Annotated in this window: 51 protein-coding genes and 1 pseudogene (2 of these 52 running past the window's edge); 40 read left to right on the top strand and 12 right to left on the bottom strand. The window is 71.4% G+C overall.

The annotated features are described in order from the left end of the window. The 13 genes and pseudogenes from ACFWVP_RS10885 to ACFWVP_RS10825 form a co-directional block, all read left to right on the top strand. Window positions 1–259 carry the 3' end of an NUDIX domain-containing protein gene (locus ACFWVP_RS10885; protein ID WP_384495471.1) on the top strand. It extends 368 nt beyond the left edge of the window, so 259 of the gene's 627 nt are visible here — the last part of the coding sequence; its start codon lies beyond the left edge, outside the window; the stop codon is at window positions 257–259. 230 nt (window positions 260–489) lie between these two features. After that, a complete protein-coding gene (locus ACFWVP_RS10880; protein ID WP_384495469.1) occupies window positions 490–2,562 on the top strand; it encodes a tetratricopeptide repeat protein in 2,073 nt (690 codons plus the stop codon). Window positions 2,563–2,705: 143 nt separating this feature from the next. Then, complete coding sequence (gene ald, locus ACFWVP_RS10875) at window positions 2,706–3,821, top strand: alanine dehydrogenase (protein ID WP_384495518.1); 1,116 nt, start codon at window positions 2,706–2,708, stop codon at window positions 3,819–3,821. A 382-nt stretch (window positions 3,822–4,203) separates the two neighbouring features. Further along, window positions 4,204–5,322, top strand: coding sequence for a ParA family protein (locus tag ACFWVP_RS10870; RefSeq protein ID WP_384495467.1), 1,119 nt, complete (start codon window positions 4,204–4,206; stop codon window positions 5,320–5,322). Further along, entirely contained in the window at window positions 5,319–5,891 is a 573-nt protein-coding gene (locus ACFWVP_RS10865) for a hypothetical protein (protein WP_384495516.1), read from the top strand. The genes ACFWVP_RS10870 and ACFWVP_RS10865 overlap by 4 nt, the downstream gene beginning before the upstream one ends. Window positions 5,892–5,985: 94 nt before the next feature. Continuing rightward, window positions 5,986–7,221: a segregation/condensation protein A gene (locus ACFWVP_RS10860; protein ID WP_384495465.1), complete on the top strand. Its 1,236-nt coding sequence runs from the start codon at window positions 5,986–5,988 to the stop codon at window positions 7,219–7,221. Continuing rightward, window positions 7,218–7,871, top strand: a complete 654-nt coding sequence (scpB, locus tag ACFWVP_RS10855) for an SMC-Scp complex subunit ScpB (protein WP_384495463.1) — start codon at window positions 7,218–7,220, stop codon at window positions 7,869–7,871. The genes ACFWVP_RS10860 and scpB overlap by 4 nt, the downstream gene beginning before the upstream one ends. Next, window positions 7,871–9,052, top strand: a complete 1,182-nt coding sequence (locus tag ACFWVP_RS10850) for a pseudouridine synthase (protein WP_384495462.1) — start codon at window positions 7,871–7,873, stop codon at window positions 9,050–9,052. Before scpB ends, ACFWVP_RS10850 begins: the two co-directional genes overlap by 1 nt. A 131-nt stretch (window positions 9,053–9,183) precedes the next feature. Then, window positions 9,184–9,834 carry a nicotinamide riboside transporter PnuC gene (pnuC, locus tag ACFWVP_RS10845; RefSeq protein ID WP_384495460.1) on the top strand — a complete coding sequence of 217 codons (651 nt, stop codon included), beginning with the start codon at window positions 9,184–9,186 and terminating at the stop codon, window positions 9,832–9,834. Beyond that, complete coding sequence (locus ACFWVP_RS10840) at window positions 9,831–10,910, top strand: AAA family ATPase (protein ID WP_384495458.1); 1,080 nt, start codon at window positions 9,831–9,833, stop codon at window positions 10,908–10,910. Before pnuC ends, ACFWVP_RS10840 begins: the two co-directional genes overlap by 4 nt. Then, window positions 10,907–11,650, top strand: a complete 744-nt coding sequence (locus ACFWVP_RS10835) for an NUDIX domain-containing protein (RefSeq protein ID WP_384495456.1) — start codon at window positions 10,907–10,909, stop codon at window positions 11,648–11,650. The genes ACFWVP_RS10840 and ACFWVP_RS10835 overlap by 4 nt, the downstream gene beginning before the upstream one ends. After that, window positions 11,647–12,669: an ADP-ribosylglycohydrolase family protein gene (locus tag ACFWVP_RS10830; protein ID WP_384495455.1), complete on the top strand. Its 1,023-nt coding sequence runs from the start codon at window positions 11,647–11,649 to the stop codon at window positions 12,667–12,669. The genes ACFWVP_RS10835 and ACFWVP_RS10830 overlap by 4 nt, the downstream gene beginning before the upstream one ends. Before the next feature lie 3 nt (window positions 12,670–12,672). Continuing rightward, window positions 12,673–13,190 (top strand): annotated as a pseudogene (locus tag ACFWVP_RS10825) (DNA polymerase beta superfamily protein). Here ACFWVP_RS10825 and ACFWVP_RS10820 read toward each other — a convergent pair. Both ACFWVP_RS10820 and ACFWVP_RS10815 read right to left on the bottom strand, forming a co-directional pair. Further along, window positions 13,187–13,882 (bottom strand): DNA polymerase beta superfamily protein, encoded by a 696-nt coding sequence (locus ACFWVP_RS10820; RefSeq protein ID WP_384495453.1) that lies wholly within the window; start codon window positions 13,880–13,882, stop codon window positions 13,187–13,189. The pseudogene ACFWVP_RS10825 and the gene ACFWVP_RS10820 overlap by 4 nt on opposite strands. Before the next feature lie 44 nt (window positions 13,883–13,926). After that, a complete protein-coding gene (locus ACFWVP_RS10815) occupies window positions 13,927–14,352 on the bottom strand; it encodes a Rieske (2Fe-2S) protein (protein WP_384495452.1) in 426 nt (141 codons plus the stop codon). 178 nt (window positions 14,353–14,530) lie between these two features. On the opposite strand from ACFWVP_RS10815, the gene ACFWVP_RS10810 reads away from it, so the two are divergent. From ACFWVP_RS10810 to der, 7 genes are all read left to right on the top strand, one after another. Further along, window positions 14,531–14,893, top strand: a complete 363-nt coding sequence (locus ACFWVP_RS10810) for a DUF1304 domain-containing protein (protein WP_384495450.1) — start codon at window positions 14,531–14,533, stop codon at window positions 14,891–14,893. Between the two features lie 5 nt (window positions 14,894–14,898). After that, window positions 14,899–15,531: a TetR/AcrR family transcriptional regulator gene (locus ACFWVP_RS10805; RefSeq protein ID WP_384495448.1), complete on the top strand. Its 633-nt coding sequence runs from the start codon at window positions 14,899–14,901 to the stop codon at window positions 15,529–15,531. A 35-nt stretch (window positions 15,532–15,566) separates the two neighbouring features. After that, entirely contained in the window at window positions 15,567–15,929 is a 363-nt protein-coding gene (gene aroH / locus ACFWVP_RS10800) for a chorismate mutase (protein ID WP_384495446.1), read from the top strand. Then, window positions 15,926–17,011, top strand: a complete 1,086-nt coding sequence (locus tag ACFWVP_RS10795) for a prephenate dehydrogenase (RefSeq protein WP_384495444.1) — start codon at window positions 15,926–15,928, stop codon at window positions 17,009–17,011. Before aroH ends, ACFWVP_RS10795 begins: the two co-directional genes overlap by 4 nt. A 116-nt stretch (window positions 17,012–17,127) precedes the next feature. Continuing rightward, window positions 17,128–17,844, top strand: coding sequence for a (d)CMP kinase (gene cmk, locus ACFWVP_RS10790; RefSeq protein WP_384495443.1), 717 nt, complete (start codon window positions 17,128–17,130; stop codon window positions 17,842–17,844). Further along, window positions 17,841–18,497: a lysophospholipid acyltransferase family protein gene (locus ACFWVP_RS10785; RefSeq protein WP_384495441.1), complete on the top strand. Its 657-nt coding sequence runs from the start codon at window positions 17,841–17,843 to the stop codon at window positions 18,495–18,497. Before cmk ends, ACFWVP_RS10785 begins: the two co-directional genes overlap by 4 nt. 73 nt (window positions 18,498–18,570) lie before the next feature. Then, the gene (gene der, locus ACFWVP_RS10780) at window positions 18,571–20,040 is read left to right on the top strand and encodes a ribosome biogenesis GTPase Der (protein WP_384495440.1); all 1,470 of its coding nucleotides are present in this window, start codon (window positions 18,571–18,573) and stop codon (window positions 20,038–20,040) included. Window positions 20,041–20,133: 93 nt separating this feature from the next. On the opposite strand, the gene ACFWVP_RS10775 is transcribed toward der, so the two are convergent. Both ACFWVP_RS10775 and ACFWVP_RS10770 read right to left on the bottom strand, forming a co-directional pair. After that, the gene (locus tag ACFWVP_RS10775) at window positions 20,134–20,439 is read right to left on the bottom strand and encodes a hypothetical protein (RefSeq protein ID WP_384495439.1); all 306 of its coding nucleotides are present in this window, start codon (window positions 20,437–20,439) and stop codon (window positions 20,134–20,136) included. Between the two features lie 137 nt (window positions 20,440–20,576). After that, on the bottom strand, window positions 20,577–21,359 hold the full coding sequence (locus tag ACFWVP_RS10770; protein WP_384495437.1) for a hypothetical protein: 783 nt from the start codon (window positions 21,357–21,359) through the stop codon (window positions 20,577–20,579). A gap of 301 nt (window positions 21,360–21,660) precedes the next feature. On the opposite strand from ACFWVP_RS10770, the gene ACFWVP_RS10765 reads away from it, so the two are divergent. Continuing rightward, a complete protein-coding gene (locus ACFWVP_RS10765; protein WP_384495435.1) occupies window positions 21,661–22,947 on the top strand; it encodes a glycosyltransferase family 4 protein in 1,287 nt (428 codons plus the stop codon). A 514-nt stretch (window positions 22,948–23,461) separates the two neighbouring features. Continuing rightward, a complete protein-coding gene (locus ACFWVP_RS10760) occupies window positions 23,462–23,677 on the top strand; it encodes an I78 family peptidase inhibitor (protein WP_384495434.1) in 216 nt (71 codons plus the stop codon). Between the two features lie 84 nt (window positions 23,678–23,761). Here the strand turns inward: ACFWVP_RS10760 and ACFWVP_RS10755 are convergent, their stop codons facing one another. After that, window positions 23,762–24,790 carry a phosphatase PAP2 family protein gene (locus ACFWVP_RS10755; protein WP_384495432.1) on the bottom strand — a complete coding sequence of 343 codons (1,029 nt, stop codon included), beginning with the start codon at window positions 24,788–24,790 and terminating at the stop codon, window positions 23,762–23,764. Between the two features lie 511 nt (window positions 24,791–25,301). On the opposite strand from ACFWVP_RS10755, the gene ACFWVP_RS10750 reads away from it, so the two are divergent. Both ACFWVP_RS10750 and ACFWVP_RS10745 read left to right on the top strand, forming a co-directional pair. Then, window positions 25,302–27,059 carry an MFS transporter gene (locus ACFWVP_RS10750; RefSeq protein ID WP_384495431.1) on the top strand — a complete coding sequence of 586 codons (1,758 nt, stop codon included), beginning with the start codon at window positions 25,302–25,304 and terminating at the stop codon, window positions 27,057–27,059. A 72-nt stretch (window positions 27,060–27,131) separates the two neighbouring features. Continuing rightward, a complete protein-coding gene (locus ACFWVP_RS10745; protein WP_384495430.1) occupies window positions 27,132–28,340 on the top strand; it encodes an acyl-CoA dehydrogenase family protein in 1,209 nt (402 codons plus the stop codon). Between the two features lie 42 nt (window positions 28,341–28,382). Here ACFWVP_RS10745 and ACFWVP_RS10740 read toward each other — a convergent pair whose 3' ends face one another. Next, window positions 28,383–28,823: a cell division protein SepF gene (locus ACFWVP_RS10740; protein WP_384495428.1), complete on the bottom strand. Its 441-nt coding sequence runs from the start codon at window positions 28,821–28,823 to the stop codon at window positions 28,383–28,385. Window positions 28,824–29,122: 299 nt separating this feature from the next. On the opposite strand from ACFWVP_RS10740, the gene ACFWVP_RS10735 reads away from it, so the two are divergent. Then, a complete protein-coding gene (locus tag ACFWVP_RS10735; RefSeq protein ID WP_384495426.1) occupies window positions 29,123–30,319 on the top strand; it encodes a DUF5685 family protein in 1,197 nt (398 codons plus the stop codon). Window positions 30,320–30,377: 58 nt separating this feature from the next. Here ACFWVP_RS10735 and ACFWVP_RS10730 read toward each other — a convergent pair whose 3' ends face one another. After that, window positions 30,378–31,316, bottom strand: coding sequence for an ABC transporter substrate-binding protein (locus tag ACFWVP_RS10730; RefSeq protein WP_384495425.1), 939 nt, complete (start codon window positions 31,314–31,316; stop codon window positions 30,378–30,380). Between the two features lie 448 nt (window positions 31,317–31,764). Between ACFWVP_RS10730 and ACFWVP_RS10725 the strand changes: the two genes are divergently transcribed. The 10 genes from ACFWVP_RS10725 to ACFWVP_RS10680 all read left to right on the top strand — a co-directional run bounded on the left by ACFWVP_RS10725 (window position 31,765) and on the right by ACFWVP_RS10680 (window position 42,413). After that, complete coding sequence (locus ACFWVP_RS10725; protein ID WP_384495423.1) at window positions 31,765–32,634, top strand: amino acid ABC transporter permease; 870 nt, start codon at window positions 31,765–31,767, stop codon at window positions 32,632–32,634. Beyond that, on the top strand, window positions 32,631–34,472 hold the full coding sequence (locus tag ACFWVP_RS10720; RefSeq protein WP_384495421.1) for an FAD/NAD(P)-binding protein: 1,842 nt from the start codon (window positions 32,631–32,633) through the stop codon (window positions 34,470–34,472). The genes ACFWVP_RS10725 and ACFWVP_RS10720 overlap by 4 nt, the downstream gene beginning before the upstream one ends. 48 nt (window positions 34,473–34,520) lie before the next feature. Beyond that, window positions 34,521–35,465, top strand: coding sequence for an amino acid ABC transporter permease (locus ACFWVP_RS10715; RefSeq protein WP_384495420.1), 945 nt, complete (start codon window positions 34,521–34,523; stop codon window positions 35,463–35,465). A 50-nt stretch (window positions 35,466–35,515) separates the two neighbouring features. Further along, a complete protein-coding gene (locus ACFWVP_RS10710) occupies window positions 35,516–36,268 on the top strand; it encodes an amino acid ABC transporter ATP-binding protein (protein WP_384495514.1) in 753 nt (250 codons plus the stop codon). Window positions 36,269–36,337: 69 nt separating this feature from the next. Next, entirely contained in the window at window positions 36,338–37,312 is a 975-nt protein-coding gene (locus tag ACFWVP_RS10705) for an ABC transporter substrate-binding protein (protein WP_384495418.1), read from the top strand. Window positions 37,313–37,328: 16 nt separating this feature from the next. Next, complete coding sequence (locus ACFWVP_RS10700; RefSeq protein ID WP_384495416.1) at window positions 37,329–38,411, top strand: LLM class flavin-dependent oxidoreductase; 1,083 nt, start codon at window positions 37,329–37,331, stop codon at window positions 38,409–38,411. Continuing rightward, window positions 38,408–39,697 (top strand): NtaA/DmoA family FMN-dependent monooxygenase, encoded by a 1,290-nt coding sequence (locus ACFWVP_RS10695; protein ID WP_384495414.1) that lies wholly within the window; start codon window positions 38,408–38,410, stop codon window positions 39,695–39,697. Before ACFWVP_RS10700 ends, ACFWVP_RS10695 begins: the two co-directional genes overlap by 4 nt. 4 nt (window positions 39,698–39,701) lie before the next feature. Then, window positions 39,702–40,562 carry a DUF1684 domain-containing protein gene (locus tag ACFWVP_RS10690; RefSeq protein ID WP_384495413.1) on the top strand — a complete coding sequence of 287 codons (861 nt, stop codon included), beginning with the start codon at window positions 39,702–39,704 and terminating at the stop codon, window positions 40,560–40,562. Between the two features lie 288 nt (window positions 40,563–40,850). Then, window positions 40,851–41,750 (top strand): S1 family peptidase, encoded by a 900-nt coding sequence (locus ACFWVP_RS10685; protein WP_384495411.1) that lies wholly within the window; start codon window positions 40,851–40,853, stop codon window positions 41,748–41,750. Between the two features lie 183 nt (window positions 41,751–41,933). Then, a complete protein-coding gene (locus ACFWVP_RS10680) occupies window positions 41,934–42,413 on the top strand; it encodes a hypothetical protein (RefSeq protein ID WP_384495410.1) in 480 nt (159 codons plus the stop codon). 80 nt (window positions 42,414–42,493) lie between these two features. On the opposite strand, the gene ACFWVP_RS10675 is transcribed toward ACFWVP_RS10680, so the two are convergent. Continuing rightward, window positions 42,494–43,423 carry a DUF4231 domain-containing protein gene (locus tag ACFWVP_RS10675; protein WP_384495408.1) on the bottom strand — a complete coding sequence of 310 codons (930 nt, stop codon included), beginning with the start codon at window positions 43,421–43,423 and terminating at the stop codon, window positions 42,494–42,496. A gap of 761 nt (window positions 43,424–44,184) precedes the next feature. On the opposite strand from ACFWVP_RS10675, the gene fxsA reads away from it, so the two are divergent. From fxsA to fxsT, 4 genes are all read left to right on the top strand, one after another. Then, a complete protein-coding gene (gene fxsA, locus ACFWVP_RS10670) occupies window positions 44,185–44,352 on the top strand; it encodes an FxSxx-COOH cyclophane-containing RiPP peptide (protein WP_384495407.1) in 168 nt (55 codons plus the stop codon). 30 nt (window positions 44,353–44,382) lie between these two features. Next, on the top strand, window positions 44,383–46,611 hold the full coding sequence (fxsBH, locus tag ACFWVP_RS10665) for a radical SAM/SPASM protein FxsBH, inactivated beta-hydroxylase extension form (RefSeq protein WP_384495405.1): 2,229 nt from the start codon (window positions 44,383–44,385) through the stop codon (window positions 46,609–46,611). A gap of 148 nt (window positions 46,612–46,759) precedes the next feature. Next, window positions 46,760–48,103, top strand: a complete 1,344-nt coding sequence (gene fsxC / locus ACFWVP_RS10660; protein WP_384495403.1) for an FxsC protein — start codon at window positions 46,760–46,762, stop codon at window positions 48,101–48,103. Continuing rightward, window positions 48,100–52,035 (top strand): FxSxx-COOH system tetratricopeptide repeat protein, encoded by a 3,936-nt coding sequence (gene fxsT / locus ACFWVP_RS10655; RefSeq protein WP_384495402.1) that lies wholly within the window; start codon window positions 48,100–48,102, stop codon window positions 52,033–52,035. The genes fsxC and fxsT overlap by 4 nt, the downstream gene beginning before the upstream one ends. A 59-nt stretch (window positions 52,036–52,094) precedes the next feature. On the opposite strand, the gene ACFWVP_RS10650 is transcribed toward fxsT, so the two are convergent. Continuing rightward, on the bottom strand, window positions 52,095–52,940 hold the full coding sequence (locus ACFWVP_RS10650; protein ID WP_384495513.1) for an alpha/beta fold hydrolase: 846 nt from the start codon (window positions 52,938–52,940) through the stop codon (window positions 52,095–52,097). 465 nt (window positions 52,941–53,405) lie between these two features. On the opposite strand from ACFWVP_RS10650, the gene ACFWVP_RS10645 reads away from it, so the two are divergent. Beyond that, window positions 53,406–54,491: a S1 family peptidase gene (locus tag ACFWVP_RS10645; RefSeq protein WP_384495400.1), complete on the top strand. Its 1,086-nt coding sequence runs from the start codon at window positions 53,406–53,408 to the stop codon at window positions 54,489–54,491. Window positions 54,492–54,588: 97 nt separating this feature from the next. Here ACFWVP_RS10645 and ACFWVP_RS10640 read toward each other — a convergent pair whose 3' ends face one another. From ACFWVP_RS10640 to ACFWVP_RS10630, 3 genes are all read right to left on the bottom strand, one after another. Further along, the gene (locus tag ACFWVP_RS10640) at window positions 54,589–56,592 is read right to left on the bottom strand and encodes an N-6 DNA methylase (protein WP_384495398.1); all 2,004 of its coding nucleotides are present in this window, start codon (window positions 56,590–56,592) and stop codon (window positions 54,589–54,591) included. Between the two features lie 256 nt (window positions 56,593–56,848). Next, entirely contained in the window at window positions 56,849–57,055 is a 207-nt protein-coding gene (locus tag ACFWVP_RS10635) for a DUF397 domain-containing protein (protein ID WP_384495397.1), read from the bottom strand. Then, window positions 57,052–57,671, bottom strand: the 3' portion of a protein-coding gene (locus ACFWVP_RS10630; protein WP_384495511.1) for a helix-turn-helix domain-containing protein. The gene runs 232 nt beyond the window's last position; 620 of the gene's 852 nt are visible here — the last part of the coding sequence; the start codon falls outside the window, past its right edge; its stop codon occupies window positions 57,052–57,054. Before ACFWVP_RS10630 ends, ACFWVP_RS10635 begins: the two co-directional genes overlap by 4 nt.

The raw sequence follows: 57,671 nt of genomic DNA, 5'->3' as shown, positions 1-57,671 counted from the left end.
CGAAGCCGTACGGATCTTCCTCGCCCGGGACCTCTCCGAGGCGGACGGCGAGCGCTTCGAGGTCTCCGAGGAGGAGGCCGACATGGAGCAGGCCCGGGTGCCGCTGCCGGAGCTCGTCCGGGGCGTGCTCGCCGGGGAGCTCCACAACAACTGCCTGGTGGTGGGCGCCTTGTCGCTCACCGCGGTGCTCGCGGGCGACGGGGTGGACTCGCTGCGCCCGGCCGAGGCGCCGTGGCCCGCCCGGCCGTTCGAGGCCTGAGGGCGGACCGCAGGCGGGGCAGGCCTACGCCGACCCGGCCGGAGGCGGACGGGCGTACGGACAGGGATCGGCGTACCGCCGGCCGGGGATCTTTCATAGGAAAAGCTGATCCGATCGGGGGACGTGTCCGCCGCGCTCGACCGTGATCGTCCGCACCACTGAACTACGCTCGAAAGGTCCCGACCGGAGTTCCGGCGGACAACCGCGTGGAGTGAAGTGGAGCGTGGCCCGTGACCGATCAGGCGGTGGACACCAGCGGCCCGGCCGGAGCGGCGGGAGTGTCGGGAGCCGAGCGGTCATCCGGTGCCACCCCACCCCAATTCTTCGGCCGTGAACGCGAGTTGAAGGACCTTCAGGCGGACATCGAGAGAGCCGGACTGGACACGCTGGCCGGCCGCAAGGCCGCCCGCGCCCGGGTCCTGCTGATCGCCGGACGGCCCGGATCCGGACGCACCGCGCTCGCCGCCGAACTGGCGCGCCGGCTCGCGGAACCGGGCGACTATCCCGACGGGGTGTTCCGGGTCGCGCTCACCGACCACAGCGGCGAACGCGTACCCGCCGAGCACACAGCGCGCGAACTCCTGGACCTGCTCTCGCTCCCCGCCCCGCCCGGCGCGGACGAGGACGAACTCTCCGGGATGGTCCGCGAGGCGTTCGCCGTGCGCCGGGCGCTGATCCTGCTCGACGACGCCGTGGACGCCGGACAGGTCGATCCGCTGCTGCCGGACAACCCGGACTGTCTGGTCGTCGCCACCTCCACCGGCCCGCTCACCGGAATCCCGGGCGTCCGTCCGTGCACCATCGGAGGCATGGACGCCGGATCGGCCGTCCAGCTGCTCGCCCGTACCATCGGACAGGTCAGGATCACCGTCGACCCACGGACCGCCGAGGCGCTGACCGAGGAGTGCGCCGGACAGCCCGCCGCCCTGGTGCTGGTCGCCGGGTGGCTCGCCGCCCGCCCCGGCGCCTCGGTCGCCGACGTCACCAAGCAACTGCGCGAGCTGCCGGACGACACCGAACAGCCCACCGGCGCCCGCCCGCTGGCGCGCGCCTTCCGGCTGGTCCACGAGTCCCTGCCGCAGGCCGCCGCCCGGATACTGCGCCTGCTCGCGCTCGCCCCCGCCGGACTGGCCGACGCCCACACCGCCTCCGCGCTCGCCGGGTGCTCCGTCTCTGCCGCCCAGACGACCCTGGACGACTTCGTCCGGTTCGGACTGCTGCGGTCGAACGGCGCGGACCTGCCCCAGTACGAGGTGCCCGGCTGCCTCGCCCCCCTGCTGCGGGCCCTGCTGGAGGAGCGGGACCGGCCGGCCGAGATCCAGCTGGCCCGGGCCAGGATGCTGGAGCGGACCGTACGCCAGCTCCAGTCCTGCCGGGCGGTCACCGACCCGGAGGGCACCCCCGCCCGCCGCAAGCTCGCCGGACTGCCCCGCTCGCTGCGCTTCCCCAACCCGGAGGCGGCCGCAGAGTGGCTGCGGATCCGGCAGCCCGCCCTGCTGGCCTCGGCCCGGCTCGCGGTCCAGGACGGGGAACTGGACACCCTGGCCCGCCGGCTGGTCGCCGCTCTCGTCCGCGCCCTCGCCGTACACCGGGGCACCGAGGACGCCGCGCCCGAGCTGTACGGGCTGCACGGCCTGGTCCTGGACGTGGCCGAGCGCCGCGACCTGCCCCGTGAGAAGGCCGCGGCCCTGCTCAACCTCGCCGATCTGGACGCCAGGACCGGCCGCACCAAGGAGGCGCTGACCCGCTACCGGGCCGCGCTGGACGCCGGCCGCGCGGCGAACGACCTCTACGCGACCGGCCGCGCGATGGAATCCGTAGGTGGCGCCTACGCGGAGCTGGGTGACTTCAACAGGGCCTCCGACTGGTACGGCCGGGCCCTCGCGCAGCGGCTCACGCAGGGGGAGCGGGCCGACGAGGCGCGGCTCTACGGGCGGCTCGGGGCCGTCCACAGCTACGCCGGACGCTACGGCGAGGCCCTGCGCAACTGGCGGGCGGCGGCGGCCGGGTACCGCAGGCTCGGCGACCTGCCCGCCCAGGCGCGGGCGCTCAGTGAGGCCGCACGGGTCCAGGAGTACGCGGGCCGGCCGCAGGAGTCGCTGCACACCTGCCGCGAGGCGGTCGAGCTGGCCCGCAGGGCGGGGGACGTGCGGCTGCAGGCGGCCCTCCAGCTCCGGCTCGCGGACACGCTGGACCGGCTCGGGGACCCGGCAGCGGCCGGGCTGCACAGGGCCGCTGCCGACAGATTACTGGGAGACCAGGGTGCGGCCTGCGAAATCCGTAGTACTTCGATCAAAACTTAATGCTTTGTAAGGCTGGACAGAGGGAAGCCCTTCATTAATGATGGCTCTGCTGCGTATCCCTGCGGTGTCCCCTTTATGCTGGGTTCATGTGGGTAACTCCCGCTATGCCCGAGCTGCCCTGCGAGCCAAGGACCGTGATCGACGTGAAGGTCGGCATCCCCCGCGAAGTCAAGAACAACGAGTTCCGAGTGGCGATCACCCCCGCCGGAGTGCATGAACTCGTCCGCCACGGTCACCAGGTGCTCGTCGAGCGGCACGCGGGTGAGGGCTCCTCCATCCCGGACGAGGAATACCTCGCCGCCGGTGCGCGGATCCTGCCCACCGCCGACGAGGTCTGGGCCGCCGCCGACCTGCTGCTCAAGGTCAAGGAGCCGGTCGCCGAGGAGTACCACCGCCTGCGCAAGGGCCAGACGCTCTTCACCTACCTCCACCTCGCCGCCTCCCGTGAGTGCACCGACGCGCTGCTGGCGTCCGGCACCACCGCGATCGCGTACGAGACGGTCGAGACCGCGAACCGCGCGCTGCCGCTGCTCGCCCCGATGTCCGAGGTCGCCGGCCGCCTCGCCCCGCAGGTCGGCGCGTACCACCTGATGCGCTCGGTCGGCGGGCGCGGGGTGCTCCCCGGCGGTGTCCCCGGCACGGGCTCGGCGAGGGCCGTCGTCATCGGCGGCGGGGTCTCCGGCTGGAACGCCACGCAGATCGCCGTCGGGCTCGGCTTCCACGTGACGCTGCTCGACCGGGACATCAACAAGCTGCGCGAGGCCGACCGGATCTTCGGCACCCGGGTGCGGACGGTCGTCTCCAACGCGCTCGAACTCGAGAAGGCCGTCGTCGAGGCCGACCTCGTCGTGGGCGCGGTGCTGATCCCCGGCGCGAAGGCGCCGAAGCTGGTCACCAACGAGCTGGTCGCCCGGATGAAGCCCGGAAGTGTTCTTGTCGACATCGCGATCGACCAGGGCGGCTGCTTCGAGGACTCGCACCCGACCACGCACGCCGAGCCGACCTTCATGGTCCACAACTCCGTCTTCTACTGCGTCGCGAACATGCCGGGCGCGGTGCCGAACACCTCCACGTACGCCCTCACGAACGCCACGCTGCCCTACATCCTGGAGCTCGCGAACCGGGGCTGGGTCGACGCCCTGCGCCGTGACGCCGCGCTCGCCAAGGGCCTCAACACCCATGACGGCCAGGTGGTTTACCGTGAGGTGGCCGAGGCGCACGGCCTCGACCACGTCGAGCCGGCGACGCTCCTCGGCTGAGCGGACGGCGCCCGCTGTCAACCCGCTCCGTCAACCTCGTACCACCGGCCGGACCTTGCTCAGCGGGGTCCGGCCGGACGCGTGCCGGGCTCCTGCGGGCATCCCGCTCAACTCGCCGGAGACGTAACCCCTTACCCTTTTTGCACCCCCGCGAAAGGTGCGCCCGGGGCCTCCGGCACCCTTGACAGAGGGGTGTTCGATTGCCGACACATCGGGCCGGGTCCGGCGGATTGTGTTGCTGCGAACCGGTGACACGCCATAGAGTCGCCAATCGTCGGCATGGTGCCACGCTGACCTATCGATAAGTTTCCTGGTCGCATCCAAGGAGGTAAGACGACTTGTGAATGAGTCGACAATTACTCCTGGGGGTGGTCAACCAGGGATGCCCGCACGGGGTCTGAGCCCGATCGGGCTCGAAGCTGTCGGCTCCGTCGCTGTCCGCACCTTCGCCACCCACCAGCACATGACGACAGCCCCCCAGATGATGGACGGCCTACACGTGAACGCCATGGCCGGCAACGAAAGTGGCCGAGACACAGCCCACTTCGCCGACTTCGCCGAGGTGCCCGAGGGGCACTTCTACGACCCCGACGCCGAATACGAGCCCGATCCGGAGTACGCGGCCACGCTCGCGCCCGATGCCGCTCGCCAGCGCCGCGAGCGGATCGGCCCCACCGGACGGCCACTGCCGTACTTCCCGATTCCCGGTCCGCTGACCGATCACGGCCCCGCGAAGATCATCGCGATGTGCAACCAGAAGGGCGGCGTCGGCAAGACCACGTCGACCATCAACCTGGGCGCAGCGCTCGCCGAGTACGGGCGGCGCGTCCTGCTCGTCGACTTCGACCCGCAGGGAGCCCTGTCGGTCGGCCTCGGGGTCAACCCGATGGAGCTCGACCTCACCGTCTACAACCTGCTCATGGAGCGGGGCATGGTGGCCGACGAGGTCCTGCTCAAGACGGCCGTGCCCAACATGGACCTGCTCCCGAGCAACATCGACCTCTCGGCCGCCGAGGTGCAGCTGGTGAGCGAGGTGGCGCGGGAGTCCACCCTGCAGCGTGCCCTCAAGCCGCTGATGGCCGACTACGACTACATCGTGATCGACTGTCAGCCCTCGCTGGGCCTGCTCACCGTGAACGCCCTGACGGCGGCTCGCAAGGTGATAGTCCCGCTCGAGTGCGAGTTCTTCGCGCTGCGCGGTGTGGCACTGCTCACCGAGACCATCGAGAAGGTCCAGGAGCGGCTCAACCCGGAACTGGAGCTCGACGGCATCCTCGCGACCATGTACGACTCCCGCACGGTGCACAGCCGCGAGGTGCTCGCGCGCGTCGTCGAAGCCTTCGACGACCACGTCTACCACACCGTCATCGGGCGCACGGTGCGCTTCCCGGAGACCACGGTCGCCGGTGAACCCATCACCACGTACGCGTCCAACTCGGTCGGTGCCGCCGCCTATCGCCAGCTCGCCAGGGAGGTGCTCGCCCGGTGTCACGCCGAGTGAGTCTGCCGGGGGCCGACGAGCTGTTCCGCACCACCGGCGGCATGGGTCTCCAGGGTTCGTCCTCCGCCGAGCGGCGACGCAAGGCGAACGGTGAGGCGCGGGTACCCGCGCCGGCCCCGGGGAACGACCCGTCGGCGGACACCGGCGCTCAGGCCGAGACCCCCGGGGGGAGCGGCGGCACGACGGCCGACCGGTCCCGGGAGGAGCATTCGGCGGCGGACTCCGACGGCGGAGGCTCCCGCAGCCGCGCCGACGGGGCCGGCGCGCCCCAGCCGCGCAGTGCGCCGCAGGACGCCGCTCCCACCGTCCAGCAGCAGCGCGGACGCGGCGGCGGGCGGGGCGCGAACCGCCGGCCGAGCGGCCGGGAACGCCACGACGAGAAGATCACGGTCTATGTGTCGGCCGAGGAACTGATGGACCTGGAGCACGCCCGGCTCGTGCTGCGCGGTGAGCACGGCCTCGCCGTCGACCGCGGGCGCATCGTCCGGGAGGCGGTCGCCGTGGTGCTCGCCGACCTGGAGTCGCGGGGCGACGCGAGCATCCTCGTACGGAGGCTGCGCGGCCGCTGACCGGCGCGGCGCCGGTAGCCTGCGGGAGGGCCGCACGGCCCGTCCTCGCGGGCGGCAGCGCCCGTACGTCACTCCGCCGCACCCCTGGACCGCGATGCCGACTGCCGACCACCCCCCCCGCCCGCCCCGCCGTGCGCTCGGCCGCGGACCGGCGGGTGCCCGGACCGGGGCGGGCCCGGGGGAGGCCGTTCCCGGCACTCCACCCTCCGGCGACCGCCCGACGGATCCCGTGGACGCGCCGACCGACCCGGCAGGCGCGCCCCGGAGGGCCGAGGAGGCACCGGGAGTCCCGGAGGGCGGCCCGGCGGGCCCCGGGCCCGCCGAGGACGGCACAGGGCTATCGACGGCCGCGGGCGGGAACGGCACCGGCCCGTCGGGACCTGCCGGGCGCGACACCGGTGGGCAGGAGGCCGTCGAGGGCGGCACACGCCCCCCGGCCCTCGCCGGGGACACCGGCCCTCCGGAGGCCACCGGCCCTCCGGAACCCGCCGAGGAGGGCACCGCCTCCCCGGAGGCCGTCGACGACAAGCGGTTCACCGTGCGGCTGGTCAACTTCGAGGGGCCGTTCGACCTGCTGCTCCAGCTGATCTCCAGGCACAAGCTCGATGTGACCGAGGTCGCGCTCTCCCGGGTCACCGACGAGTTCATGGCCCACATCCGCGCCATGGGACCCGACTGGGACCTCGACCAGACCACCGAGTTCCTCGTCGTCGCCGCGACCCTGCTCGACCTGAAGGCGGCCCGGCTGCTGCCCACCGCCGAGGTGGAGGACGAGGCGGACCTCGCACTCCTGGAGGCGCGGGACCTGCTCTTCGCACGGCTGCTCCAGTACCGCGCGTACAAGCGGATCGCGGAGATCCTCAGCGACCGGCTGGAGTCCGAATCGCGCCGCTACCCCCGGACCGTGGGGCTCGAACCCCAGCACGCGGAGCTGCTGCCCGAGGTCGTCATCAGCATCGGCCCGGACGGCTTCGCCCGGCTCGCGGTGAAGGCGATGCAGCCGAGGGCCGAGCCGCAGGTCTACGTCGACCACATCCACGCGCCGCTGGTCAGCGTGCGGGAACAGGCCCGGATCGTCGTCGGGCGGCTGCGCGCCGAGGGCGAGCTCAGTTTCCAGGTGCTCACCGAGGACGCGGGGGACACCCTCACCGTCGTCGCCCGGTTCCTGGCGCTCCTGGAGCTCTACCGGGAGAAGGCGGTCACCCTCGACCAGGAGGAGGCCCTCGGCGAGCTCCTGGTGCGATGGGCCGGGGCCGAGGGGACCGAACCGGTCGTGACGGACGAGTTCGACCAAGAGGTGCGCGAGGCACAGGAGGACGTACGGGAATGAGTGCAGACGACGACGGCGGACGCGACGGCGCGGTCGCCGCGCTCGACCTCAAGCCGGCGCTGGAGGCGGTCCTCATGGTCGTCGACGAGCCCGCCACCGAGGAGCACCTCGCCAAGGTGCTCCAGCGGCCCCGCAGGGCCGTAGCCGACGCACTGCGGGAGCTCGCCGACGAGTACACCGTCCAGGGCCGGGGCTTCGACCTGCGGCTCGTCGCCGGAGGCTGGCGCTTCTACACGCGCCCCGAGTACGCGGAGGCCGTCGAGGGCTTCGTCCTGGACGGCCAGCACGCCCGGCTCACCCAGGCCGCTCTGGAGACGCTCGCGGTGGTCGCGTACCGCCAGCCGGTGAGCCGTTCCAGGGTCTCCGCGGTGCGCGGAGTGAACTGCGACGGCGTCATGCGGACCCTCCTGCAGAGGGGTCTCGTCGAGGAGGCGGGCGCGGAACCCGAAACAGGTGCGATCCTGTACAGGACGACGAACTACTTTCTGGAGCGCATGGGCCTGCGAGGCCTGGACGAGCTCCCGGAGCTCGCGCCCTTCCTCCCGGAGGCGGACGCGATCGAGGCTGAGACGCTAGAGGGTGTGCCGTCGTTCGATCCGGACGCACCGGACACCCCGGAAACTCACGCAGACGACAAGACGGAATTTTGATGCGAAGCAGTGGCAGCAACAACGGAAGCGGCAGCGGCAAGAGCGGCGGCGACCGGAACCCCCGGGGCGGCTCGGGCGGCCCCCGCGGCGGTTCGGGCAACCCCCGCGGTGGCTCCGGCAACCCCCGGGGCGGCTCGGGCGGCCGGCCCAAGGCCACGGGAGGGCGCGACGACCAGCAGGAGCAGCGCCCCCGCCGGCCCCGCCCCGAGGAGCGCCGCTACGACGTGGGCTCCGACAAGCCGGGCGGCGACGGCGGCCCCCGCAAGGGCCGTGGCGCGGCGGCACGCGGTGGGGCCAAGGGCGGCCCCAAGCCCGCACAGAACGTGAGCAAGGGCGGACGCCGGGTGGGTGCCCCGTCCCGGCCCCGTGAGCTCGACGCCAAGATCGAGCAGCGCAACCGCGACCGGTACGCCGACAAGCCCGAGATCCGGACGCCCAAGACGCACCCGGGCGCCGAGCAGGAGGGCGAGCGGTTGCAGAAGATCCTCGCCCGCGCCGGCATGGGCTCGCGCCGGGCGTGCGAGGAGCTCATCGAGCAGGCCCGGGTCGAGGTCAACGGCGAGATCGTCCTCGAGCAGGGCAGGCGTGTCGACCCGCAGAAGGACGAGATCAAGGTCGACGGCCTGACCGTCGCGACCCAGTCGCACCTGTTCTTCGCGTTGAACAAGCCCGCCGGTGTCGTCTCCACGATGGGAGACCCGGACGGCCGCCAGAACCTCGGCGACTACGTCAACAACCGCGAGACGCGGCTGTTCCACGTCGGCCGGCTCGACACCGAGACCGAGGGCATCATCCTGCTCACCAACCACGGTGAGCTGGCCCACCGCCTGACGCACCCCGGGTACGGGGTGAAGAAGATCTACCTGGCCGCCATCCAGGGCCCGCTGCCGCGCGACCTCGGCAAGCGGCTCAAGGACGGCATCCAGCTGGAGGACGGGTACGCCCGTGCCGACCACTTCCGGGTCGTCGAGAACACCGGCAAGAACTACCTGGTCGAGGTGACCCTCCACGAGGGCCGCAAGCACATCGTCCGCCGGATGCTGGCCGAGGCCGGCTTCCCGGTCGAGCGGCTCGTGCGTACGTCCTTCGGACCGATCCCGCTCGGCGACCAGAAGTCGGGCTGGCTGCGCCGGCTGACCAACACCGAGGTCGGCATGCTGATGCGCGAGGTCGGTCTGTAACCCGCACCCCGCACCGAACGGCCCGCGGCCGGTTCCTGGTTCGTCTTTCGAACAGGGAACCGGCCGCGGGCCTTTCGCTGTCACCGTTTCTTCTTTATAGTCAGAGTGACTATTAAAGAGAGAAGGACGGCGTGACGCTCGCGGACATACTCGACCCCTTGCAACAGCCCCTGTTCACGGTCCTGGACACCCCGGTCAGCTGGACCGAGTTCCTCGGATTCGGCAGCGGGGCGCTGTGCGTCTGGCTCGTGGCCCGCCAGCACCTCGCCAACTGGCCGATCGGCATCGCCAACAACCTGTTCTTCATCCTGCTGTTCGCCCAGTCCGGTCTGTACGCCGACGCCGGCCTGCAGATCGTCTTCATCACCCTCGCCGCGTACGGCTGGTGGACCTGGACCCACGGGGGTGGACCAGGTGCGTCCGTCCTGCCGGTGCGTAGAACCACGCGCACCGAATGGACCTGGCTGCTCGCGGCGGGGGTGGCGGGGACCCTCGGCCTCACCCTGCTGCTGTCCCGGGCCACGGACTCGACCGTGCCGTTCTGGGACGCGCTGACGACCTCGCTGTCCCTCATGGCGACGTACGGGCAGTGCCGCAAGCGGGTCGAGTCCTGGTGGCTGTGGATCGCCGCCGACATCGTCTACATCCCGCTGTACGCGTACAAGGAGCTCTACCTCACCTCCCTGCTCTACGCCGGCTTCCTCACGCTCTGCCTCATCGGCCTGCGCAACTGGAGCCGCGACCTGGCCGTCGCCCCGGGCCGGGAGCGGGTGCCCGCGTGAAGCGCTACGGACACGGCCTGGTCCTCGGCAAGTTCTACCCGCCGCACGCCGGCCACCACCACCTCGTCCGCACCGCCCAGGACCGCTGCGAGCGGCTGACCGTCCTGGTCTGCGCCGCCTCCGTCGAATCCGTGCCCCTCGCCGACCGGGTCGCCTGGATGCGGGAGGTGCACCCGGACGTGCGCGTCGTGGGCGCCGTCGACGACACCCCCATGGACCTGAACGACCCGGCGGTCTGGGACGCGCACATGGCCGTGTTCACCGGGGCCGTCCCCGAACGGGTCGACGCCGTCTTCACCTCGGAACCGTACGGCGCCGAACTGGCCCGCCGGTTCGGCGCACGCTCCGTCCTCGTCGACCCCGGCCGAACCCTCTTCCCCGTCTCCGGCACCGCCGTCCGGGCCGACCCGGCCGCCTGCTGGGACTACCTCGAACCGCCCGTACGGGCCGCGCTCACCCGCCGCGTCGTCGTCCTCGGCGCCGAGTCCACCGGCACCACGACCCTGGCCCGGGCGCTGGCCGAGCACTACCGGCGGCGCGGCGGTGTCTGGGCGCAGACCCGGTACGTCGCCGAATACGGGCGGGAGTTCAGCGAACAGAAGCTCGCGGACCTGCGCGGCCGGTGGCCCGGCGCGCAGTGGGAGGACGTCTCCTTCGGCACGGACGACTTCCCGCTCATCGCCGGGACCCAGAACGCCCGGGAGGAGGCCGCCGCCCGGGCCGGCTCCCCGGTGCTCTTCTGCGACACGGACTCCTTCGCCACCACCGTCTGGCACGAGCGGTACATCGGCGGACGCAACCCGCTCGTGGAGCGGACCGCCGACCTGGCCACCCACCACCTCTGGCTGCTCACCGACCACGAGGGCGTCGCCTTCGAGGACGACGGGCTCCGTGACGGCGAGGAACTGCGGCCCTGGATGACGGACCGATTCCGCGCCGAACTCACCCGTACCGGACGGGAGTTCATCGAGGTAACCGGCCCGCACGCGACACGCCTGGACACGGCGGTCGCCGCGGTCGACGCACTCCTCGCCGCCGGCCCGCGCCTCACCGACCCCCTCCCGGAGAAGCGATGAGCACCGTCCCCGAGGGATACGACCCCCACGCCTTCGCCCCCTTCGCCGTCACCGTCGACCTCGCGGTCTTCACCGTCCGGGAAGGCGGGCTCCACGTCCTGCTGGTGGAACGCGGCGAGGACCCCTACAAGGGCCACTGGGCACTGCCCGGCGGCTTCGTGCTGCCCCGGGAATCCGCGGAGGAGGCGGCACGCCGCGAGCTCGCCGAGGAGACCGGACTCACCCAGGGCACCGTGTGCGCCTTCCACCTCGAACAACTGCGCACCTACAGCGATCCGGACCGCGACCCCAGGATGCGGGTCGTCTCCGTCGCGTACGCCGCACTCGTCCCGGACCTGCCCGAACCGCGGGGCGGCGGGGACGCGGCGCGCGCTCGGTGGTGGGACGCGGGCGGCACCGGGCCGCTCGCCTTCGACCACGACCGCATCCTGGCCGACGCGCACGACCGGATCGGCGCCAGGCTCGAGTACTCCTGCCTGGCGACGGCCTTCTGCCCCGCCGAGTTCACGCTCGGAGAGCTCCAGCAGGTCTACGAGACCGTCTGGGGCGTCGAGCTCGACCGGCCCAACTTCCGGCGCAAGGTCCTGACCACGCCCGGCTTCGTCCAGGCCGTCGACGGGCCGCCGCGCCGTACCGGCGGACGGGGGAAACCCGCCGCCCTGTACCGGGCGGGCGCCGCCACCTCCCTGCACCCTCCACTCCTGCGCCCGGAAGGACGCCCCGAAGGACGGACATCATGATCCCGACCCGAATACTCACCAAGCAGGCCGCCACAGGCGCGCTCACCGGGCTCGCGCTCGGCGACGCACTGGGCTTCCCGACCGAGTTCAACGACGTGCCGTCCATCCTCGCGAAGTGCGGGCCCTGGCGGCAGATGCCCCTCCCGAAGCCGGCGATCGTCACCGACGACACCCAGATGACACTCGCCCTGGGACGCGGCATACGCACCGCCATGGACCGCGGACTGCTCACCCCGCCGCGGCTGGTGCGCCCCGTCCGCGAGGAGTTCGTCGACTGGTACCACTCGCCGGACAACAACCGGGCGCCCGGCCGCACCTGCATGACGGCCTGCCGCCTGCTGGACGGCGAACGGCCCTGGCAGGAGGCCAGCCAGACCGGCTCCAAGGGCTGCGGCGCCAACATGCGGGTGGCACCGGTCGGGCTCGTACCCGGCCTCAGCGAGGAGCAGCGCTCCGGCGCCGCGCAGCTCCAGGCCGCACTCACCCACGGCCACCCCACCGCCCTGGCCGCCTCGGACCTGATGGCCCGCGCGGTGTTCCTGCTGACACAGGGGGCCGAACCCCTCGGGCTGGTCGGCCAGTTGCGCAGCTACGCCTACGAGAACAGCGGCCGCTACCTGGAGCGCTGGCTCGGCGACCTCTGGCGGTACGCGGGCGACGCCTCACCCGAGGCGTACATCCGGCGCGGCTGGGACGAGTGCCTGGCCGCGCTGGGCAGGGTGCAGGACGCCCTGCGTGACCCGTCCCCGGAGACCGACCCCTGCGAGACGACCGGCGACGGCTGGATCGCCGAGGAGGCCCTCGCCACGGCCCTGCACTGCTTCCTCCTCTTCCCGGAGGAACCGGTCACCGCGCTGCGCCGGGCCGCCTGCACCCGGGGCGACTCCGACTCGATCGGCTGCCTGACAGGGGCGCTGGCCGGGGCGCATCTCGGGGCGGGCGCCTGGCCCAAGGAGTGGTCGGAACGCATCGAGTACCGGAGCGACCTGCTGTCGCTCGGCGCGCTCTGGGACGCCTGACCCGTGCGCCTCGACACGACGCCCCTCCCGCGGGCCGGGCTGCCGGTCGCCGACCTCACCCCGGTCCTCGCCGAGGAACCGGGCCCGCTCCTGATCGCCACGGTCTCCGGCGCGCATCTGTACGGCATTCCCTCGCGCGACTCGGACGTGGACCTGCGGGGGGTCCACGTCCTTCCCGCGGAGGATCCCGTCGGACTGCGCGACCCTCAGGAGACACGCACGCGCGTGTGGGACCGCGACGGGGCCGAGACGGACCTCGTCACCCACGGCGTTCGTCCGTCTCGTGCCGAAACCCGACGGCCGCGTACTGGAGCAACCGCTGTCCCCGGCCGGTCGCGCACACCACCGCGCTCCACGCGGAGCTGACCGCACCGGCGCCGGCCGTCCTGACCCGCGACCACGCCCCGCTCGCGGCGCCGCACACCGCCCTCGACGAGGCCCAGGCCGGATCGTCGCTGCCCGGCGCCGCGTCCGGCTTCGACGCGCCGCACGATCTGGTGGTCCGCGCCCGGCCCGGCTAGCCGGTCACCGCGGACGCCCGGCGGGTCCGGACCAGGAACGCCTCCACGCGTTCCCGGTCCGGCTCCGGCGGGAGCGGTGAACGGCCGGCCGCCTCGTCGTTCTCCTCGGCCAGGCGCGTCATCCGCCGCTCCACCTCGGACCACGGGACCTCGCCCCGCCTCACCGCGAGGAGTTCGTCCCGCGCGTCACCGGCCTCGATGACCAGCTCACCCGTCCGCAACAGGTCCCGGCAGCTCGCCAGCAGCCGCAGCAGGTGCATGGCGTGCTTCCAGCGCGGGGCGCCGTACTGCCGGATGTCCGCCTCCAGCTTCCTGCGCTGGCCCAGCGCGTAGCGGACGAACGTCTCGTGGGCCCGGCGGGACAGGAACGCCCCGCGCAGACCGAGGAGTTCCCGGCCGGTGTCGTCGATCCGCTCCACGAGCGGCGAGTGCAGGCACTCCAGGACGTTGGGGTTGGCCCGGAGCGCCAGCTCGCAGAAGCGCTCCAGTTCCCAGGAGAACTGCTCCTCGGCGGGCCCGTCGATATGGGTGGGGGGCTTGGTGAAGCGCCAGAACAGCGGAGCCGGCGCGAGGAAGACCCCACGCCGGTCCGTGTCACTGCCGTCGGTGGCCAGCCCGAACGCGCGGGAACCCATCACGCACGAGTAGACCGTGTGATCGCGTACGAGGGCCTCGGCCTCAGGGGTGATCATGCGCGCGAGGGTACGCGGGCCGACCACCACCCGGGGGAGGGGCCCTACCCGAGCCGGATGCTGTCGCCCTCGACGGTGATCCGCTCCACGGGCAGCGGCCGCGACGCGGGCCCCGCCTCGACCGCGGCGTCCGTGATGCCGAACCTACTGCCGTGGCAGGCGCAGTTGATCGTGCCGTCCCCGACCGACGAGACGAGGCAGCCCGCGTGGGTGCAGACCGCGGAGAAGGCCTTGAAGTCGCCCGCCTCCGGCTGGGTCACCACGACCTTGCGGTCCTTGAGGACCGTGCCGCCGCCGACCGGGACGTCGGAGGTCCGGGTCAGCTCCGCCGCGGAGGTTCCCGGGGTCTCGGCAGCGGTGGCCGGGGCCGTGCTCCCGTCGCTGTCCCCACCCCCGTCGCCGGACGAGCCGCAGCCGGCCGCCAGTGCGGCGGCGCCCGCGGTGAGGACCGTCCTTCGCCGTGCGTTCATGGCTCTCCTCGCGTGGTGGTCGATGAGGGGCATCGTGGCGCCGTGGGCCGCTCGGACGAAGCAACCGGGCGGCGGATGCGCCCGGGAGAGTGGCGATACGGAGACTTCCTGTACAGTCGTCCAGGAAATTACTTCCTGGTCAGGTGTCCAGGAAATCTGCCACAGGAGGCCGGACATCATGCAGACCGCCGCCCAGGTGCTGGTCGCGCTCGTCGCGCTGATCCACGCCTACTTCCTCGTCCTGGAGATGTTCCTCTGGGACACCCCGCGCGGCCGCAAGGCCTTCGGCACCACCGAGGAGTTCTCCAGGGCGAGCGCCACCCTCGCCGCCAACCAGGGGCTCTACAACGGGTTCATGGCCGCCGGGCTGGTCTGGAGCCTGGTGGCGGGCGATCCCGTCGCCCACCAGGCGCAGATCTTCTTCCTGAGCTGCCTGATCGTCGCCGGGGTCTACGGCGCGGCCACCGTCAGCCGCAAGATCCTCTACGTCCAGGCGGCGCCCGCCGCCGTCGCACTCGCCCTCGTCCTCCTCGCGGGCTGAGACGCATGGCACCGGCGGCGACGGACGGCAGCGGCGACCCCCGTACGGCACGCACCCGCGGCAGGCTCCGCGCCGCACTGCTGGAAGCCTGCGCGGACCGGCCGCTGGACCGGATCGGCGTGGCGGACGTCGTGCGCGGGGCCGGTGTCGGGCGCGCCACCTTCTACCTGCACTACGACGATCTGCGCGCCCTGGCCGTGGACGCCTGCGCCGACGTCGTACGGGAGGCGGTCGAGGCCCTGCACGCCTGGGACCGTACTCCGCCCGGCCCGGACGCGCCGCCTCAGGAACTCCTCACCCTGCTCCGGGAGATCCGCGGCCGGGCCGCCGTACACCGCGGCCTGCTCGGTCGGGGCGGCGGCGGCCCTCTCGGGGAACTGCTGCACCAGGAGCTCCGGCAGTACAGCCTCGACGAGCTGCGCCGGCGCAGGCCCGGGGGAAGCGGCCACGACCTCACCGCGAGCGCCGTCGCCGGCCTGTTCACCGGGATGCTCGCCGACTGGGTCCACGACCGCACCGACGCCACCCCGGAACAGCTCGCCGGGCGGATCTGGCGCACCCTCCTCGCCGTGCACGCCGCCGCGGTGTCTCAAGGACAGAGCAGGGCGGCCACGGGCCCCGCCGCACCTCTAGGCTGAAGCAGCACACAGAACGAGGGAACGAGGGGTACGACGTGGCGGTACGAGCGGTCCGTGGAGCCGTCCAGCTGGAGCGGGACGAAGCCGGACACATGGACGAGCGGGTGGGCGCACTCCTCACCGCCGTCCTGGAGCGCAACCAGCTCGTCGCCGACGACCTGATCAGCGTCTGGTTCACCGCCACCCCCGACCTGCACAGCGACTTCCCGGCCGCCGCCGCGCGGGGGCTGGGCATCGTCGACGTACCGCTGATCTGCGCCCAGGAGCTCGACATCGCCGGTGCCATGCCCCGGGTGGTCCGCATCCTCGCCCACGTCGAGACATATCTCTCCAAGGCGGAGATCGGTCACGTCTACCTCGGCGCCACCGGCGCCCTCCGCAAGGACATCGCCCAGTGAGAACAGCCGTCGTCATCGGAACCGGCCTGGTCGGCACCTCCGCAGCCCTCGCCCTCTCCGGGCGCGGCATCCACGTCCACCTCGTCGACCGGGACGCCTCGTCGGCCGGCACGGCCGCGGCGCTCGGAGCGGGGACCGAGGACACCCCGGCCGGGCCCGTCGACCTGGCGATCATCGCCGTACCGCCCGCGCACACCGCCTCCGTGCTGGCCGCCGCCATGCGCGACGGGATCGCCCGCGGCTACCTCGACGTCGCCAGCGTCAAGGGCGGCCCCCGCCGCGAGCTGGAGGCGCTCGGCATCGACCTCACGCCGTACATCGGGACGCACCCGATGGCCGGCAAGGAGCGCTCCGGGCCCCTCGCGGCCACCGCCGACCTCTTCGAGGGCCGCCCCTGGGTCCTCACCCCGACCCGGGACACCGACACCGAGGTCCTCAACCTCGCCCTGGAACTGGTCGCGCTCTGCCGCGCGGTCCCCGTCGTCATGGACGCCGACGCCCACGACCGTGCCGTCGCCCTGGTCTCCCACACCCCGCAGCTGATCTCGTCGATGGTCGCCGCCCGCCTGGAGGAGGCCGACGAGACCGCCGTACGCCTGTGCGGCCAGGGGATCAGGGACGTCACGCGGATCGCCGCGTCCGACCCCCGGATGTGGGTGGAGATCCTTTCCGCCAACCCCGGCCCGGTCGCCGACGTCCTGGCCGGCGTCGCCACCGACCTCGACGAGACCGTACGGGCGCTGCGCGGCCTCCAGTCCGCCGACGAGGACAAGCGCCGCGCGGGCACCGAAGGCATCGAGGACGTCCTGCGCCGCGGCAACGCCGGCCGGGTCAGGGTGCCGGGCAAGCACGGCGCCGCCCCGGCCTCGTACGAGATCGTGGCCGTGCTCATCGGCGACCGGCCCGGCGAACTGGCCAGGATCTTCGCCGACGCCGGGCGGGCCGGGGTCAACATCGAGGACGTACGCATCGATCACGCCACCGGGCAGCAGGCCGGACTGGTCCAGCTGATGGTCGAGCCGAGCGCGGCGTCCGCACTGGGCGCGGAGCTCAGCGAGCGGGGCTGGTCGATCCGCCCGTAGCGGGCCCACCCCAAGGGGGACGGGGCCGAGAGGGGTACAAGTGCCCTCCCCGCACTCGGTAACCTTGTGGGGAGGGCGTGCCCTGCCCCGCTCCGCCCACCCCGTGTACCAGGAAGGTGTCCACCACCGTGGAAACCGTAAGTGCCGCCGCCCGGACCGCCCCGGCCGCAGTGATCGTCGCCATCGACGGGCCCTCCGGCACCGGCAAGTCGAGCACCTCCAAGGCCGTCGCCGCCCAGCTCGGCCTCAGCTACCTGGACACCGGCGCCCAGTACCGGGCGATCACGTGGTGGATGCTGAACAACGGCATCGACGTGCGCAACCCCGCCGAGATCGCCACCGCCGCCGCCAAGCCGGTCATCGTCTCCGGCACCGACCCGGCCGCCCCGACGATCACCGTCGACGGCGAGGACGCCTCCGGCCCGATCCGCACCCAGGAGGTCACCTCCGAGGTCAGCGCCGTCAGCGCGGTCCCCGAGGTGCGCACACTGATCACCGACCTGCAGCGCTCCATCGCCGCGGAAGCCGAGCGGGGCATCGTCGTCGAGGGCCGGGACATCGGTACGACGGTGCTGCCCGACGCCGACATCAAGATCTTCCTGACCGCCTCCCCGGAGGCGCGCGCCGCCCGGCGCAGCGGTGAGGTCAAGGGCTCCGACCTCGCCGCCACGAAGGAGGCGCTGATCAAGCGGGACGCCGCCGACTCCGGCCGGAAGACCTCGCCGCTGGCCAAGGCCGGGGACGCGGTCGAGGTGGACACCACCGAGCTGACCCTCCAGCAGGTCATCGAGTGCGTCGTCACCCTCGTCGGGGAGAAGCAGGCCGCGAAGTGACCGAAGCCACCACCGCGCCCACACCGCGCGGAGCGGCCGTCGGGCGCGGGATCGGCATCGGGCTCGTGTACGGGCTCTTCAGACCCCGTGTGCTCGGTGCGTGGCGGGTACCCACCGCCGGACCCGTCATACTCGCGGTGAACCACGCACACAACATCGACGGTCCGATGCTGATGGGCACCGCGCCCCGGCCCGTCCACTTCCTGATCAAGAGGGAGGCGTTCGTCGGTCCCCTCGACCCGTTCCTGCGCGGAATCGGTCAGCTCAAGGTGGACCGCGCGACCGTCGACCGCACCGCCATCACCCACGCCCTCGGCGTGCTGGGGGACGGCGGGGTCCTCGGGATCTTCCCCGAGGGCACCAGGGGCGAGGGCGACTTCGCCTCCCTGCGGGCAGGACTCGCGTACTTCGCGGTACGCGGCGGGGCGCCGATCGTTCCCGTGGCGGTCCTGGGAAGCACCGGGCGTCGCGGACGGTTGATACCGGCACTGCCTCCGCTGCGCAGCCGGGTCGACGTCGTCTTCGGCGACGCCTTCCAGGCCGGCGACGACAGCGGGCGGCGCACCAGGAAGGCACTGGACGAGGCGACGCTCCGGATCCAGGGAAAGCTGACCGCGCACCTGGAGGACGCCAGGCGCCTCACCGGGCGCTAGGTGCTGCGAGACTTGAGTAGTGGGCCGCGCGATCGTGGCCCATCGATGATGATGCAAAGAGGGAACGGACTTCATGAACGACCAGATTCACTCCGACGGCTCGGACCACGAGCACGGAGCACTTGGCGATGCCGAGTACGCGGAGTTCATGGAGCTCGCCGCGCAGGAGGGGTTCGACCTCGAGGACGTCGAGGGTGCGATCGGTGAGGCCGGTCACGGACCCCTTCCCGTCCTCGCCGTCGTCGGCCGCCCCAACGTCGGCAAGTCGACCCTGGTGAACCGCATCCTCGGCCGCCGTGAGGCCGTCGTGCAGGACAAGCCGGGCGTCACCCGTGACCGGGTGAACTACGAGGCCGAATGGGCCGGCCGCCGCTTCAGGCTCGTCGACACCGGCGGCTGGGAGCAGGACGTACTGGGTCTCGACGCCTCCGTCGCCGCCCAGGCCGAGTACGCGATCTCGACGGCTGACGCCGTCGTCTTCGTCGTCGACGCGACGGTCGGCGCCACCGACACCGACGAGGCCGTCGTCAGACTGCTGCGCAAGGCCAAGAAGCCCGTCGTCCTGTGCGCCAACAAGGTCGACGGACAGAGCGGCGAGGCGGACGCGACCGCGCTCTGGTCGCTCGGTCTCGGCCAGCCCCACCCGGTCTCCTCGCTGCACGGCCGCGGCACCGGCGACATGCTCGACGCCGTGCTGGAGGCGCTGCCCGAGGCCCCGGCCCAGACGTTCGGCACGGCCCTCGGCGGCCCGCGCCGCATCGCGCTCATCGGCCGTCCGAACGTCGGCAAGTCCTCGCTCCTGAACAAGGTCGCCAACGAGGACCGCGTCGTCGTCAACGAGCTCGCCGGCACCACGCGCGACCCGGTCGACGAGCTGATCCAGCTCGGCGGCGTCACCTGGAAGTTCATCGACACGGCCGGCATCCGCCGCAAGGTCCACCTCCAGGAGGGCGCGGACTACTACGCCTCGCTCCGTACGGCCGCCGCCGTGGAGAAGGCCGAGGTCGCCGTCATCCTGATCGACTCCAGCGAGTCCATCAGTGTCCAGGACCAGCGGATCGTCACGATGGCCGTGGAAGCGGGCCGTGCGATCGTGCTCGCCTTCAACAAGTGGGACACCCTCGACGAGGAGCGTCGCTACTACCTGGAGCGCGAGATCGAGACGGAGCTCGCGCAGGTCGCCTGGGCTCCCCGCGTCAACGTCTCGGCCGTCACCGGCCGGCACATGGAGAAGCTGGTCCCGGCGATCGAGACCGCGATCGAGGGCTGGGAGACCCGCATCCCGACCGGTCGGCTGAACGCCTTCCTCGGTGAGATCGTCGCCTCCCACCCGCACCCGGTGCGCGGCGGCAAGCAGCCCCGCATCCTCTTCGGCACCCAGGCCGGCGTCAAGCCGCCGCGGTTCGTGCTCTTCGCCTCCGGCTTCCTGGAGCACGGCTACCGCCGCTTCGTCGAGCGCCGCCTGCGCGAGGAGTTCGGCTTCGAGGGCACGCCGCTGCACATCTCCGTCCGGGTGCGCGAGAAGCGCGGCCGCAAGAAGTAGACACACGGCACACGGCTCACGGCGAAGCCCCGGACCCCCCGCGTCGAGCGGGGGATCCGGGGCTTCGCCGTGAGCCGTCAGCCGTGCCTGCCGTCAGGCGTCGGTGGACCCGGGCGGCAGGGCCGCGGGCCTGGCCCGCCCGGCATGCCGTCCCACCCGCTGCCAGGAGCCGAGGTTCCCAGCGTGCCCGCTCTGGCTCCCCTGGCCGTTCGCCGCCGTACGGCCGCTCAGCGGCGCACGGCTGCCGAACATCCCGGTACCGAACGTTCTGAAGCCGAGATTCTCCTCACCGCTCCGGTCCCCCGGGAGTGCCCTGAACGACCGCCGGTACTCGGAGTACAGCGCGTCGTAGATCGGGGTGGGGGACTTGCCGCCCGAGGGTTCCTGCGACGGACGCATGGCCGGGATCGGGTTCTGCTGCTGGCGAGAAGGGTCGTATGAGTGCACGTAGGTGCCAACGACCCCGCCGCCCGTCGGATGCGGGCCCGGCGGAGAAATCGCTGTTCGGCGGGTGCGGGAGGACAGGACGGACACGATCAGGTCCCGGCAAGCGGCATCGACGCGGCGACCAGGAGGCCGTTGACCGCGGCCTTGTCCAGAGCGTCACGCAGCAGGTCCTCGCGCGGCTGCTGGCCGATCGAGCCCACCGGGGAGGCGAAGACGAGCACGGTCTGCGACTTGTTCGCCGCCGCCCGCCAGCCCTCGGTGACCTGGAGCGGCTGATGGGCCTGCCACCAGGCGACCGCGTTGCCACCGCCGGCGCCCGGCTGCAGCACGGCGTGCAGCTGGCCCATGGCGAGCAGGACCGACCAGCCGGGAAGCACGCCCGGCAGCCGGTTCAGGTCGGGCGTGGGCAGGAAGCCCTGCTCCAGCAGCAGCTGGAGGAACTGGTCGCCGTCGCGGCCGTCGGTGCCGGGCCGGGCGATCGGGCCGGTCGGTTCGACGACCAGGGCCGGGCGGAGGTCGTCCTCGATCAGGACGAGACCACTGGTGATGCCGAGGACGGCCTGCTCGGGCACGAGACCCTCCGGATCCTTCTGCTCGCTGCCGGTGATGGACCGCACGGCGCCCTGGAGCTGGTCCTCGGCGACCTGGACGACCTGCGAGGGGATGCAGGTCGCGTGGGCGAAGGCGAGCACGGCGGTCTCGTCGCCCACGAACAGCACCGTGCTGGTGCGTTCCTGGTCGGAGTCGCCGGGGGTGCGGCAGGAGGTGCAGTCGTAACTGCCTGGGGCGCTGTCGCCGACGAGCAGCCGGTCGGCTTCGGCATCGCCGATCTCGGCGCGTACGTCCTCGCTGACGTCGAGCATGCGCGGCACGGGTGGCTCCTCGAACTCGGTTCGTGGGCCGGGCGGTTCCCGGCTCATGAAGAGACAACGGACGACCGGGGGCCCGGGTCACGCGCGAAACGGGGGGAGAAAGCGGGAGAGTGGGCAGGCCGATACGCCGGCAGGTCGCGAAAGTGATCCGGAGTCGGATATTCCGCGAATGCGCCCGCTATGCACGGCCATTAGTTCGAATTGTCACGGCTCTGTACGACTCCTGTGCGAAGTCCGTGTGCTCACCTGACGGCGCGTAAGGTCCGTAACTGACCAGTCGAACAGGGGAAACGACTACGTAATGCACATTTCATTTCTGCTTCACAACGCGTACGGCATCGGGGGAACGATCCGTACCACCTTCACGCTCGCCGGGACCCTGGCCGAGCAGCACGACGTCGAGATCGTCTCCGTCTTCCGGCACCGCGACGCACCCGCGCTGGGTGCCCCCGACGGCGTACGGATGAGCCATCTCGTCGACCTGCGCCGGTCGAGCCCGGACTTCGACGGCGACGCGGCCGAACACGCCCGGTCCGCCACGGTGTTCCCGCGCGGCGACACCAGGCACCGGCAGTACAGCAGGCTCACCGACAGCCGGATCGCGGCCCATCTGGGCTCACTCGAAGCCGATGTCGTCGTCGGCACCCGGCCGGGCCTCAACGTCCACATCAGCCGGCAGGCCCGGCGCGGCCCGGTGCGCATCGGCCAGGAACACCTCACCCTGGACAGCCACAGTTACCGGCTCCGCAGGGAGATAGGGCACAGGTACGGGCTCCTCGACGCGGTCACGACGGTCACCGAGGCCGACGCCCGCGACTACCGGGCCAGGCTGCGACTGCCCGGTGTACGGGTGGAGGTCATCCCGAACAGCGTGCCGGAACCCGCGGGCGAGCCGGCCGGGGGAGACGCCAAGTGGATCGTGGCCGCGGGCCGGCTGCACCGGGTCAAGCGGTACGACGTACTGGTCCGCGCCTTCGCCGAGGTCGCGGCGGCCCGGCCCGAGTGGCGGCTGCGGATCTACGGCGGCGGCGACGCCAGCGGCAACGAACGGCAGACGCTGAGCGGGCTCGTCGACACGCTCGGCCTGCGGGACAGGATCCACCTCATGGGGTCGGTCCACCCGATGGAGGCGGAGTGGCCCAAAGGCTCGATCGCGGCGGTCACCTCCGAGCGGGAGTCGTTCGGCATGACCATCGTGGAGGCGATGCGCTGCGGGGTGCCCGTCGTCGCCACGGACTGCCCGCACGGTCCGGCCGAGATCATCGACGACGGCACGGACGGACGGCTGGTGCCACTGGGGGACACCCGGGCCTTCGCCGGAGCCCTGCTCGGACTGATGGACGACGACGAGCTGCGGCGCCGGATGGGGCGGGCCGCCCTGGCCTCCTCGGAGAGATTCGACCCGGCACCGATCGCGGAACGGCACGAGGCGCTCTTCTCCGAGCTGGCCGCGCGGGGCGGCGCTGGTCGCCGCTCACAGAGCGTCCTGCGCACCGCGTGGCACCGCTCCCGGGGCACCGCGCTGGACGGGGCGTACGCCCTGCGGTACCGGGCCGCCGACACGGTCCGGGGGAGGAAGTCAGGCTGACCGCACCCGGCCGCCCGGCCACTCGCCGCTCGCCGGGCCCTCCGCGACTGTCGGGCCCTCGCTGGATGTCGGCCCTCCGTGACCCGAGGGTTCCCGGACCGTTTGATTCCGGATGATCCGACGGTCCGGGGGGTTCGCGGGCACGGTGCCCGTGAAGGCGTCGGCGCATGCGGCAGGGGATGGGCCGGGGGGAAATATAAGGGGCGCATAAGGGTGAGTGAATTCCGGATGAAGTGACCACCCGCACGCACTCCCGGGGCGCAGCGGAAAACACGGGTCGGGTAATGCCCCTTCCCCGGGAATTGACTTCGGACGGACACCTGGCGGTATTCGGCGGGCAGCCCGCAATTCTCTTTCCGTACATCAGGACCGCGCGTCCGGGTGAAGGTGTCCGACGTAAACACGTGTGGGGATGCTGTGACACAAGCGTGACCGCCGAGGTGCATGAGGATGCACCGAGGGGTACCGCCGCCCCGGCTTCCGTCGCGGGGCGGGGGCACCTACGGTGAGGGGTATGGCACCTATACCGAGCCCTCCCGCACAGCCGGACGACACCCCGGAGTCGTACGTCGGCCTCGACGCCCGGGCCGCCGAGACGCAGGCCAGAGCGCGTGGCTGGAGCACGGTCCGGGCGCTCGCCCCGGGCACGGTCATCACCATGGAGTTCCGTGGCGGACGGATCAACTTCGAGGTGGACGCCTCCACGGTGACCCGCTGCTGGGTCGGCTGAACGGCCCCTCGACGAAGCGAAGGCCCCGACGTCCGTCGGGGCCTTCGCCGTGCGCTGAGCGGTCGTGCGTACCGTCCCCGCAGGTCAGGGGGCGACCGAGCCGCCTGCCACCGGGTGGGACGGGGTCGTGTTGCCCCGGGCGGCACGGTCCGTGTGCGGCGGACGGCGTGAGCCCGCGGGGGTGAGCGGCGTCCGCTCCGAACGCACCGCGTGCGGAGGATGCGCCCGCGTCCGGCCGCCCGCGCCCGCGTGGGCGGCGGTTCCCGACGGCTCGGGCACGGGACTCCTGCTCCCGGTGTCCGTGGCTCCGGCTCCCAGCGCCTGCGGCAGCACCACCGGGGCAGGGTCTTCCGGAGCGTCCGAGGCGGGCCGGCGGAGCCTGCGGCGGGTCCGCCAGCGCGCCCGCACCGACAGGATCCAGATCTCGGCGCGCGTGATCAGCGGCTCGAACCAGGGCAGCGCCAGCATGATCAGCAGACCGGCGGCCCAGCCCAGCAGCACGTCGCTGAGCCAGTGCGTCCCGATGTAGACGGTCGTCAGCCCCACGCCCAGGGAGACGAACGCCGAGAGGGCCGACAGATAGCGCCTGGCCCGCGGCGTGGTGGCCAGGTAGGCCAGGATTCCCCAGGTCACCACGGCGTTGGCGGTGTGGCCCGAAGGAAATATATCGCCGCCGGCGTAGAGCTCCGCCGAGCCGATCTGAGTGGCGTAGTGCGGACCGAGACGCCCCAGGCCGAGCTTGACCGCGCCGACCGTCACATTGAGCAGCAGCAGCGCGGTGCCCAGTGTGAGCAGGGGGCGCAGCGTGTGCTGGCGCCAGGAGCGCCAGCCGAGCCAGGCGGCGACCATCACGGCCGTGGGGCCGCGCTGGCCGAGCACGACGTAGTAGTCGAGGAAGGCATGGACCCCTGGCCACTGCTGATAGGGCCGGAACAGCATGATCTTCCAGTCGAGGGCCACCAGCCAGGAGGAGACGAGCACGGCGACGACGATGGCGAGATAGAACGCCAAAGTCCCGCCGAAGAGAGCGATGCGGTGAGGACTCATCCGCGGGATCTCTATCTTCGGCGGTTCCGGCTCCCGGTCCAGACGGGCAAAGATGTCGGTACGCACGCAATGGACGTTACAGCGAGTGAGTGTGGGATCCGGCCGATCCCGCGTATTTGTGATGACGATGTGATGTGGACTTTGTCTCAGACCGGTATCCATTCGATGCGTCGCGGGGAATCGGATCGGACCCCCAGGGCATTCATGGGGACGGTAATTCGCAGGAATGTTTGATCGTCGATGAAATGGCCCAGTGCGGTGCGGGAATGCATTCGACCGGCCATTGGGGGGATCCGCGGGCCGCCCGCGGGTGTGGGCTCCCGGGGGTGCGGGAGGAGTGGGCGGCGCTCCGTTCCCGCCCGGTCACGGCGGGTCCGCAGGGGCCCCCGCCGACGGGGCCGGAGTGGCGTAGGACACACTCCAGGGCGGGCGACGGTATGAGATGGACCACGTGTGACCACGTGGAACTCGCGTACGCTGACGGCTCACTCGCCCGTCGATGCCGGGCCTGAGGGGCCGGAACCGGTGCCCCCGTAGGTCTGCCGAGCGCGAGGGACTCATTGTGGGAGGTACGTACATGACCGGGACGTCCACGGCCGTGACCCGGCTGCGTGCGGCAGCCGACGGTGCCAACCGATGGGCCGTCCTGGTCGTCCTCTGCCTCAGTCTTCTGCTGGTCGCGCTCGACGCGACCGTCCTGCACGTGGCCGTCCCCGCCGTCACCGAGGACCTGCGGCCGAGTGCCGTCGGCCTGCTGTGGATCGTGGACGCCTACCCGCTCGTGTGCGCCTCTCTGCTGATCCTCTTCGGCACGCTCGGTGACCGGATCGGCAGACGCCGCGTCCTGCTGTTCGGCTACGCCTTCTTCGGGATGGCCTCGGCCGTCGCGGCAGTCGCCGACAGCCCCGGTGTACTGATCGCGGCCCGGGCCCTGCTCGGCGTCGGCGGCGCGATGATCATGCCCGCGACCCTCTCGATACTCCGCCAGGTCTTCCCGGACCGCCGCGAGCGTGCCCGGGCCATCGGGATATGGAGCGCGGTCGCCGCCGTGGGGGCCGCCACCGGACCGGTCATCGGCGGATTCCTCGTCGAGCACTACTGGTGGGGTTCGGTCTTCCTGATCAACATCCCGCTCATGGCCCTGATCCTGCCGGTCGCGCGCTGGCTGCTGCCCGAGTCCCGCGGCTCGGACGAAGGACCCTGGGACGTGGTCGGCGCGCTGACGGCCGCGGCCGGTGTGCTCGGCGTCGTCCTGGGGATCAAGCGAGCGGGCGGCGGCGAGGGGGTGCTTGACCTCGCCACCCTCGGCCCGCTGCTGACCGGCGCGGCGCTGCTCGTCCTCTTCACCCGCAGGCAGAGGCGACGTGAGCATCCGCTGATCGACATCGCGATGTTCGCCCGGCCCGCCTTCACCACCGCGGTCGGCTGCATCGTCCTGGCCATGCTGGCACTGGTCGGCCTGGAGCTGATCGCCGTCCAGTACCTCCAGCTGGTCCTGGACCTCGGCCCGCTGGAGACCGGTCTGCGCCTCCTGCCGCTGACCTTCGCCGCCATGGCCGCGGGTGCCACGGGCTCGTACACCCTGAGCCGCGTCGGGCCGCGCCGCATGGTCGGCTGGGGCTTCGTGCTCACGGCGGCCTCGGTGCTGCTGCTGACCCTGATGGGGCAGCACGACCGGCCCGCGCTGCTCACCGTCGGCTTCGTGCTGCTGGGCTTCGGGCTGCAGTCCACCCTCTTCGGCGCGTACGAGTCGATGCTGAGCGAGGCCCCCGCGGAACGGGCCGGCGGGGCGGCCGCGATAGGCGAGACCTCCTACCAGCTGGGAGCCGGCCTCGGCATCGCGCTGCTCGGCAGCGTCATGAACGCCGCCTACGCCCCCGGCCTCTCCCGGCTCCACGAGGAGGGCGTGCCGGCCGCGGCGGGCGCCGCCGCGTCGAATTCGCTCGGTGAGGCCTACCAGGTGGCGGGGCAGCTGAGCGGCCCCATGGGCGAGCTGCTGCGCGACACGGCTCGGCACGCCTTCGTCGACGGTCTGCACGTCACGCTGCTGGTGAGCGCGGGCCTGCTGCTGCTCGGCGCGCTCGCATCGCTGCGGCTGCCCCGGGTCATGGACTGCTCCTCGGCCAGGGAGGCCTGCGGGGTGAAGGCCGCGGAGCCCACAGGGAGCGCGGAGGCCGTGGTTCCCGGGCCCGCACTGCCGGATCGGGCGGTGGTCGCAGGGCCACGCGCCGAGCCCCGGGGGCTGCCCGCGCAGGACAGGCCGGGGCGGCGGTTCCCGCTGCCCGCGCGGCGCGAACCCGCCGAGGCCACCGGCTCTGGACGGGCGGCACACTGAGCCGTAACGTCAGCACGACGCTGTAACTACCACTGCTAGTTTTAGTCCGTGCGAGCCGCCGGAGGCATTTCCATGTCCGTGAAGCCGTCGAAACTCCCGCCGTTCGACCCGGCCGACCCGCTCGGCATCGACGATCTCCTCGACCCGGAGGACCTCGCGATCCGCGACACCGTGCGGAGCTGGGCCACCGACCGGATCCTGCCGCACATCGCCGAGTGGTACGAGAACGGCGAGCTCCCCGGCATCCATGAGCTCGCCCGCGAACTGGGCTCCCTCGGCGCACTGGGCATGTCCCTGGAGGGATACGGCTGCGCGGGCGCGACCGCCGTGCAGTACGGCCTGGCCTGCCTGGAGCTGGAGGCCGCCGACTCCGGGATCCGCTCGCTGGTCTCCGTCCAGGGCTCCCTCGCCATGTACGCGATCCACCGCTTCGGCTCCGAGGAGCAGAAGCGGCGGTGGCTGCCGGGCATGGCGGCCGGCGAGACCATCGGCTGCTTCGGACTCACCGAGCCCGACCACGGCTCGGACCCGGCCGGGATGCGTACGTACGCCAAGCGGGACGGCGAGGACTGGATCCTCACCGGCCGCAAGATGTGGATCACCAACGGATCGGTCGCCGGGGTCGCCGTCGTCTGGGCGCAGACCGGCGAGTGTGACGGCGGCTCCGGGATCCGCGGCTTCGTCGTACCCACGGACAGCCCCGGATTTTCCGCGCCCGAGATCCGGCACAAGTGGTCCCTGCGCGCCTCCGTCACCAGCGAGCTGGTCCTGGACGGTGTACGGCTGCCCGCCGACGCGGTCCTGCCGGACGTCACCGGGCTGCGCGGACCGCTCAGCTGTCTGAGCCACGCCCGCTACGGAATCGTCTGGGGAGCGATGGGCGCGGCGCGCGCCAGCTTCGAGGCGGCCGTGGACTACGCGAAGGGCCGCGAGCAGTTCGGCCGGCCGATCGGCGGCTTCCAGCTCACCCAGGCCAAGCTCGCGGACATGGCCCTGGAGCTCCACAAGGGCATCCTGCTCGCCCACCATCTGGGCCGCCGGATGGACGCGGGCAGGCTCCGCCCGGAGCAGGTCAGTTTCGGAAAGCTCAACAACGTGCGGGAGGCGATCGAGATCTGCCGTACCTCGCGCACGATCCTCGGCGCCAACGGGATCTCGCTGGAGTACCCGGTGATGCGCCACGCGACGAATCTGGAGTCGGTGCTCACCTACGAGGGCACCGTGGAGATGCACCAGCTGGTGCTGGGCAAGGCGCTCACCGGTCTGGACGCCTTCCGGTAGACCGGAACCGCCGAAACCGGACCTGTCCGGCGAGCGCCTCGCTCAGCTCTGGTTGAAGAAGCCGTCGGCCTGCCGGCCGGCGGCTTCGCCCGTCACCACCTGGGTGTGGGCGGGGGTCAGCAGGAAGACTCTGGTGGCCACGCGCTCGATCGAGCCGCGCAGGCCGAAGGTCAGGCCCGCGGCGAAGTCCACGACGCGCTTGGCGTCGGTGGGATCCATGGCCGTGAGGTTGACGATCACCGGAACGCCGTCCCGGAAGAGCTCACCGATGCCGCGCGCGTCCCGGAAGCTGTCCGGGGTGACGGTGGCGATCCGACGGCCCGTGTTCTCGGCCTTCTCGGAAACCACCTGTACGCGGGGATCCGTCACCCACGGCTGGTTCGTGCCGGTCTCTGCATCCTCGGAGTACTCGTCGTCGTAGTACCGCTCGTCGTTGTCCTCCACGAGGCCCAGCCAGGCACTTGCCTTGCGCACCGATCCCATGGACGCCTCCTCTCACCGCGGTTGGTTCCTGTCTTTCCTATCCCTATGGTCGTCCATGATGCGGATACTGCGCCAAGGGGATAGTCGGCGCGCAGGGGATTCGTGACGCTACTGGTGCAGAACATGTGGCGGTTCGTCAGGGTTCCTGCCGTACAGGGCGGCTTGCGGAAGGAAAATATGAGTTCCCGTCCGTACGGGTGACGGAGGGGACGTACGGGTGAACGGGTCACTCGATACGATGCACGCCGCGCGTGTGCACGAGCGCGGCGCATCAGGTGAACGGCTCCCGGGGGATCGTCGTGTTCGGAATCGTCAGGCCCTGTACCCATCGGCTGTCCGAAGGGCTCAAGGCCGAGTGGATGGCCCATCTCTGCGGGCTCTGCCTCGCCCTTCGCGCGGACCACGGGCAGTTCGCCCGGGTCGTCACGAACTACGACGGACTGATCGTCTCGGTCCTGACGGAGGCTCAGGCAGAACGTACTCCCGCGCAGCGGCGCACCGCGGGCCCCTGTCCGCTGCGCTCCATGCGGACCGCGCCGGTCGCCCGGGGCGAAGGCGCCAGGCTCGCCGCCGCCGTCTCCCTGGTGCTGGCGTCGGCCAAGGTGCGTGACCACGTGGCCGACCGGGACGGGCTGTTGAAGCGCCGCCCGGTCGCCGCCGCGGCGCGCAGGGTCGCCGCGAGCTGGGACAGGGCCGGGGCGCGGACCGGGGCGGAGCTCGGCTTCGACACGGCGGTCCTGGTCGACGCGGTCGACCGGCAGACCGGAATCGAGTCCCTCGCGGGGCCCGGCACCCCGCTGCTGACGGTCACCGAACCCACCGAGACGGCGACGGCCGCGGCCTTCGCGCACACCGCCGTACTCGCGGGCCGGCCGGGGAACGCGACGCCGCTCGCCGAGGCCGGACGACTCTTCGGGCGGCTGGCCCATCTGCTGGACGCCGTGGAGGACAAGGCGGCTGACTCCGCGTCGGGTGCCTGGAACCCGCTCACCGCGACCGGCACCCCGCTCGCCGAGGCCCGAAGGCTCTGCGACGACGCGCTGCACGGGGTGCGCCTGGCGATGCGGGACGTGGAATTCACCGACGGGCGACTGGCGCACGTACTGCTCGTGCACGAGCTGCGGCGCTCGGTGGACCGGGCCTTCGGCTCCACCTCGTGCTCGCACCCGCGGGACGGGCAGCCCTCGGGCTCCTTCGGCCCGCCGCCCGGCAACCCGTACGCGCCGACGACACCCGGCGGCCCGACCGGTCCGCCCCTCCCGCCCGAGCCGCCCCGCCGGCGCGGCCTGATAGCCGGCTGCCTGGTCTGGGCCGGCCTCGCCTGCACCTGCCAGATGTGCTGCGCCGGCACCTTCCACGACCCGTGGAGCGGTCAGGAGCGCGAGGGGCTCTGCCACAAGTGTGACTGCGGGAGCTGCTGCGATGCCTGTGACTGCTGCGGCAACTGCTGCGGGGAAGACGGCTGTTGCAACTGCGACTGCGGATGTGACTGCTGACAGGGGCGTCAGGCAAACGCGCCCGGCTCATGCTCACCTGACCCCGGTCCCGGGTGCCTCACCTGATCTCGGGCGGCGAGATCCGCGACGTGGTGATCGCCGACTCGCCGGTGCCCCACTTCTTCAGGATGCGGTCGTAGGTCCCGTCCGCCTTGAGGCTGTTGACCGCCGCCTGGAAGGCGGGCGCCAGCGGGGTGCCCTTCCTGAAGGCGAAGCCGACGTCGAGCCGCTTGAACTCGTTGAGGAAGCGCAGCCCCTTCTGCTGGGTCACGGCGTAGCGCAGCCCGTTGATCGTCGACATGACGACATCGCTGCGTCCCTGCTGGAGCGAGATCCAGACGGCGGCCTGGTCGGCGTACGTCTTCACCTCGTACGCCTCCTCGCCCGCGTCGGCGCACAGGTGCTTGTTCTCCTCCAGCGTCGCCTCGAACGTGGTTCCGGCGCTGGTGCCCACGGTCAGTCCGCAGAGCTGGGTGAGGTCGGTGACGTCCTTGAGATCGCTGTCGTCGCGGACGGCGAAGCCCTGGCCGTCGTTGATGTACGTCACGAAGTCGATCGTCCTCCGGCGCTCGTCGGTCACCCCGAAGTTGCCGGTGCCCAGGTCGTACTTGCCGCTGCCCAGGGCCGGCAGGACCGCCTCGAACGAGGCGACCTCACGCTTCAGCTTGAGTCCCAGCGCCCGGGCCACCGCGTCCGCGAAGTCGATGTCCGCGCCGGCCAGGGTCCTGCCGTCCTCCAGGTAGAACGCCCCGGGCGGGGTGCCGACGCCGGAGGCGAGGGTGAGGGTGCCGGATTCGCGTACCTCCGCGGGCAGGAGCTTCGCCGCCGCCGGGTCCTTCCTCACCGACGAGACCACATCGGCCGTGGGGATCCTCCCCTTGCCGGAGGTCCCCGCACCGGCCGGTGCGGCCGCCGGGTCACCCGACCCGCAGCCGGTGAGAGCGAGCGCGGCGACGGTGATCAGGGTGAAGGCAGCGGTGTGCCTGGAGCGGGGCATGACGGAAACTCTCCGGATTCGTCGACGGCGCTCCGGTGCGTGGGCAGCACGGAGCGACGGGCGGGAGATCAGCTGAACGAGGGGAGGGCGGAACGGTGTTGTGTACGTGAAGGCACGCGGGAAAGGTGCTCGGGCGCGGAAAGGGGCGCGAGCGGAGGAGCGCGGAGAGGCAGCGGGGTCAGCTCAACAGGAACAGGACCACACGCGACCGAAGTCGATGTGGGAGCGGGTGACCAGCCACTGCTGCGCGTACATGGCCTCAGTGGAACAGGCATCCGGGTACTCGTCAACCGCGTCCGTACCCGCGGCTCACAGTATGGACACGCTTGACAACATGCCCCTGGCAACGATTGTCTCGGAACCGGATCGGCGCTGAGGGGCCCGGCCCACGTTGTGTTCGCGCTGTAGGCACGTACCGTGTTCGATCTCTGCATCCACGGAGCCCCGTATGCCCGCGCAGACTGACACCCTTCACCAGGGACAGCTCACCTCCCCACCCGCCCAGGGTGCCGGCGACACCGTGCCGCGCGTCGTGCCCGTGCGCCGGACCGGCCGGTGGGCGGCGGCGGTCGCCGTCCTGCTGCTCCTCGCCGGGGCGCTGGTCTCGGTGGTCCGGAACGACGCCTTCCAATGGGGCGTCGTCGGTGACCACCTCACCACCGGTCCGGTGCTGCGCGGCCTCGGCCTCACCCTGTGGCTCACGGGTCTCGTCATGGTGCTCGGCTTCGCCCTCGGCACCCTGCTGGCCGTCATGAGGCTTTCCGGCAACCCGGTTCTACAGGGGGTCAGTTGGGGCTACGTCTGGCTGTTCAGGTCCACGCCGATCCTGGTCCAGCTGCTCTTCTGGTTCAACATCGGCGCCCTCTACCCGCAGATCCTCGGAGTCGACACGGTCGATCTCCTCGGCCCGCTCGCCGTCGCCGTCATCGGCCTCACGCTCCACGAGGCCGCGTACGCCGCCGAGGTGGTGCGCGGTGGCATCCTCTCCGTCGAACCCGGACAGCTGGAGGCCGCCCAGTCGCTCGGGCTCGGCCCCTGGCGCCGGCTGCGGCGGATCGTACTGCCCCAGGCCATGCGCTCCATCGTCCCGCCCGCCGGGAACATGCTGATCGGCACCCTCAAGGGCACCTCGATCGTCAGCATCATCGCCGTCCAGGACCTGCTCCACTCGGTGCAGCTCGTCTATCACCGCACCTACGAAGTCATCCCGCTGCTGCTCGTCGCCACCCTCTGGTACGTCGCCGTCACCTCCCTGCTGTCCGTCGGGCAGCACTACGTCGAACGCCACTACGCACGCGGCACGGCAGGCGCACGATGAGCGGCGTACCGACGCTCGTCGTCATAGGCGGTGGCCCGCGCGGCACCGGCGTCATCGAGCGGATAGCGGCCAACTCCGCCGAGCTGTACGGGGAGGGGCGACTGGACATCCACCTCGTCGACCCGTACCCGCCGGGCGGCGGCCGCATCTGGCGGCAGGACCAGTCCCCGCTGCTCTGGATGAACTCCATGGCCGAGGACGTCACCATGTTCACCGACGACACGGTGAAGCAGGACGGTCCGATACGCCCCGGCCCCGCCGTGCACACCTGGGCCGCCGACGTCCGCGAAGGGCGGACCGTCCTCGACACCGACCCCGGGATCCTCGCCGAGATCCGGGAGCTCGGCGCCCAGGACTTCCCCAGCCGGCGACTGCAGAGCGCCTATCTGCGCTGGGTGTACGAGCAGTCCCTCGCCGCCCTCCCGCCGGGCATCACCGTGCACGAGCACCAGGCGTACGCACACCGCGTCTCGGGGTCCCACGACGGCCGGCAGCAGGTCTGGCTCCAAGGGCGCGCCGAACCGCTCCTCGCCGACCTCGTCGTCCTCACCGTCGGCCATCTGGATGCCGAACCGGAGCCGGAACAGGTGGAGTTGGCCGCATTCGCCGCCCGGCACCAACTGGTGCACCTGCCGCCCGACTTCACCGCCGACAGCGACCTCTCCGCCCTGCCCGCGGGCGAGCCCGTCATCGTGCGCGGCTTCGGTCTCGCCTTCATCGACCTGATGGCGCTGCTCACCGAGGGGCGCGGCGGCCGGTACGAGGACGGGGTCTACCTCCCCTCCGGCCGGGAGCCCGTCCTGTACGTCGGATCGCGGCGCGGCGTGCCCTACCACGCCAAGATCGGCTACACCTGGCAGGGCGAGCAGCCGCCCCTGCCCCGCTACCTGGGACCCGACCAGGTGGACGCGGTGCTCGCCGGCACCGGCCCCCTGGACTTCCGGCGCGACCTGTGGCCCTCGGTCGTCAAGGAGCTCGGACACGCGCACTACCACCGGCTCTTCACCGCCCACCCCGAGCGCACCGCGGTCGGCTGGGGCGACTTCGAGGAGAAGTACGCCGTCGCGGAGCCCGGCAGCCCCGAACTGCAGGCCCTTCTCGCCTCGTCCGTACCCGACCCCGCCGACCACCTCGACCTGGACGCGCTCGACCGGCCGCTGGACGGGCTGCGCCACCCCTCGTACGACTCCTTGCAGGACGGGCTGCGCGCGTACATCACCGCCGACCTCGAACGCCGCCACGACCCCCGGCACAGCCCCGACCTCGCCGTCTTCCTCGGCCTGCTGTCCGTGTACGGGCAACTGGTCCGCGCCGGCGACATCGGCGACCGGTGGCACGGCTTCTTCAGCTACCTCGCCTCCGGCCCGCCCGGCCCCCGCCTCCGTCAGCTCCTCGCCCTCTCCCGGGCCGGAGTGGTCCGCTTCCTCGGCGCCGGGATCACCCTGGAGACGGACGAGCAGCGAGGGGTCTTCCGGGCCGGCAGCGCCACCGTGCCCGACGAGCACATAGAGGCCAGGGCACTGGTCGAGGCCAGGCTGCCCGATCCCTCCCTGCGGAAGACCCGCAGCCCACTGCTGCGCGGACTGTACGAGGACGGGGCCGCCGGCACCGACACGGGGCTGCTCCGTGTCGACCCGGGCGACAGCAGGATCCTGGACCGTGACGGCAGCCCGCATCCGCGCCGCTTCGCCCTCGGCCCGTACACCACCGCGCGTTCGAGCGGTGCTTTCACCCGGCCGCGTACCGGCGGCCCGGCCTTCCGGCAGAACGACGCTGCCGCCCGCGCGGTGCTCGCGTTCCTCCGCGACCTCTCCTGTCGCGGCGGCCACACCGCCTGAGCGCGGCAACGCCCCCTCTCGTCGCCCCGTCGTTGAAGGAACACCACCATGTCGCTGACCAGCGATCCCCCCTTGGGCAAAGAGCCTCTCGACACAGCGCCCCCCGGTGAGGCGCCGCCCGGTGAGAAACCCCGGCGAACGGCCCCGTACGACGACGGGTCCGACTTCTCGGACCTGACCGTCGTCCCCGTGCGGCACCCCTGGCGCTGGGTCGCCGTCGCCGTCACCGCCGTGCTGCTCGCCCAGTTCCTGAACGGGCTGATCACCAACCCCGGCTGGGAATGGGACGTCTTCGCCCGGTTCATCACCACCGAGACCATCCTGAAGGCCGTCTGGGTCACCCTGCAGCTGACCCTCTACGGAACGGTGCTCGGCTTCGCGCTCGGCATCGTCCTCGCCTTCATGCGGCTGTCCGCCAGCCCGTTCCTCAGGGCGGTCGCGTACGCCTACATCTGGGCGTTCCGCTCGATCCCGCTCATCGTCCAGCTGCTGTTCTGGTTCAACCTCGCCTACCTGTACCAGGAACTGGAGTTCGGCATCCCCTTCGGACCGGGCCTCTTCACCTTCGACACGATGAACCTCGTCGGGGCGATGAGCGCGGCCGTCCTCGGACTGGCGCTGCACCAGGCGGCGTACGCGGCGGAGATCGTGCGCGGCGGCGTACTGGCCGTCGACAGCGGACAGCTGGAGGCCGCCGCCGCCCTCGGAATACCCCGGCTGCGGCAGCTGCGACGGATCGTCCTGCCGCAGGCGATGCGCTCCATCCTGCCGAACGCCGCCAACGAGATCATCTCCCTCTTCAAGGGCACCTCGATCGTCTCCGTGATGGCGATCGGCGAACTCTTCTACCAGGTCCAGGTCGTCTACGGCCGCAACGGCCGGGTCGTCCCGCTGCTGATGGTCGCCACGGTCTGGTACATCCTCCTGACCACCGTTCTCTCCGTCCTCCAGCACTACGTCGAACGCCACTACGCCAAGGGGGCCGTGCGATGAGCGCACCCACCGATGTGTCCGAGGACGCGCCCGCGAACACCACGGACGCCATGGTCGAGATCCGCGCCGTGCACAAGAGCTTCGGCACACTCGAAGTGCTCCGCGGCATCGACCTGTCCGTACGCGCCGGAGAGGTGACCGTCGTCCTCGGCCCCTCCGGCTCCGGGAAGTCCACCCTGCTGCGCACCATCAACCACCTGGAGAAGGTGGACCGGGGCTGGGTCAGCGTCGACGGCACCCTGGTCGGCTACCGCCGCTCCGGGAACAAGCTGTACGAGCTGCGCGAGCGTGAGGTCCTGAGGCAGCGCACCCGGATCGGCTTCGTCTTCCAGAACTTCAACCTCTTCCCGCACCTGACCGTCCTCGAGAACATCATCGAGGCCCCGGTCGCCGCCCTCGGCCGCCCCCGCAAGGACGCCGTCGCCGCCGCGGAGGCGCTCCTGGCCCGGGTCGGTCTCGCCGACAGGGCGGGGTCGTACCCGAAGCAGCTCTCCGGCGGCCAGCAGCAGCGCGTCGCCATCGCCCGGGCGCTCGCCCTCGAACCGAAGCTGCTGCTCTTCGACGAACCGACCTCCGCGCTCGACCCCGAACTCGTCGGCGAGGTCCTCGACGTCATCAAGGACCTGGCGCACCAGGGCACCACGATGATCGTGGTCACGCACGAGATCGGCTTCGCCCGGGAGGTCGCCGACACCGTGGTCTTCATGGACCGGGGGCGGATCGTCGAGCAGGGTCCGCCCGCCGATGTACTCGACCGCCCGGTCAGGGAACGCACCCGCGCCTTCCTCTCCAAGGTCCTCTGAGCCGTGCCGCCGCAGACCGTTCTTCCTCGGCCCGAACTCCCGCCCTCCCCGCACGCAAGGAGCAGTCATGTGTCCGTCCGCCGCACCCTCGTCGTCGCCCTCGCCACCCTCACCGCCGCCGGGCTGCTCACCGCGTGCGGCAGCAGCGACGCCGCCACCGACGTGATCCGTCCCGAGGGGCAGAAGGACACCGGGATCGACATCGGCCCCGACCAGAAACGGATCAGGGGCGAGAAGGTCGACGCCATCGCGGCCAGGGTGCCCGCCGCCATCCGTGAGCGCGGCACGCTCCGGCTCGGCGCGAGCGCCGACGCCTCGCCCCCGCTCGGCTTCTACGCCACCGACGACAAGACCCGGATCGGCAGCGAGATCGACCTCGCGACCCTGATCGCCGACACGCTCGGGCTGGAGCCGGACTTCCAGGAGGTCTCCTGGGAGAACCTCTTCGTCGGCCTCGACAGCTCCAAGTTCGACGGCGTCCTGTCCAACGTCACGGTGACCGAGGAGCGCAAGGAGAAGTACGACTTCGCCACCTACCGGCTCGACAACATCGCGTTCGAGGCGAAGAAGGGCTCGGGCTGGAAGGTGAGGTCGCCCGAGGACGTCGCGGGCAGGACGATCGCCGTGGCCTCGGGCACCAACCAGGAGAAGATCCTCGTCGACTGGAGCGAGGAGAACGCCGAGGCCGGGCGGAAACCGGTGGAGATCAAGTACTTCCAGAAGGACACCGACTACTACCTGGCCCTCCAGTCGGGCCGGATCGACGCCTACCTCGGCCCGAGCCCCTCGGTCAACTACCACGTCGCCTCGGCCGGGCAGTCCGAGATCATCGGCACGCTCTCCGGCGCCGGCGACGGCATCCAGGGGAAGATCGCCGCCACCACGAAGAAGGACAACGGCCTGGCCGATGCGTACGGCGCCGCCATCGACCACATCATCCAGGACGGCTCCTACGCCCAGGTGCTCGACCGCTGGGGGCTGGCCAACGAGGCCGTCGAGAAGTCGGAGATCAACCCGCCCGGCCTCCCCAAGACCGAGAACTGACCCCGAGAGGTCCCGCATGTCTGCCACCAGGCCGCTCCATCTGGCCGCCGAGATCGGCGGCCCGCCGCGCTACGACGCCGCCTCCCACATCGCCCTCGCCCGCCTCGCCGAGCAGGGCGCGCTCGACTTCGTCACCCTCGGGGACTCCTTCGCCCGCCCCGGACCCGACGCGCTCGCCGTGCTCGCCCGTGTCGCCCCGGCCACCGCCCGGATCGGCCTCGTGCCGACCGTCACCACCACCCACACCGAGCCCTTCCACATCTCGTCCGCCGTCGCCACCCTCGACTGGGTCAGCGGCGGCCGGGCCGGCTGGCACGCCGACGTGTCGACCACCGAGGCCGAGGCCCGGCTCTTCGGCCGGCGCGGTGCCGCGTCCGCCGCCGCCCTGTGGCAGGAGGCGGGCGAGGTGGCCGACGCCGGGGCCCGGCTGTGGGACAGCTGGGAGGACGACGCCGAGATCCGGGACGTCGCCACCGGCCGATTCGTCGACCGCGACAAATTGCACCACGTCGACTTCGAGGGCAGCACCTTCTCCGTGCGGGGCCCGGCCATCGTGCCCCGGCCGCCGCAGGGCAGGCCCGTCACCGTCATCGACGGCACGAGCGGCCCCGCCAGGGAACCCGCCGCGCGGCACGCCGACGTCGTGTACGTCCGGGCCACCTCGCCCGAGCAGGCGTCCGCGCTCCGTGACGACGTACGCCGCATCGCCGCCGCGCACGGCCGCGATCCCGACGCCCTGCGGGTCCTGGTCGCGCTCACCGTCGACCTCGGGGACGCCGAGACGGCGACGGAACCGGGACCGGGACCGGAGAGCGGCCCGCGGCTCGCGGGCCGGGGGACGTACTTCCGCGGCGGCCCGGTCGACCTCGCCGAGCTCATCACCCGGTGGCACCGGGGCGGCGCCGTCGACGGTTTCCACCTCACGCCCGTCACCCCCGAACGCGACCTCGAGAGGATCGTCAACGGCACCGTGGCCCTGCTCCAGCACCGCAGCCTGTTCCGCACCTTCCACCCCGGTGGCACGCTCCGCGAGCACCTCGGCCTGACCCGCCCGGCCAACCGCTACGCGCTGGCCCCGACCTCGGGGGGCACGGCATGAAGCAGATGCACCTCGCCGCGCACTTCCCGGGCGTCAACAGCACCACGGTGTGGGCCGATCCCCGCTCCGGGAGCCAGATCGACTTCGCCTCCTTCGAGCACCTGGCCAGGACCGCGGAACGCGGGAAGTTCGACTTCTTCTTCCTGGCCGAAGGACTGCGGCTGCGCGAGCACAACGGCCGGATCCACGATCTGGACGTGGTCGGCCGGCCCGAGTCCCTCACCGTGCTGAACGCCCTGGCAGCCGTCACCGACCGCCTCGGGCTCGCCGCCACGGTCAACGCCACCTTCAACGAACCGTACGAGCTCGCCCGGCGCCTCGCGACGCTCGACCACCTCAGCGACGGGCGCGCCGCCTGGAACGTCGTGACCTCCTCCGACGCCTTCACCGGGGAGAACTTCCGCCGGGGCGGCTACCTCGACCGGGCCGACCGCTACACCCGCGCCTCCGAATTCGTCGCCACGGCACGCGAGTTGTGGGACTCCTGGGCACCGGACGGCACCTCGCGCCCGTTCGCGCACACCGGTCGGCACTTCGACATCTCCGGGGAGTTCACCGTCCCCCGTTCGCCGCAGGGGCACCCCGTCGTCATCCAGGCGGGGGACTCCGCCGAGGGCCGGGAATTCGCCGCGTCCGCCGCCGACGTCATCTTCACGCGGCACGACACCCTGGAGGCCGGCCGGATCTTCTACGCCGACGTCAAGGCGCGGCTCGCGAAGTACGGCAGACAGCCGGACGACCTGAAGATCATGCCCGGGGTCACCGTCGTCATCGGTGACACCGACGCGGAGGCCCGGCAGAACGCCGCCGAGATCCGCCGCCTCCAGGTCTCCCCGCAGAACGCCATCCTCGCCCTGGAACAGGTCTGGGGCCGCGACCTCTCCTCTTACGACCCCGACGGACCACTCCCCGCCATCGACCCGGACCCCGAATCGGGCCTGGCGCAGGGCAGGGTCAGGGTCGCGGACCCGCTCGCCGTCGCCGCCGAGTGGCGTGCCCTGTCGGCCGCCAAGGGGCTGTCCATCCGCCAGACGGTCATCGAGACCACGGCCCGGCAGTCCTTCATCGGCTCCCCGCGGACGGTCGCCGCCGAACTGGAGACGTTCGTCTCCACCGACGCCGCCGACGGCTTCATCCTGATTCCGCACCTCACACCGGGCGGCCTCGATCCCTTCGTGGACCGGGTCGTCCCGCTCCTCCAGGAACGTGGCGCCTTCCGCCGCGAATACTCCGGCTCCACCCTGCGATCGCACCTCGGGCTGAAGGAGCCGGTATGGAAGGGTTGACCGCATGAGCACGGACGCACAGCAGGAGAGTCAGGACAGCGGCGGCAGCGGGAGCGCGGGGATCGGCGGAGGCGGCGTGGGAAGCCAGGACTTCCAGGAGTGGCAGCGCTGGCACGAGGAGCGCATCGTCGCGGTGGCGGCCCCGCACGGCCCGCTCTCCCTCACCGGCACCCACTGGCTCTCCGACCACCCGGACGGTCGAATTCCGGCCGTGCCGGGGCAGTGGCGTACGGACGGCGACGAGGTCGTGCTCACCGCCTCCCCCGACGACGGGCTCACCGTCGACGGCAAACCGCTGGCCGGGCAGGTCCGGCTGACCGCCGACCGCGGTCCCGTCGACGCCTCCCGGGTGGCACGGGGCGAGCGCCGACTGGTCCTCCTGAGCCGCGAAGGCCTGTGGGCGGTAAGGGACTTCGACCCCCTGTCACCAGCCCGGCACGACTTCCGCACCATCGACGCCACCCCGTACGACACGCGCTGGTCGCTGGACGGCATTTTCCGCCCGTACGGCAGCGGCCGGACCGTCCGGGTGGAGAACGCCGACGGGCGCGAGCGCGGGCTGGGGCTCGGCGGCGAGATCGCCTTCACGCTCGACGGCACCGAGCACACGCTCCAGGTCGCCGTCGAGCCCGACGGCTCGCTCTGGGCCGTCTTCGCCGACGCCACCAGCGGGAACAGCAGCTACCGTTTCCGCTTCCTGCGGCCCGGAGCACCCGACGAGGACGGCAGGGTGAAGGTCGACCTCAACCGGGCGCTGCTGCCTCCGTGCGCCTTCGCCGACCACTTCATCTGCCCCTTCCCGCCGCCCGGCAACACCCTCCCGGTCCCGGTCGCGGCGGGGGAGCGGAACCGTATCGACGCCTGATCCGTCCCACCGCCGACGCAAGGCCCGGCACACCGGCCCCGGCAGCCCCAGAGCTGCCGGGGCGGTTCCGGTTGCCCGGCCTCCCGCGGCCGAAAGGCGCCCTTGTGCGGCGAATTGACGCCCCCGATACTCCCGAGCAGCGCTGGTCGGACGTACGGATCATCCGGAATTCGAACACTTTGGGAACACGTCCCGGAGGCATTCCGGAACGAGCCCGTGCCCCGGCTGCGCCTCACGGGTCCGGCCACCCCACAGGCGGACCCCCGATTCCCCTCGGGAGGAACAGAAGTGAGGATCAAGCGCACCACCCCACGCAGCGGCGCGGCGAGAAGCAGCAGGATGGTCGCCGTCTCCGCCGGCCTCGTCGCCGTCGCGGCACTCGCCGTCCCCGCCGCCAACGCCCAACCGACCGGCACGTACAGCGCCGACCAGCTCCGCGCGGCGGGTGACGCCGTGCTCGGCGCCGACGTCGCCGGCACCGCCTGGAACACCGACCCCGCGACCGGGCGGCTCGTCGTCACGGTGGACAGCACCGTCTCGCAGGCGGAGATCAACAGGATCAAGGAGTCCGCGGGAGCCGACGCGGGTGCCCTGCGCATCGAACGCACCCCCGGGACGTTCAGCAAGCTGATCTCGGGCGGCGACGCCGTCTACGCCTCCAGCTGGCGCTGCTCCCTCGGCTTCAACGTCCGCAGCGGCAGCACCTACTACTTCCTGACGGCCGGCCACTGCACCGACGGCGCGGGCACCTGGTACTCGGACTCCGGGCGCACCACCGTGCTCGGCACCACGTCGGGTTCCAGCTTCCCGACCGACGACTACGGCATCGTCCGCTACACCAACTCCTCCGTCACCAAGTCCGGAACCGTCGGCAGCCAGGACATCACCAGTGCGGCCAACGCCACGGTCGGAATGGCCGTCACCCGCCGCGGATCCACCACCGGCACCCACAGCGGCACCGTCACCGGTCTCAACGCCACGGTCAACTACGGCGGAGGCGACATCGTCCACGGCATGATCCGCACCAACGTGTGCGCCGAGCCCGGCGACTCCGGCGGCCCGCTCCACTCCGGCACCCGGGCGATCGGTCTCACCTCGGGCGGCAGCGGCAACTGCAGCTCCGGCGGGACGACCTTCTTCCAGCCGGTCACCGAAGCGCTGAGCGCGTACGGAGTCAGCGTGTTCTGACCCGGCCGGGCACTGCCGCACCTCCGTGAGCCCCCGCCGATCCCCGGCGGGGGCTCCCGTTCGACCCGCGGCTTTTGAGAGGATGTCAGGACGGTCGGTCACAGAGGTACACGGGGGGCGGACGCCGCGCCCGTCCGGGGGAGCTCCCCCGGCCCCCGCAGACACCCAGGGGGTTCCAGGTCCGTGAAACGCATCGGAGTGACCGGTCACCGATCCATCCCCCAGGAGGTCCACGCGCACGTGCTGGAGGGCATCCGGGCGGCGCTGCGCGGCTTCGAAGGCTCGATGGAGGCGCTCTCCAGCCTGGCGGTCGGGGCCGACCAGCTCTTCGCCGACCTCGCCCTGGCCCACGGGGCGGAGCTGACCGCGGTCATCCCCAGCGGGGACTACGAGGCGGGCTTCGACGACGAGACCGACCTCGCCCGCTACCGGATGCTCAAGGCGAGGGCGGCCCGCGAGGTCCGGCTGGACTTCCCGCACTCCACCGACGAGGCCTACTACGCGGCGGGAGCCTACATCGCCGACCACTGCGACCGGCTGCTCGCCGTCTGGGACGGCCGGCCGGCCCGGGGCCTGGGCGGCACCGGCGACATCGTCACGTACGCCCGTACGCTGGGCCGGCCGGTCACGGTCATCTGGCGCGACGGCGTGGAGCGCGCCTGAACGGGTACGGGTGAGCCCGTCGGGCCTGAGCGGGTACGGGTGCGCCCGTCGCGCCCGGTGTGTCCGGGAGCCGCCCGGCGTCACATCCGGTGCCGGGCCAGCCAGTCGGTGTGCTCGGGGGAGACGATCCGCTCCGTCTCGAAGACGGCGGCCGGCCACTGCCGCTCGGTCAGGGTGGTCTCCATCGCGGCCTGCATGTTCTCCAGGTCCTCCTCCACCAGCGAGTGTGCGGACACGAGGGGGTGATGGCGGCGCATCTCGTTCCAGGCGAGACAGGCGGCCGCGGCGGCGGAGAACGTCCCCGTCAGCGCGAAGGACCCCGCGGCGGAGAACATCTGCAGCACGGCGAGGGCCAGGGCGGGCAGCGTCAGCGCGGCGATGGCACCGGCCCAGACGAACGCACCCCGCCGGGACACCTGCTGCCGCCTGCGATACCAGCGCCGCTGCTCGATGAGACGGTCCCGGATGTACGTCTCCTTGCGCACGGTGAACGCCTTGTTCCGTAACTCCCGCATGGAGGCCGTGATGAGCCCCTCGCCCTCGTCCGTCATCTCCTCACGGGGATCGTCCCAGCCCACCTTCCGTAACTCCTGGAGCCCGTCCTCCAGCCGGTTGGCGAACACGGCTTCCGGGTGATGGGTGCCGGTGTCGAAGGGGGAGCCGTGGACCGCGTAGCGCCAGCAGTTGGACTTGATGAACTCCGCCGCGGAGCGGTTGAGTTGCCAATGCGACTTCGCTTTGCGCCGCGACGCGACGTACGTCGTGATCAGGACACCGAGATACGCCGACACCGCGACGGCGTGCAGGAGTTGGACCTGCCCGCCGACCTCGGCCTGCCACGGCAGTGCGGCGGGGACGGTCCCCACGACGAGCAGGGCCAGCTGCCCGCGGGTGGTGTTGACCGCCTCCCGCTGGCGGGCGACGGCGATGGCGTCCGTACGGTGGAAGAGTGCGGGCAGGTCCTCGCTGCGGAAGACCATGGACTGAAGTGGTCCGGGAATCGCCGTCATGTCACCCCGTCTGCAGTTGTGGGAAAGCCCCCGGGTCGTACAGCTGGCCCGGTCACCGCCGGCTCGCGTGCGCTGCCACTGGGCTCAGGAGGAAGTGCGCGAAGGCCTGCCGGGGCCACGAGAGTAGGGTCGCGCCCCGGAGACTGCAACGGCGCCTTCCGGCCGACCGGCGCACGACGGCGCCGGAGGAACGCTCGACGTCGTGGGCGACAGCCACGAACGCGGCGGGGACTGCATGAAGGGCGCGAGGGCCGTCACGCAGGCTCCACTCGACTGACCTTCGCTCCGGCCGCGACCAGGACGGCGCAGCGTGGCCGGGCGGGCCGGACGGCGCAGCGTGGCGGGACGGGCCGGATGCCCGGGATGCCGGAGGGGTGAACGGGGCGCGGGTGAACATCTGTTGTCGTACGAGTGTCCTGAAGTCGCCGCCTCGGCCCTTCGGCTGCCGCTCGATCCGCGGCCGGAACGGCCCCCCCCCGGCCGGGCGGATCCGCCTGCCCACCGGGGGAGCCGTGGGAGGGCGGGCGAGCAGTCGGGGAGCGGCCGGTCGTGAGCCCTTGGCCTGCACGTTCCGCCGTCACCCGGGTGGGCCAGTCTCCGCGGGGAATTCCGGTGTCGCAATGCGCTGTAAACACAAGATTTCGTGCCACGCCGACGTGTGCGGCGAGCTGGGATGGGAGTAAAGTCATGCTGCCGGACACTGTGAATATGCAGATGCCGGTAGTGATCCAGTGTCCGGAAACAATCCATCAAGGACGGCCGTGAAGACCTACGAAAACTCCCCCTCCTTCGCCATCGCGAAGAAGAGCCGTGTGCCGCTCACCGAGATCGACGCCCGTGGCGCCGATGCGTCCGGAAAGCTCGGCCGGGTACTCGGCACCTCGACCGGTCGCCCGACGCAGACTTCGACCTTCAGTTCGGCCCTCTGAGAAGAGGACCGACGTGGCTAGACTGGGGGAATGACAGGACCCCTGGTCCCCTTCCGCGAGATCGTTCTCAAGGTGCACAGTCGTTGTGATCTCGCGTGCGACCATTGTTATATCTATGAACATGCAGATCAGAGCTGGCTTACCCGCCCTAAAACAATCTCTGACGAAGCTATTTCATGGGCAGCTCGACGATTGGCCGAGCATGCTTCGACGCATGCGCTCGATTCGATGTCAGTGATCCTGCACGGAGGCGAGCCGCTCCTGGCCGGCACGGCACGCCTGCGCCGTGTCTGCGAGGAGCTCACAGGGGCCTTGAACGGTATCGCTGAGCTGGACCTCAGGATCCACACCAACGGCGTCCAGCTCAGCCCCCGATATCTCGACCTCTTCGACGAGTTCGACGTCAAGGTCGGCATCTCGCTCGACGGTGACCGCACGGCGAACGACCGGCACCGCCGCTTCGCGAACGGGCGTACCAGCCACCCCCTCGTGCTCAAGGCCGTCGAACTGCTCCGGCAGGAGCGCTACCGGCACCTCGATCTCGGGCTGCTGTGCACGATCGACATCGAGAACGACCCGCACGCGGTCCTGGACGCCTTGGTCGAGCTCGAACCACCCCTCATCGACTTCCTCCTCCCGCACGCCACCTGGGACGACCCGCCGCCCCGGCCGAACGGGTCCGGGACGGCCTACGCCGAGTGGCTCCTCAAGATCTACGACCGCTGGGAGGAGCGGGGCCGCCCGGTGCCCGTGCGCCTCTTCGCCTCGGTGCTGTCCACCCTGAGCGGTGGGCCCGGTCTCACCGAGTCGCTGGGGCTGGCCCCCACCGATCTCGTGGTGGTCGAGACGGACGGCACGCTGGAACAGGTCGACTCGCTCAAGAGCGCCTACGACGGTGCGGCAGCCACCGGATTCGACGTCTTCACGCACTCCTTCGACGATGTCGCCGCCCATCCGGGGGTCCGCGCGCGGCAGCTCGGGCTGGCCGGCGTCAGCGAGACGTGCCGCAGTTGCCCCGTCGTACGTTCGTGCGGTGGAGGGCTGTACACCCACCGGTACAGCTCGGCAGGAGAGTTCGACAACCCGTCCGTGTACTGCCGTGACCTGGAGGCGCTGGTGCGCGGCATCGAGGCGCGCGCCGCGGCCCCGCCGGCGGTGACGGACCGCGCCGAACTCGTCGAGGCCCAGCAGGACCTGACCCGCACCCTGCTCGCCAGGCTCCACGCGGACCTGGACGGCCGCGGCGGTGAGCGGTGGGACGAGGCCTGGCAGCTTGCCGGCGTACTCGAGTCCTCCGGGGAGGGCGCGGCAGGGCTCGACCACGTGCTGGCGCACCCGTACACGCGGACCTGGCTGATGGAGGCGCTGCAAGGGCTTCGGGAGGGGCGCCCCGGCGCGGTGGACGAGGCGCTGCGCCTGCCGGACTACGTGGCCGCCGCCGCGGTGCGCTCGGGCCTCGGCCTGGCCGTGCGGGCCGACCACCGGGACGGCCGCCTGCACCTCCCCACGCTCGGCGAGCTCCGGGTCGGCGGGGAGGGTGAGCACGGCACGGTCCGGCTGAGTACGGCCGAGGACGGGTTCGTGGCCCGGCGTGACGACGGCGGTGGCGAATGGCGGATCCGGCACGGGGCGGAAAGCCCCGCCTGGAGCCCCGTGCGTCATCTCGAACACGTCGGCGCACCCCGCTTCGCCCTCGACGACCTCGACCCGTACCGGGACTGTTTCGGCGCTCCGGCCGCGCCCCGGCTCGGGCGGGCCGAGGCCGACGAGTGGGAGGCAGGGCTCGCCGAGGCGTGGGAGCTGCTGGAGCGGGAGGCGCCGTCGCACGCCGCGGCGGCCGCGGGCAGCCTGACCACGCTGACCCCGCTCGCCGCCGGGCGGCACGCCGAGCGGCCGCACGGATACGGGACCGTCGGACTGACGTCGACGGATGACGCGAAACAGCTGGCCCTCGAACTTCTGAGTGGATTTCGGCGGACCACCTTGCGCGCACTGCTCGACGTCACGGATCTTTATGGGGCGGACGGTTCCTGGGACTATCGCCCGCTCTGGCAGGACGAGGCGGTTCCGTTTTCACGGCTGCTGGCCGAAACCTATGAACGGGTCGCGTTCTCGGCCCTTGATCCCTGTTTCATGGACGGTATCGATGAGGCGCTCGGCATGATGGGTTCGGCCGCCGAGCCCACGGTCGGGGGAAGGCGGTTCATCACCGCACTCGCGGAGGAGGTGAAGAGAACACAGGACAAGTGGGCCGAATAGCCTCATGATTGTTACGGCCCGGAACGTACGGGATGAATTCTGGGTATGGATGACTGAAAAGCGGCGTTGAATGACCGAACGCCATGGGGGTGGAGCAAGGTCCGCTCCGGAATGATGAATTCGCTCGCACCCCCTCCACAGTCCTGGGATGCGGGTGCTCACACAGGACGGGGGTCGTGTGCACGCATCAACGCAGCAGCGAGCGGCGGACCATCGGCCGTACTTCTTTCTGAGTTACGCACACACACCGGGGTACGGCGGTGGAACGGACCCCGATATGTGGGTCGAACGGCTTTTCCAAGATCTCTGCGGCCATGTGATGGCCATGACCGACCTGCCGGCGGGCGCGTCCGCCGGGTTCATGGACCGGGAGATACGCTCGGGTGAAGGATGGTCGGAGCGGCTGGGCAGCGTACTCGCCACCTGCCGGGTCTTCGTGCCGCTCTTCTCGCCGCGTTACTTCGCCAGTGAGATGTGCGGCAAGGAGTGGTACGCGTTCGAGCAGCGCGCCATTCACCACCGGGCCCGCTCGAACCAGTCGGCCGAAGCCATCGTCCCGGCGCTCTGGGTTCCGGTGCCGCCCGACCAACTGCCCGGATCGGCGGAGCGGTTACAGTTCAACCACCGTGATTTCGGGGACCGTTACGTCAGCGACGGCCTCTACGGGCTGATCAAGCTCCGGCTGTTCGCCCAGGAATACGAACGGGCCGTCTACGAGCTGGCCAAGCGCATCGTCAGCGTCGCCGACACGGTGCGGATCGACACCGGAAGGCCCGTCGACTACCGTCTCGCCCCCAGCGCCTTCGGATCACCGAGCAGCGGGGTGGGCGCCCCCCGGCCGATGCAGATCACCATCGCCGCACCCACCCGGCACGACCTGCCCGACGGACGGGTCGCCGACTACTACGGCGACCACCCGCAGGACTGGAACCCCTACCATCCGGCCGCCGCGAGACCGCTGGCCTACGTCGCCGAGGAACTGGTCCGCTCCCTCAACTACCAGGCCGTGATCACCTCGTTCGACGAGGAGTCCGGGCAGCGGGAGGGCAAGCAGGAGCCCAGCACACCGGAGATACTCCTCGTCGACCGCTGGGCCCTGCAGGACGAGGACCGCAGGCGCAGACTCGCCGCCTTCGACGCGGAGAACCGGCCCTGGGTGACCATGGTGGTGCCCTGGTGCCGCGACGATCACCAGAGCAGGGCCGCCGAGGCCGAACTGACCGAGAAGCTCGAGCAGACGATGCCGGCCAAGATGCGGCAGGGCCGGGCCTTCTGCCGCGCCGCGGCCAAGGGGGTGCCCACCATGGAGGCGTTCGGACAGGTCCTCCCCCAAGTGGTGGAGGTGGCCGCCCAGCAGTATCTGAGGCACGCGACGGTCTACCCACCGGCCGGCGGGCGGCACAGTGAACGGACGCGGCTGATGGGGCCCATGGGCAGTACGCAGTTCATACCCGACATGCACCACCTTGCGACGGATGCGGAGGATGTATGACAGCCGGTCGTGACGGGCGCATCGTCACTTTCTACTCGTACAAGGGCGGCACGGGGCGCACCATGGCCCTGGCGAACACCGCCTGGATCCTCGCCGCCAACGGCAAGCGGGTACTGGCCGTCGACTGGGACCTGGAAGCCCCCGGACTCCACCGCTTCTTCCACCCCTTCCTCGACCCGTCGACACTCGGCGCCACCACCGGGGTGATCGACCTGATCACCGAGTACGCCTGGGCCGCGACCAACCCCGCGCAGCGGTCCGACGACTGGCACCGCGACTACGCCCGCATCCAGCCGCACGCCGTCTCGCTCAACCCGGAAGCACTCGGCTGGCAGTTCCCGCGGGGCGGCACACTCGACTTCGTCTCGGCCGGGCGGCAGAACCGCGAGTACTCCGCCACCGTCTCCACCTTCGACTGGGACAACTTCTACGACCGGCTCGGCGGCGGTCACTTCTTCGACGCCCTGCGCGACGACATGAAGGCCAACTACGACTACGTCCTCATCGACAGCCGTACCGGCCTCAGCGACATCGCCGACATCTGCACCGTCCACCTCCCGGACGTGCTCGTCGACTGCTTCACCCTCAGCGACCAGTCCATCGACGGCGCGGCCTCCGTCGCCCGGCAGATCGCCGAGCGCTACACGGGCCGCCCCATCTCCATCTTCCCCGTCCCCATGCGCATCGACGAGGGCGAGAAGGAGAAGGCCGACGCCGGCCGCGCCCTGGCCCGGCTCAAGTTCGACCGGCTGCCCCGTGACCTCTCCGGGGACGAACTCACCGCCTACTGGGGCGCGGTGGAGATCCCCTACCGCCCGTACTACGCCTACGAGGAGACCCTCGCCACCTTCGGAGACGAGGCCGGACTCAGCAATTCGCTCCTGTCCGCCTTCGAACGTCTCACCGCCGTCGTCACCGAACAGGAGATCACCTCGATGCCCCCGGTGGGCGAGGAGGTGCGCCTGCGCATCCGTGACGCCTTCACCCGCCGCCGGCCGGCCCTGCCCGCCGATCTCTTCCTCAGTTATGTGGCGGAGAACCGCATGTGGGCCGACTGGATCGAATCGGTCCTGACCCGGGCCGGATTCCGCGTGGTCCCGCGCGACGTCTCCGCCGATCCCGCCCTGTCGGACGCCGTGCACCCCGCGGCCGAGACCGCGACCCGTACGGTCGTGCTGCTCTCCAGCGCCTACCTCAAGTCCCAGCGGGCCGTGGACCTGTGGGACCGGTCGGTCGCCGAGGACCCCGGTGGCGGGCGGCGCCAGTTGCTCCCGCTGCGGATCAGCGATGTCCGGCTGTCCGCGCCCTACATCGACCGCAACCCGGTCGACCTCTTCCGGCTGGACGAGGTGCACGCCACCACCGCCCTGATGCGCGCCCTGGACAGGCCGGTGCAGCTCGGCGACGGAGTGGCGCCCGGCCCCCGCTTCCCCGGGACGGTGCCGAGGATCTGGAACGCACCACCCCGCAACCCCGGCTTCACCGGACGCTCCCTGGTCCTCGAGCGGATGCGCGACCAGCTGGGTGGGGGCATGGCCGTCGTACTCCCGCAGCCGCAGACCCTGTACGGACTGGGAGGCGTCGGCAAGACCCAGGTGGCCCTGGAGTACGTGCACCGCTTCATGGCCGACTACGACCTGGTGTGGTGGATATCGTCCGAGCAGACCGACGACGTGATCGCGGGGCTCGCCGAACTGGCCGTACGGCTCGGTGCCCAGGGCGGCGACGACATGGCCGCGGCCTCCCAGGAGGCCGTCGACCTGCTGCGCCGGGGTGTGCCCTCCGACCGGTGGCTGCTGGTCTTCGACAACGCCGACGATCCCGAACGCCTCAGGCGCTACTTCCCGCAGGGCGGCTCCGGGCACATCCTGGTCACGTCGAGGAACCAGGCGTGGTCCCAGCACGGAGACGCACTTCCCGTCGACGTCTTCCTCCGGGAGGAGTCGATCGAGCACCTGCAGCGACGGGCCCCGGGGCTGAGCGACGAGGACGCCGCCCAGGTGGCCACCGCCGTCGGTGACCTGCCGCTCGCCGTCGAGCAGGCGGCGGCCTGGATCGCGGAGACCGCGACGCCCATCGACGCCTATCTGGAGCAGCTGGCCCGCCAGGCGCCCCAGGTACTGGCCCTGAACCAGCCGGCCGGGTACCCGCAACCGGTCGCGGCCACCTGGAACATCTCCATCGAACGCCTGAAGGAACGCTCGCCCGCCGCGGTGCGGCTCCTCCAGCTCTGCGCGTTCTTCGCCCCGGAGCCGATCTCGGCGAATCTCCTCTACAGCAAGGAGATGATCGAGGCACTGAAGCCGTACGACTCCTCGCTCCAGGAGAAGCTGGTCCTGGGACGGGTCATCCGGGAGATCGGCCGGTTCGCCCTCGCCAAGGTCGACCAGGTCTCCAACTCGATCCAGGTCCACCGACTGGTGCAGGCGGTGATCAGGGCCCAGCTCAGCGACGAGGAACAGCGTGAGGCCCGGCACGTCGTCCACCGCATCCTGGCGGGTGCCAGGCCTGATGACACCGAACCGATCGACAACCCGGAGACCTGGCCGCGCTTCGCCGCGATCTGGCCGCACCTCGGTCCGTCCGACGCGCGCAACTGCAGGGACCACGAGACCCGCAGGCTCCTGATCGACCGTGTGCGCTATCTGTGGAAGCGCGGAGACGTCAGGACCGCGGGCTCCCTCGGGGAGGAACTCCGCGAGACGTGGCTGGAGATGCTGGGGGAGCGGGACATCCAGTACCTCTACCTCTGCTTCCACCTCTCCAACATCCTGCGCACCCGCGGGCGGTACGTGGAGGCCAGGGAACTCGACGAGTTCACCCTGCGGCTGCAGCGTGAGGTGCTGGGACCGGAGCACCCGCACACCTACATGACCACCAGCAGTCTCGCCATCGACCTGGGCCTGCTCGGCGACTACGGGCGAGCGATCGAGCTGGCGACCGAAGCACATGACGGCTTCAACCAGATCTTCCACGAGAGGCACGCCCGCACGCTGGCGGCGGCCAACAACCTGGCACTGAACCTGCGGAGCGTCGGACAGTACGCCAGGGCCCGGGAGATCGACCAGGACTGCTACGACCTGCGGTCCGAGGTGCTGGGCCAGGAGCATCCGCACAGCCTGTCCTCCGCGCTGAACCTGGCCCGCGACCTGCGCGAGGTCGGGCGTTACGAGGACTCGGTAAGCCTGCTGAGCCGTACGTACGACAGCCTCAAGGCCACCCTCGGCCGCACCTACCCCACCACCCTGAGCGCGGCCAAGAGCCTCGCGGTGTCCCTGCGCCGGGCGGGGCAGCTGGAGGACGCGCGCAGGCTGACGGTGGCCACGCGTGCCAGGTACCGGGCCAAGTACACCTCGGCCAACCCGGAATCCCTGGCCTGCGACCTCAACTTGGCGGCCGACCTGTTCGCCGCGGGAGAGCCGGCCGAGGCCCGGGATGCCGCGCAGGAGGTCGTCGACCAGTACATGAAGGTGCCGGGGGAGCAGCACCCGTACACCCTGGCCGCGCAGAACAACCTCGGTGTCTACCTGTCCGGGAACGGTGCGGCGGGTGAGGCGGAGAGGATGCTGGCCAAGGTGGTCGCCTCGATGCGCGATGTGTTCGGGCGGGAACATCCGAACACGCTGTTCTGCGTCATGAACCTGGCCAACGCGACGGCGGAGATGGGTGACCTCGACCTGGTGCTGGAGACCGAGCGGCGGGTGTCCGGCCAGCTCAGGGAGGTTCTGGGGGCGCACCACCCGGAGACCCTGGCCATGGCCTCCAACCTCGCGGTCACGCTCGACTCGATGGGGCGCGAGGACGAGGCGCTGCGGGTGCGGGCGGAGACGGCTGACGAGCTGGCGCGCCAGCTCGGGGACGAGCATCCGCTGACCCGGATAGCGAGGGACGAGCGCAGGTTCTGGCGCGAGCTGGAACCGATGTCGGTGTGAGGCCGGGTGGGGGGGGCCTGGCCGGAGCCCCCCCCACCGCGTTCACCGGATCGCCGCCGTCAGCAGACCGCGGCCTCCCGGTCGTCCAGCAGCCAGTCCAGAATGGACGGAAGTACCGACAGCGCGTCGAAGTGCGCCGCCGTCGGTTCCATCACGGCGGTGACGTCCGGGATCTGTCCGGCCAGCCAGCGGGAGTGGCCGACCGGCGAGAACACGTCCTTCTCGCCGTGCCACAGCATCACCGGGCCGGTGATGTCCGCGGGGTCGAACCCCCAGGGCCGGCAGAACGCGATCGCGTCGTCGATCCAGCCGTACGCCGATGTGCGCAGCCCCTCACGGTAGTTGGCGAGCAGCATCGTGCGGATGCCGGCGTCGTTGACCACGATCCGGTCGGATTCGGTCAGCTCCCGGCGAAGGTCGTCCAGGAGCCGGACCGGGTCCTGCCGGATCTCCGCCGAGCGGCTGATGAAGGACTCCGCGAGGCCGTCGGGGTCGGCCGCCGCGGTGGAGTACGCGAGTACGTTCGACGCGGCCATCCCGTCGAACCAGTCGAGACCCTCGGCGTCCCAGGGGGCCAGACCGACGAGCGCGGCGGTACGGGTGACCCGGTCGGGCATCAGCGCGGCACAGGCCAGGGCGTGCGGCGCGCCGCCGGACCGGCCGACGACGGCGAAGCGTTCCAGGCCCAGCGAGTCGGCGATCGCCCGGACGTCCTCGACGACATCCACCACCCGGCGTCCCGGCAGGCGGTCGGAGCCGCCGTACCCCGGCCGGTCGTAGGCGATCAGCTGCATGTTGCGGTGGTAGAGGACCATGCCGCGTGGAGCGGGCCCGAGCCGGCTGCCGGGCATCCCGTGGAGGAGGAAGACCGGTCTGCCGTGCGGATCCCCCTGACGCTCGACCATCAGATGCCGTCCGTCCGCCACCCGCACCCGACTGCCCACCCCGACTCCCCCGTTCGGTGATTCCGCCCTGTCCGGGCATCACGGGCCCGGCGTGTGCTGTCAGTCCGATGATGGCGCATCAAAGGCATTACCGGCACTGCTTGTCGGAAGGAACCCGTGTTCGCCCAGAGTGCGCCCTGCACCGCATCCGGACCAGCGGACCCAGCATCCGGACCCTGAAGGGCGAAAACAGGACAGGCGTAGACCTCACCCGCTGATCGCGTCCGATTGCACCCGGTGTTCGCGATCGGAATCGACGTGGCCGGGCGTCCTCATGTGAACGGCTGGGGAGCGAAGCGTCGCCGTCGTGTGAGCGTCCTGAAGTCGGCCTTGTGTGCCACTGGGCGCGTCGGAATAGTGGGCGGCTCCATCCTCCGTGTTCCGGGCACCCCACTTGTCCGAACGCGGCCCCACAGGAGGTCGAAGTTGAAGCACCGACGCATACCCAGGAAGCGTGCGGCCCTGGCCGGCTCGGCCGTCGTCGCCCTGGTCGCAGCAGGAGTCACCTTCCAGACTGCGAACGCCAGCGATGAAGTTCCCCGGTTCACGGCACGGACACTGACAGCTGACGCGGCCGGAAATCTCGCCACCACCCTGGACGAAACCCTGGGCGGCGACGCGGCCGGCGCGTACTACGACGCCGAGGCGAAGAACCTCGTCGTGAACGTTCTCGACGCGGCGGCCGCCGAGCAGGTGCGCCAGTCCGGCGGCAAGGCCAGGATCGTGCGGAACTCGCTCGTCGAGCTGAAGTCGGCCCGGCAGACCCTCACCGACGAGGCGGCGCTCCCCGGCACCTCCTGGGCGGTCGACCCGGTCAGCAACAAGGTGGTCGTCACCGCCGACCGTACGGTCGACGGCCCTGCCTGGGACAAGCTCGGCGCGGTGGTCGACGGTCTCGGCTCCAAGGCCGAACTCAGAAGGACCGCAGGGGAGTTCAAGCCCCTCATCGCGGGCGGCGACGCCATCTGGGGCGGCGGCGGGCGCTGCTCGCTCGGCTTCAACGTGGTCAAGGACGGCGCACCGTACTTCCTGACCGCCGGACACTGCACCGAGTCCATCACCAGCTGGTCCGACTCGCAGGGCGGCGCGGAGATCGGCGCCAACGAGGGCTCCAGCTTCCCGGACAACGACTACGGCCTCGTCAAGTACACGGCCGACGTGGAGCACCCCAGCGAGGTCGACCTCTACGACGGGACCACCCAGGCGATCACCCAGGCGGGCGACGCGACCGTCGGCATGTCGGTGACCCGCAGCGGCTCCACCACCCAGGTCCACGACGGTGAGGTCACCGCCCTGGACGCCACGGTCAACTACGGCAACGGCGACATCGTCAACGGGCTCATCCAGACCACCGTCTGCGCCGAGCCGGGCGACAGCGGCGGCTCGCTCTTCTCGGGCGACACCGCCCTCGGTCTGACCTCCGGCGGCAGCGGCGACTGCTCCTCGGGCGGCGAGACCTTCTTCCAGCCGGTGCAGGAGGCGCTGGCGGCGTACGGGGCCGAGATCGGCTGACCCCGGTTCCACGCGTTCCGCTGACGGCGGGCCCGCTCCCTCACCTCCACGTGAGGCGGACGGGCCCGCCTCACGCGGAGGTGAGGCCCGCCCCGTTTCACCGGCCGGGTGATGTCAGCCCGCCCGCCGCGAGCCGGTCACCGATGTCGCCCGCGAGCTGTCCGCCCAGGGCGTCGGCACGTGTCAGCAGCTGGGTGAAGGACGTCAGCTGCCGGAACGCCTCCGCGTATGCCGCCTGCTCCCCCAGGGGCAGTTGCAGCACATGCAGGCGTCTGATGTCGACACGGGACGAGCTGGAGGCGTGCGTACCGGCCTGGCGGCCGTTGGACGGCGCGCGCAGGCACCCGGCCAGGAAGTGGGTGTCCAGCTTCTCGGCGTCCACGCGCAGGACGTGGAGCTGGGGGCCCACGGCGATCGGCGGCCCTTCGTGCACCCAGGCCCGGAAGGCGCGGACCACCCCGGCGACCACGACATCGCCCTCCTCGGCCACGGTCGGCGCCGCGTCGGGAGCGACCTCGGCGCTCGGGGTCCCGTCCATCAGCAGGTCGGCGACGTTGAGGAACGGCAGACCGGTGCCGCGGAGCGGGGTCACCGCGGATTCCTCCGGCTGCTGCCCGGCGCGCAGAGTGAGAGCGCCGGCCTTCACGAGGTCGCCCACCGTGGCCGTCGTACGGGACTCCCCGGCCGAGAGTCCGAGCTTCGACAGACGTCGCGTCAGCTCGGTCAGCCGGCCGAGGGAACCGGTCAGCTCCTCCCACGACGCCGCGAGTTCGACCCCCGACGGATCACTGCCCGCGGAGGTGTAACGCCCCGGGGTGAGGTCCACCTCGTCGTCCAGCAGGTCGAGTAGAGGAATCCTTACGGCACCGTCCGGAAGCTCGCTCCCCGGCGTGTCGAGCCGCGACACGGCGGACAGCACGAAGTCCGTCAGCGGGTCCCAGTCGGGACCCTGCTCACGTGTGCCCGGCTTCGCGAGCCTGGTCGCGTCGACCAGGAGGGCGTCCTGGGCGCCCGAGGCCGCTGAGCCGGGTCCGTCGGGGGCGGCCCGCAGGACCCACAGCTGGAGTGAGACGCTGTGCGGCTGCGCGCAGCCCGGCGGCAGCGCCACGACCGCCCGCAGTATTCCCGTACGCAGCAGGGAGCCCCGGATGCGGCGGCCCGCCTTGCGTGACGCGACGGCCGGCGGGAGGACCACCACGGCGGTTCCGCCGGGCCGCAGATGGGTCAGCAGGTGCTGGACCCAGGCCAGCTCCGGTTCGGTGCGGGGCGGCAGTCCGTGGGTCCAGCGCCGGTCGGTGGCCAGTTCCTCGTAACCCCAGTCGCGTTCGTTGAACGGTGGGTTGCACAGTGCGATGTCGGCCTTCAGCCCCGGATACGGATCGGCGCGCAGGGCGTCGGCGGTGGCGATCTCCGTACGCACGTCGGTCCGGCCCTCGGTGGCGAAGCCGAGGCGGGCCGCGGCGAGGGCGGCGAGCGCCGGATCGCGTTCGCATCCCAGGAGCGCCAGGCCCGGACCGGCGTACTCCTGCGCCGCAGCCTGGGCCAGATGCCCCGTGCCGCACGCGGGATCGAAGACCGTGAGGCCGCCGGCGCCCTCGCCGAGCCGTGCGCCGAGCGCGATCCGGGCCATGAGGGAGGCCAGCCGGGTGGGTGTGGTGCTGAGTTGGCGGACGTGGGTGTCCAGCCACCGCCGCAACAGGAACTCGAACATCTCGCGCGGCCCTTCGCTCCGCCCCAGCCGCGCCGCCTCACCCGCCAGGTCCCGCGCCTCCTCGGAGAGGTCCGAGTCATGGGAACGGGCCCGCGGGGAGCGCATCCGGCGGGCGGCCTCGGCCACGGCGAGTCCCGATTCGTCCCTGCTGCCCAGCGCTTCGAACCGGGGCCACAGGAATTCGCGGCCGGTGACGTCGTGCAGCTTGCCGTTGTCGCGCAGCCAGTGTTCGACCTCGGACAGCGAGAACTGGGGGCTCACATCCGTACCGCCGATGCGGGACGGGAACGAGTCGTGGCGCCGGCGCCAGTTGCTGACCGCCGCACGCCCCACACCCGCGATCCGGGCGATCTCGGCGAGACTGACCGGCACGGAGTTGGCTGTACGCATTCGAGGGTCCCCGGGTCCTTGGCGGGCCGGGCGGGTCGGCGTCCCAGCGGCCTCAGTCAGGGCAGGCTACTACGTTCGTTGACTTTGTTCACAGGGCGGAGGGTGGGTTCGTCGTGCGGAAGATGTGGAGGCCGGGGACTTTCGGCGCATCTGGTCCCGGGCGTAATGCTGTCCCTCATGACGAGGGGCCCGGCCGCGGTCACTTCACGTGATGCGGGCGAGCCCGTCGGCCCCGTTCAGGAAGCCGCGTCGCGCGCTATCCCCGAGCGAGGGAGAGGAACGCCGCCCACTCGCCACGGCCGACCCGCAGTGAGGGCCCGCCGCCGACGACCTTCGAGTCCCGCACGTAGATCGCCGCGCGGCCGACAGCCACCTCCACGCAGTCGCCGCCGCCCGATCCGCTGTAGCTGCTCTTGTGCCAGTGCAGCTCGTGCGCGTTTCCGGATACCTGCTCCACGCTCATGTCTCTCCCACCAGCTGTTCGATGAGCCGCGCAGACTCCTGGGCGTTCAGGGCCTGCGATCGCAGCTTGCCATATCGCAACCCGAAGCCGCTGATGTCTGCCGGATCGCTGACGATGCACCCGATCTCCTGGGACTCGATGTACCCGAGGCGTCGTAGCTCACTCGTCTCGACCAGGACGAACGGGCCGTCCAGGCCGGTATGGAAGCCGCCGCCGGCAGGCATCACCTGAGCCTCCACGTTGCGCAACCTGCCCACCTGCATCAGGTGTTCCAACTGGCCCCGCATCACTTCGGCCCCACCCACCGGGTTCCGCAACGCCTCCTCCCCGATGATGAACGACAGCTCCGCCAAGGGGTCCCGCGTCAGCAACCTCTGACGCCCCAGTCGCGCCTCTGTGTGCTGGTCGATGACCTCCTCGCCGAACGGTGGACAATGGCCGGCGAACACCGCCCTCGCGTACGCCTCCGTCTGCAACAGCCCCGGCACCAGCAACGGGTCGTACGAGAAGCGGCTCAGTACCTCCGCCTCGATGAGCGCGAAGTTGCGAAAGAAGCGCGGGAGCTTCGCCCGGTCCACCTCTCCCTGGAGCGCGTCCAGGACACCCCCCGCCCCCA

This window comes from Streptomyces sp. NPDC058637, assembly GCF_042717325.1.
Lineage (GTDB): Bacteria > Actinomycetota > Actinomycetes > Streptomycetales > Streptomycetaceae > Streptomyces.
This window is presented reverse-complemented; position numbering and strand designations above follow the sequence as displayed.

Excerpts from the sequence above, each read along its gene's own strand:
- ACFWVP_RS10815 (WP_384495452.1), bottom strand. The coding sequence starts at position 14,352 with ATGAACGCACGGCGAAGGACGGTCCTCACCGCGGGCGCCGCCGCACTG.
- ACFWVP_RS10640 (WP_384495398.1), bottom strand. The coding sequence starts at position 56,592 with ATGCGTACAGCCAACTCCGTGCCGGTCAGTCTCGCCGAGATCGCCCGG.
- der (WP_384495440.1), top strand. The coding sequence starts at position 18,571 with ATGAACGACCAGATTCACTCCGACGGCTCGGACCACGAGCACGGAGCA.
- ACFWVP_RS10730 (WP_384495425.1), bottom strand. The coding sequence starts at position 31,316 with ATGCCCCGCTCCAGGCACACCGCTGCCTTCACCCTGATCACCGTCGCC.
- ACFWVP_RS10650 (WP_384495513.1), bottom strand. The coding sequence starts at position 52,940 with ATGGTCGAGCGTCAGGGGGATCCGCACGGCAGACCGGTCTTCCTCCTC.
- ACFWVP_RS10695 (WP_384495414.1), top strand. The coding sequence starts at position 38,408 with ATGAAGCAGATGCACCTCGCCGCGCACTTCCCGGGCGTCAACAGCACC.
- ACFWVP_RS10775 (WP_384495439.1), bottom strand. The coding sequence starts at position 20,439 with ATGCGTCCGTCGCAGGAACCCTCGGGCGGCAAGTCCCCCACCCCGATC.
- ACFWVP_RS10765 (WP_384495435.1), top strand. The coding sequence starts at position 21,661 with ATGCACATTTCATTTCTGCTTCACAACGCGTACGGCATCGGGGGAACG.
- scpB (WP_384495463.1), top strand. The coding sequence starts at position 7,218 with ATGAGTGCAGACGACGACGGCGGACGCGACGGCGCGGTCGCCGCGCTC.
- ACFWVP_RS10740 (WP_384495428.1), bottom strand. The coding sequence starts at position 28,823 with ATGGGATCGGTGCGCAAGGCAAGTGCCTGGCTGGGCCTCGTGGAGGAC.
- ACFWVP_RS10750 (WP_384495431.1), top strand. The coding sequence starts at position 25,302 with ATGACCGGGACGTCCACGGCCGTGACCCGGCTGCGTGCGGCAGCCGAC.
- ACFWVP_RS10860 (WP_384495465.1), top strand. The coding sequence starts at position 5,986 with ATGCCGACTGCCGACCACCCCCCCCGCCCGCCCCGCCGTGCGCTCGGC.
- ACFWVP_RS10830 (WP_384495455.1), top strand. The coding sequence starts at position 11,647 with ATGATCCCGACCCGAATACTCACCAAGCAGGCCGCCACAGGCGCGCTC.
- ACFWVP_RS10700 (WP_384495416.1), top strand. The coding sequence starts at position 37,329 with ATGTCTGCCACCAGGCCGCTCCATCTGGCCGCCGAGATCGGCGGCCCG.
- ACFWVP_RS10710 (WP_384495514.1), top strand. The coding sequence starts at position 35,516 with ATGGTCGAGATCCGCGCCGTGCACAAGAGCTTCGGCACACTCGAAGTG.
- ACFWVP_RS10820 (WP_384495453.1), bottom strand. The coding sequence starts at position 13,882 with ATGATCACCCCTGAGGCCGAGGCCCTCGTACGCGATCACACGGTCTAC.
- ACFWVP_RS10745 (WP_384495430.1), top strand. The coding sequence starts at position 27,132 with ATGTCCGTGAAGCCGTCGAAACTCCCGCCGTTCGACCCGGCCGACCCG.
- ACFWVP_RS10835 (WP_384495456.1), top strand. The coding sequence starts at position 10,907 with ATGAGCACCGTCCCCGAGGGATACGACCCCCACGCCTTCGCCCCCTTC.
- fxsT (WP_384495402.1), top strand. The coding sequence starts at position 48,100 with ATGACAGCCGGTCGTGACGGGCGCATCGTCACTTTCTACTCGTACAAG.
- fxsBH (WP_384495405.1), top strand. The coding sequence starts at position 44,383 with ATGACAGGACCCCTGGTCCCCTTCCGCGAGATCGTTCTCAAGGTGCAC.
- fsxC (WP_384495403.1), top strand. The coding sequence starts at position 46,760 with ATGCGGGTGCTCACACAGGACGGGGGTCGTGTGCACGCATCAACGCAG.
- ACFWVP_RS10850 (WP_384495462.1), top strand. The coding sequence starts at position 7,871 with ATGCGAAGCAGTGGCAGCAACAACGGAAGCGGCAGCGGCAAGAGCGGC.
- ACFWVP_RS10725 (WP_384495423.1), top strand. The coding sequence starts at position 31,765 with ATGCCCGCGCAGACTGACACCCTTCACCAGGGACAGCTCACCTCCCCA.
- ACFWVP_RS10635 (WP_384495397.1), bottom strand. The coding sequence starts at position 57,055 with ATGAGCGTGGAGCAGGTATCCGGAAACGCGCACGAGCTGCACTGGCAC.
- ACFWVP_RS10760 (WP_384495434.1), top strand. The coding sequence starts at position 23,462 with ATGGCACCTATACCGAGCCCTCCCGCACAGCCGGACGACACCCCGGAG.
- ACFWVP_RS10810 (WP_384495450.1), top strand. The coding sequence starts at position 14,531 with ATGCAGACCGCCGCCCAGGTGCTGGTCGCGCTCGTCGCGCTGATCCAC.
- ACFWVP_RS10805 (WP_384495448.1), top strand. The coding sequence starts at position 14,899 with ATGGCACCGGCGGCGACGGACGGCAGCGGCGACCCCCGTACGGCACGC.
- ACFWVP_RS10690 (WP_384495413.1), top strand. The coding sequence starts at position 39,702 with ATGAGCACGGACGCACAGCAGGAGAGTCAGGACAGCGGCGGCAGCGGG.
- ACFWVP_RS10870 (WP_384495467.1), top strand. The coding sequence starts at position 4,204 with ATGCCCGCACGGGGTCTGAGCCCGATCGGGCTCGAAGCTGTCGGCTCC.
- ACFWVP_RS10720 (WP_384495421.1), top strand. The coding sequence starts at position 32,631 with ATGAGCGGCGTACCGACGCTCGTCGTCATAGGCGGTGGCCCGCGCGGC.
- ACFWVP_RS10675 (WP_384495408.1), bottom strand. The coding sequence starts at position 43,423 with ATGACGGCGATTCCCGGACCACTTCAGTCCATGGTCTTCCGCAGCGAG.
- ACFWVP_RS10715 (WP_384495420.1), top strand. The coding sequence starts at position 34,521 with ATGTCGCTGACCAGCGATCCCCCCTTGGGCAAAGAGCCTCTCGACACA.